46 protein-coding genes, 1 rRNA gene and 1 pseudogene (1 of these 48 running past the window's edge) are annotated in these 46,908 nt (G+C 63.7%); 17 read left to right on the forward strand and 31 right to left on the reverse strand.

The window, feature by feature from the left end:
• The 6 genes from rodA (KVP70_RS24975) to KVP70_RS25000 all read right to left on the reverse strand — a co-directional run.
• Positions 1-643, reverse strand: partial view of a rod shape-determining protein RodA gene (rodA, locus tag KVP70_RS24975; protein ID WP_217945139.1) — the 5' portion only. 503 nt of this gene lie to the left of the window's left edge; the window shows 643 of its 1,146 coding nt (coding positions 1-643); its start codon is at positions 641-643; its stop codon lies off the left edge, out of view.
• Entirely contained in the window at positions 643-1,755 is a 1,113-nt protein-coding gene (gene rodA, locus KVP70_RS24980; RefSeq protein ID WP_217945140.1) for a rod shape-determining protein RodA, read from the reverse strand. The genes rodA (KVP70_RS24975) and rodA (KVP70_RS24980) overlap by 1 nt, the downstream gene beginning before the upstream one ends.
• A gap of 9 nt (positions 1,756-1,764) precedes the next feature.
• Positions 1,765-3,747 carry a penicillin-binding protein 2 gene (gene mrdA / locus KVP70_RS24985; protein WP_217945141.1) on the reverse strand — a complete coding sequence of 661 codons (1,983 nt, stop codon included), beginning with the start codon at positions 3,745-3,747 and terminating at the stop codon, positions 1,765-1,767.
• Positions 3,748-3,774: 27 nt separating this feature from the next.
• Positions 3,775-4,287, reverse strand: coding sequence for a rod shape-determining protein MreD (mreD, locus tag KVP70_RS24990; RefSeq protein WP_020704839.1), 513 nt, complete (start codon positions 4,285-4,287; stop codon positions 3,775-3,777).
• A complete protein-coding gene (mreC, locus tag KVP70_RS24995) occupies positions 4,284-5,402 on the reverse strand; it encodes a rod shape-determining protein MreC (protein WP_217945142.1) in 1,119 nt (372 codons plus the stop codon). The genes mreD and mreC overlap by 4 nt, the downstream gene beginning before the upstream one ends.
• 92 nt (positions 5,403-5,494) lie before the next feature.
• Positions 5,495-6,538, reverse strand: a complete 1,044-nt coding sequence (locus KVP70_RS25000) for a rod shape-determining protein (protein ID WP_008445008.1) — start codon at positions 6,536-6,538, stop codon at positions 5,495-5,497.
• Positions 6,539-6,812: 274 nt separating this feature from the next.
• Here KVP70_RS25000 and gatC point away from each other — a divergent pair, with 274 nt between their 5' ends.
• The 7 genes from gatC (at position 6,813) to KVP70_RS25035 (ending at position 12,139) form a co-directional block, all read left to right on the forward strand.
• Positions 6,813-7,115: an Asp-tRNA(Asn)/Glu-tRNA(Gln) amidotransferase subunit GatC gene (gene gatC, locus KVP70_RS25005; protein WP_026334972.1), complete on the forward strand. Its 303-nt coding sequence runs from the start codon at positions 6,813-6,815 to the stop codon at positions 7,113-7,115.
• A gap of 52 nt (positions 7,116-7,167) precedes the next feature.
• On the forward strand, positions 7,168-8,640 hold the full coding sequence (gene gatA / locus KVP70_RS25010) for an Asp-tRNA(Asn)/Glu-tRNA(Gln) amidotransferase subunit GatA (protein ID WP_217945143.1): 1,473 nt from the start codon (positions 7,168-7,170) through the stop codon (positions 8,638-8,640).
• A 24-nt stretch (positions 8,641-8,664) separates the two neighbouring features.
• The gene (gene gatB / locus KVP70_RS25015; RefSeq protein WP_217945144.1) at positions 8,665-10,125 is read left to right on the forward strand and encodes an Asp-tRNA(Asn)/Glu-tRNA(Gln) amidotransferase subunit GatB; all 1,461 of its coding nucleotides are present in this window, start codon (positions 8,665-8,667) and stop codon (positions 10,123-10,125) included.
• Positions 10,126-10,226: 101 nt separating this feature from the next.
• Entirely contained in the window at positions 10,227-10,445 is a 219-nt protein-coding gene (locus KVP70_RS25020; RefSeq protein ID WP_217945145.1) for a DUF433 domain-containing protein, read from the forward strand.
• Positions 10,429-10,746, forward strand: coding sequence for a DUF5615 family PIN-like protein (locus KVP70_RS25025; protein ID WP_217945146.1), 318 nt, complete (start codon positions 10,429-10,431; stop codon positions 10,744-10,746). The genes KVP70_RS25020 and KVP70_RS25025 overlap by 17 nt, the downstream gene beginning before the upstream one ends.
• Positions 10,747-10,856: 110 nt before the next feature.
• Complete coding sequence (locus KVP70_RS25030) at positions 10,857-11,342, forward strand: GNAT family N-acetyltransferase (RefSeq protein ID WP_217945147.1); 486 nt, start codon at positions 10,857-10,859, stop codon at positions 11,340-11,342.
• Positions 11,339-12,139 (forward strand): lysozyme inhibitor LprI family protein, encoded by an 801-nt coding sequence (locus KVP70_RS25035; protein ID WP_217945148.1) that lies wholly within the window; start codon positions 11,339-11,341, stop codon positions 12,137-12,139. Before KVP70_RS25030 ends, KVP70_RS25035 begins: the two co-directional genes overlap by 4 nt.
• A gap of 105 nt (positions 12,140-12,244) precedes the next feature.
• Here KVP70_RS25035 and KVP70_RS25040 read toward each other — a convergent pair whose 3' ends face one another.
• The 5 genes from KVP70_RS25040 to KVP70_RS25060 all read right to left on the reverse strand — a co-directional run bounded on the left by KVP70_RS25040 (position 12,245) and on the right by KVP70_RS25060 (position 16,047).
• Positions 12,245-12,883, reverse strand: a complete 639-nt coding sequence (locus KVP70_RS25040) for a hypothetical protein (RefSeq protein WP_217945149.1) — start codon at positions 12,881-12,883, stop codon at positions 12,245-12,247.
• Positions 12,880-13,917: a 5'/3'-nucleotidase SurE gene (locus KVP70_RS25045; protein WP_217945150.1), complete on the reverse strand. Its 1,038-nt coding sequence runs from the start codon at positions 13,915-13,917 to the stop codon at positions 12,880-12,882. The genes KVP70_RS25040 and KVP70_RS25045 overlap by 4 nt, the downstream gene beginning before the upstream one ends.
• Before the next feature lie 93 nt (positions 13,918-14,010).
• A complete protein-coding gene (locus KVP70_RS25050) occupies positions 14,011-14,691 on the reverse strand; it encodes a hypothetical protein (protein WP_217945151.1) in 681 nt (226 codons plus the stop codon).
• Positions 14,692-14,696: 5 nt separating this feature from the next.
• Complete coding sequence (locus KVP70_RS25055; RefSeq protein ID WP_217945152.1) at positions 14,697-15,461, reverse strand: MipA/OmpV family protein; 765 nt, start codon at positions 15,459-15,461, stop codon at positions 14,697-14,699.
• A 7-nt stretch (positions 15,462-15,468) separates the two neighbouring features.
• On the reverse strand, positions 15,469-16,047 hold the full coding sequence (locus tag KVP70_RS25060; protein WP_217945153.1) for a porin family protein: 579 nt from the start codon (positions 16,045-16,047) through the stop codon (positions 15,469-15,471).
• A gap of 194 nt (positions 16,048-16,241) precedes the next feature.
• Between KVP70_RS25060 and KVP70_RS25065 the strand changes: the two genes are divergently transcribed.
• The 4 genes from KVP70_RS25065 (at position 16,242) to KVP70_RS25080 (ending at position 19,977) form a co-directional block, all read left to right on the forward strand.
• Entirely contained in the window at positions 16,242-16,919 is a 678-nt protein-coding gene (locus KVP70_RS25065; protein WP_217945154.1) for a response regulator, read from the forward strand.
• The gene (locus KVP70_RS25070) at positions 16,916-18,226 is read left to right on the forward strand and encodes an ATP-binding protein (protein ID WP_217945155.1); all 1,311 of its coding nucleotides are present in this window, start codon (positions 16,916-16,918) and stop codon (positions 18,224-18,226) included. The genes KVP70_RS25065 and KVP70_RS25070 overlap by 4 nt, the downstream gene beginning before the upstream one ends.
• 114 nt (positions 18,227-18,340) lie before the next feature.
• Positions 18,341-18,712 (forward strand): BlaI/MecI/CopY family transcriptional regulator, encoded by a 372-nt coding sequence (locus tag KVP70_RS25075; protein ID WP_217945156.1) that lies wholly within the window; start codon positions 18,341-18,343, stop codon positions 18,710-18,712.
• Positions 18,709-19,977: a M56 family metallopeptidase gene (locus KVP70_RS25080; protein ID WP_217945157.1), complete on the forward strand. Its 1,269-nt coding sequence runs from the start codon at positions 18,709-18,711 to the stop codon at positions 19,975-19,977. The genes KVP70_RS25075 and KVP70_RS25080 overlap by 4 nt, the downstream gene beginning before the upstream one ends.
• A 2-nt stretch (positions 19,978-19,979) precedes the next feature.
• Here the strand turns inward: KVP70_RS25080 and KVP70_RS25085 are convergent, their stop codons facing one another.
• The 3 genes from KVP70_RS25085 to pyrE all read right to left on the reverse strand — a co-directional run bounded on the left by KVP70_RS25085 (position 19,980) and on the right by pyrE (position 21,960).
• Complete coding sequence (locus KVP70_RS25085) at positions 19,980-20,837, reverse strand: alpha/beta fold hydrolase (protein WP_217945158.1); 858 nt, start codon at positions 20,835-20,837, stop codon at positions 19,980-19,982.
• Entirely contained in the window at positions 20,837-21,208 is a 372-nt protein-coding gene (locus KVP70_RS25090; protein WP_020704823.1) for a DUF4279 domain-containing protein, read from the reverse strand. The genes KVP70_RS25085 and KVP70_RS25090 overlap by 1 nt, the downstream gene beginning before the upstream one ends.
• A gap of 74 nt (positions 21,209-21,282) precedes the next feature.
• Entirely contained in the window at positions 21,283-21,960 is a 678-nt protein-coding gene (gene pyrE / locus KVP70_RS25095; RefSeq protein ID WP_217945159.1) for an orotate phosphoribosyltransferase, read from the reverse strand.
• A 76-nt stretch (positions 21,961-22,036) separates the two neighbouring features.
• On the opposite strand from pyrE, the gene KVP70_RS25100 reads away from it, so the two are divergent.
• Positions 22,037-22,804, forward strand: a complete 768-nt coding sequence (locus tag KVP70_RS25100; protein ID WP_217945160.1) for an exodeoxyribonuclease III — start codon at positions 22,037-22,039, stop codon at positions 22,802-22,804.
• Between the two features lie 97 nt (positions 22,805-22,901).
• On the opposite strand, the gene KVP70_RS25105 is transcribed toward KVP70_RS25100, so the two are convergent.
• The 13 genes from KVP70_RS25105 to KVP70_RS25165 form a co-directional block, all read right to left on the reverse strand.
• Positions 22,902-23,789: a pseudouridine synthase gene (locus KVP70_RS25105; protein ID WP_217945161.1), complete on the reverse strand. Its 888-nt coding sequence runs from the start codon at positions 23,787-23,789 to the stop codon at positions 22,902-22,904.
• Positions 23,789-24,679: a M48 family metallopeptidase gene (locus KVP70_RS25110; RefSeq protein WP_217945162.1), complete on the reverse strand. Its 891-nt coding sequence runs from the start codon at positions 24,677-24,679 to the stop codon at positions 23,789-23,791. The genes KVP70_RS25105 and KVP70_RS25110 overlap by 1 nt, the downstream gene beginning before the upstream one ends.
• On the reverse strand, positions 24,666-25,931 hold the full coding sequence (locus KVP70_RS25115) for an AmpG family muropeptide MFS transporter (protein ID WP_217945163.1): 1,266 nt from the start codon (positions 25,929-25,931) through the stop codon (positions 24,666-24,668). The genes KVP70_RS25110 and KVP70_RS25115 overlap by 14 nt, the downstream gene beginning before the upstream one ends.
• Positions 25,931-26,542, reverse strand: coding sequence for a methionine biosynthesis protein MetW (gene metW / locus KVP70_RS25120; RefSeq protein ID WP_217945164.1), 612 nt, complete (start codon positions 26,540-26,542; stop codon positions 25,931-25,933). Before metW ends, KVP70_RS25115 begins: the two co-directional genes overlap by 1 nt.
• A complete protein-coding gene (metX, locus tag KVP70_RS25125) occupies positions 26,539-27,693 on the reverse strand; it encodes a homoserine O-succinyltransferase MetX (RefSeq protein WP_217945165.1) in 1,155 nt (384 codons plus the stop codon). Before metX ends, metW begins: the two co-directional genes overlap by 4 nt.
• A 77-nt stretch (positions 27,694-27,770) precedes the next feature.
• Complete coding sequence (gene ptsP / locus KVP70_RS25130; protein ID WP_217945181.1) at positions 27,771-29,513, reverse strand: phosphoenolpyruvate--protein phosphotransferase; 1,743 nt, start codon at positions 29,511-29,513, stop codon at positions 27,771-27,773.
• A 44-nt stretch (positions 29,514-29,557) separates the two neighbouring features.
• Positions 29,558-29,827 carry an HPr family phosphocarrier protein gene (locus tag KVP70_RS25135; protein WP_008444930.1) on the reverse strand — a complete coding sequence of 90 codons (270 nt, stop codon included), beginning with the start codon at positions 29,825-29,827 and terminating at the stop codon, positions 29,558-29,560.
• A 50-nt stretch (positions 29,828-29,877) separates the two neighbouring features.
• Positions 29,878-30,285 (reverse strand): PTS sugar transporter subunit IIA, encoded by a 408-nt coding sequence (locus tag KVP70_RS25140; RefSeq protein ID WP_217945166.1) that lies wholly within the window; start codon positions 30,283-30,285, stop codon positions 29,878-29,880.
• Positions 30,286-30,345: 60 nt separating this feature from the next.
• Positions 30,346-31,293, reverse strand: coding sequence for a glutathione synthase (gene gshB, locus KVP70_RS25145; protein WP_217945167.1), 948 nt, complete (start codon positions 31,291-31,293; stop codon positions 30,346-30,348).
• Between the two features lie 85 nt (positions 31,294-31,378).
• Entirely contained in the window at positions 31,379-32,680 is a 1,302-nt protein-coding gene (gene gshA / locus KVP70_RS25150) for a glutamate--cysteine ligase (RefSeq protein WP_116992222.1), read from the reverse strand.
• A gap of 182 nt (positions 32,681-32,862) precedes the next feature.
• A complete protein-coding gene (locus KVP70_RS25155) occupies positions 32,863-34,431 on the reverse strand; it encodes an ammonium transporter (RefSeq protein ID WP_217945168.1) in 1,569 nt (522 codons plus the stop codon).
• Positions 34,432-34,442: 11 nt separating this feature from the next.
• A complete protein-coding gene (locus tag KVP70_RS25160; protein WP_008444920.1) occupies positions 34,443-34,781 on the reverse strand; it encodes a P-II family nitrogen regulator in 339 nt (112 codons plus the stop codon).
• An 11-nt stretch (positions 34,782-34,792) separates the two neighbouring features.
• Positions 34,793-35,560: a TorF family putative porin gene (locus KVP70_RS25165; protein ID WP_217945169.1), complete on the reverse strand. Its 768-nt coding sequence runs from the start codon at positions 35,558-35,560 to the stop codon at positions 34,793-34,795.
• Positions 35,561-35,838: 278 nt separating this feature from the next.
• Between KVP70_RS25165 and KVP70_RS25170 the strand changes: the two genes are divergently transcribed.
• From KVP70_RS25170 to KVP70_RS25190, 5 genes are all read left to right on the forward strand, one after another.
• Complete coding sequence (locus KVP70_RS25170) at positions 35,839-36,078, forward strand: accessory factor UbiK family protein (protein ID WP_217945170.1); 240 nt, start codon at positions 35,839-35,841, stop codon at positions 36,076-36,078.
• 98 nt (positions 36,079-36,176) lie between these two features.
• Positions 36,177-37,688 (forward strand): YifB family Mg chelatase-like AAA ATPase, encoded by a 1,512-nt coding sequence (locus KVP70_RS25175; RefSeq protein ID WP_217945171.1) that lies wholly within the window; start codon positions 36,177-36,179, stop codon positions 37,686-37,688.
• A gap of 99 nt (positions 37,689-37,787) precedes the next feature.
• Positions 37,788-39,494 carry a M1 family metallopeptidase gene (locus KVP70_RS25180; RefSeq protein WP_217945172.1) on the forward strand — a complete coding sequence of 569 codons (1,707 nt, stop codon included), beginning with the start codon at positions 37,788-37,790 and terminating at the stop codon, positions 39,492-39,494.
• Entirely contained in the window at positions 39,494-40,000 is a 507-nt protein-coding gene (locus tag KVP70_RS25185) for a hypothetical protein (protein ID WP_217945173.1), read from the forward strand. The genes KVP70_RS25180 and KVP70_RS25185 overlap by 1 nt, the downstream gene beginning before the upstream one ends.
• 173 nt (positions 40,001-40,173) lie before the next feature.
• A complete protein-coding gene (locus KVP70_RS25190; protein ID WP_217945174.1) occupies positions 40,174-40,515 on the forward strand; it encodes a DUF1840 domain-containing protein in 342 nt (113 codons plus the stop codon).
• 10 nt (positions 40,516-40,525) lie between these two features.
• Here KVP70_RS25190 and KVP70_RS25195 read toward each other — a convergent pair whose 3' ends face one another.
• From KVP70_RS25195 to rrf, 4 genes and pseudogenes are all read right to left on the reverse strand, one after another.
• Positions 40,526-44,437 carry a sensor histidine kinase gene (locus KVP70_RS25195; RefSeq protein WP_217945175.1) on the reverse strand — a complete coding sequence of 1,304 codons (3,912 nt, stop codon included), beginning with the start codon at positions 44,435-44,437 and terminating at the stop codon, positions 40,526-40,528.
• Positions 44,438-44,603: 166 nt separating this feature from the next.
• Positions 44,604-45,446: an SGNH hydrolase domain-containing protein gene (locus tag KVP70_RS35680; protein WP_416053881.1), complete on the reverse strand. Its 843-nt coding sequence runs from the start codon at positions 45,444-45,446 to the stop codon at positions 44,604-44,606.
• A 78-nt stretch (positions 45,447-45,524) separates the two neighbouring features.
• Positions 45,525-46,574, reverse strand: a pseudogene (locus tag KVP70_RS35685) (acyltransferase family protein); the annotation flags it as partial.
• Positions 46,575-46,790: 216 nt separating this feature from the next.
• Positions 46,791-46,903, reverse strand: a 5S ribosomal RNA gene (rrf, locus tag KVP70_RS25205).
• Between the last annotated feature and the right edge of the window lie 5 nt (positions 46,904-46,908).

The following is a 46,908-nucleotide window of genomic DNA, read 5'->3' on the forward strand; positions in this document are numbered from 1 at the left end:
TCAGCACGCGGTCGCGCTGGTAGTCGTGCATCACGGTCCACAGCACCGGCAGGCCGGCGCAAGCGGTCGCGCCCAGCGCCGCCATCGCCTTCCACGACAGGCCGCCGAGGAAGATCACGCAGGCGCCGGCCGCCACCACCAGCATCGCCGTGCCCAGGTCGGGCTGGCGCGCGATCAGGCCGACAGGGATCGCCAGCAGCAGCGCCGCGATCAAATAGGAATGCCAGCGCAGCTGCCCTTGCTGCCGCTGGAAGAACCAGGCCATCATCAGCGGCATGGCGATCTTCATGAATTCGGACGGCTGCACCTGCACGCCGAAGGTGAGCCAGCGACGCGAGCCCCCCTTGATGGTGCCCACCAGCGCCACCGCCACCAGCAGCGCCACGCCCAGCGCGTAGGCCGGCACGGCGACGCGCATCATCATCTGCGGCGAGGTGTTCGCCGCCATCCACATCACCAGGAAGGCCATGCAGATATTGCGCAGCTGGTCGGTCACCTTGCCGGGAATCGCGATGCCGGCCGAGTACAGCGTGACCAGCCCCACCGACAGCAGCAACAACATGATGATGGCCAGCTGGGCGTCGAACACGGTGAAATAAGGCCGCACACGCTGCCACAGCGTGCGACCGTCCTGCACCCGCATCAGGTCTGCACCAGCTTGCGGTGGCGTTGGATGCTCATCAGGATGCCGGCGCCCAGGCCCAGCGTCAGCAGCGCGGTGCCGCCGTAGCTCATGAACGGCAGCGGCACGCCGACCACCGGCAGGATGCCGCTGACCATGCCCATGTTGACGAAGGCGTAGGTGAAGTAAATCATCGTGACCGCGCCGGCCAGCAAACGGGTGAAGAAGTTGGGCGCGTTCCCGGCGATCATCAGGCCGCGGCCGATCAGCAGCAGGTACAGGAACATCAGCACCAGGTTGCCGGTCAGGCCGAACTCCTCGGAGAACACGGCGAAGATAAAGTCGGTGGTGCGTTCGGGGATGAACTCCAGGTGGGCCTGGGTGCCGTGGGTCCAGCCCTTGCCGGTCATGCCGCCCGAACCCACCGCGATGGTGGACTGGATGATGTGGAAGCCCTTGCCCAGCGGGTCGGAGGTCGGATCGATCAGCGTCATCACACGCTCGCGCTGGTAGTCGTGCATCACCGACCAGATCACCGGCAGGCTGGCGGCGGCGGCCACGAACAGCGCGATCAGCGCCTTCCACGCCAGACCGGCCAGGAAGATCACGCAGAAGCCGGCGGCCACCACCAGCAAGGCGGTGCCCAGGTCCGGCTGCTTGACGATCAACCCCACCGGGATCGCCAGCAGCACGGCGGCGATCGCGTAATCGTGCCAGCGCAGATGGCCGGCGCGCTGCTGGAAGAACCACGCCAGCATCAGCGGCATGGCGATCTTCATGAACTCGGACGGCTGGATGTCGATGCCCACATGCAGCCAGCGCCGCGCGCCCAGCTTGATGGTGCCGAACAGCGCCACGCCGATCAGCAAGGTCACCGCGATCACATACGCCGGCACGGCGATCCGCATCATCATCTGCGGCGACACATTGGCGACGAACCACATCACGATGAAGGCCAGGCAGATGTTGCGCAGCTGGTCCTCGACCTTGCCGGGGATGCCGATGCCGGCCGAATATAGCGTGACCAGGCCAACCGACAGCAGCGCACAGATGATCAGCATCAGCGGCAGGTCGAACACGGTGAAATAGGGGCGAAGGCGGCGCCACAGGGAACGCCTTTCGTTGATGCGCATGCGGGTCCTTTATTCCTTGTTGCCGGGAGTTTCAGCGCCCGGCTTCTTGTCGTCGCTGACGCCCTGCTCGGCCTGGACGTCCGGCACGGAGCGCAGCTCGGCGTCTTCCTTCGGCACGCGGGTGGTTTCTTTTTCGTTCGGGCGTTTGCCCAGCAGGTAGTAGTCAAGCGCCTTGCGCACGATGGGCGCGGCCACGCCGGCGCCGAAGCCGCCGTTCTCCACCACCACCGCGATGGCGATGCGCGGCTTGTCGGCAGGGGCGAAGGCGGTGTAGAGCGCGTTGTCGCGCAGGCGTTCGGCGATCAGGTTGGCGTTGTACTTCTCGTTCTTCTTGATCGCCACCAGCTGCGCGGTGCCGGTCTTGCCGCCCGAGGTGTAGCCGGCGCCGGCGAACGCGCGCGCCGCCGTGCCACCGGTGGTCACGCCCACCATGGCGTTCTTGATGATGTCGATATGCTCCTGCTTGAGCGGGATGCGGTAGCTTTCCTTGGCCACCGTCAGCTTGCGCGTGCGCGTGACGCTGTCCTCGATGATCTTCACCAGGTGCGGCTTCATGACGATGCCGTTGTTGGCCAGGTTCGATACCGCGTGCGCCATCTGCAGCGGCGTGTAGCTATTGAAGCCGTTGCCGATGGCGATGGAGATGGTGTCGCCGCCGACCCACTTCTGCGCCGCCGGATTCTTCTTGAAGCGGTTGCGCTTCCATTCCTTGGACGGCAGGATGCCCTGCTTCTCGTGTTCCAGGTCGATGCCGGTCAGCTGGCCGAAGCCGAATGGTTTCATGAAATCGCTGATGGCGTCGATGCCCAACTCGTTGCCGAGCATGTAGTAGTAGGTGTCGCAGGATTCGACGATGGACTTGTACATGTCGACCGTGCCGTGGCCGCCCGGCTTATCGTCGCGGAACTTGTGGCCGCCCAGCGTGAACGAACCCGGATCGAAGATGGTCTGGCCCGGCGTGCGCTTGCCCAGCTCCAGCGCGGCCAGCGCCATGAAGGGCTTGAAGGTGGAACCGGGCGGATAGGTGCCCGACAGCGGACGGTTCACCATCGGCTTGTCCAGCGAGGTATTGAGGTCGTTCCAGCTTTGCGAGTCGATGCCGTCGACGAACAGGTTGGGGTCGTAGCCGGGCCGCGAGACATAGGCGAGGATGTCGCCGGTCTCCGGTTCGATCGCGACCAGCGCGCCGCGCCATTCGCCGAAGGCTTCCTCGATCACCTTTTGCAGCTCGATGTCGATCGACAGGATCAAATTGCTGCCCGGCGTGGCGGCGGTGCGCGACAGGGTGCGGATGGCGCGGCCGCCGGCCGACTTCTCCACTTCCTCGTAGCCGGTGATGCCGTGCAGCTGCTTCTCGTAGCTTTTCTCCAGGCCTTCCTTGCCGATATGGTCGGTGCCGTTATAGTTGGCGGCATCCTCGGTGTCGGCGATGGCCTTGGCCTCGGTGGTGTTGATGCGGCCGATGTAGCCGATCACGTGCGAGGCGATCTCGCCCAGCGGATACTGGCGGAACAGGCGCGCCTGCACCTCCACGCCGGGGAAGCGGAAGCGCTGCGCCGAAAAGCGCGCCACCTCCTCGTCGGTCAGGCGGGTGCGCAGCGGCACGCTCTCGAAGCCCTTGGATTCCTCCAGCAGCTTCCTGAAGCGCTTGCGGTCCTTGGTCTCCACCGTGATCAGCTTGGACAGCTCGTCGATGGTTTCATCCAGCGTGGCGCTCAGCTTGGACGGCGTGATCTCCAGCGTGAAGGCCGAGTAGTTGCGCGCCAGGACCACGCCGTTGCGGTCCAGGATCAGCCCGCGATTGGGCTCGATCGGGACGATGGCGATGCGGTTCTCTTCGGCCTGGGCGACGTAGTCGCTATGCTTGTAGACCTGCAGCCAGATGAAGCGCGCCAGCAGCGAGGCGAAACAGAAGAACACCAGCGCCCCCAGCACCGTCAGGCGCAGGCGGAACTGGTGCAGCTCTCGTTGATTGTCCTTGAGTTCAGTCATGGTGCTCAGTCACTGCCCGACCGGGCGTCAGATCGGGCGCGTGTGGTCGCGGTCGACCGCGCGGCGCTGCGGCGCCAGCAGCAGCCAGGTCGCCAGCGGCCACAGGGCCACGGCGATCACGCTTTCGACGAAGTAGAACCAGCCGGGGAATTTGCCGGACACGAAGAAACGCACCACCAGCTGCACCGACTGCGCCATCAGCAGCAGCGGGAACACGTGCATGGCCTGCGTCAGCAGCGGGAACCACAGCACCCGGCGATGCAGCATGATCGCGAAGTAGGACAGCAGCGTGTAGGCCAGCGCGTTCTCGCCCAGCAGCGTGGAGTCATGCACGTCCATCAGCAGGCCGAGGAAGAAGGCGGTGCCGATGCCGACCTTGCGCGGCTGGTGCACGCCCCAGAACACCAGCACCAGCGCGACGAAATCCGGCACGCCGACGAAGTTCCCCCACGGGAGCAGGTTCAGTAGAAACGCGCAGAACAGGCTGAAGGCGATGAACAGCGGGCTGACCGGCAGCAGGATATAGTGGGGACGGTTCATCGTGCCGGTTCCTTCGGTGGGGTGGCAGCTGGCGCAGGCTGGGCGGCCGCCGGTGCAGCCGCTGGCGCGGTTGCCGGCGCGGTGGCGGCGGCGGCCGCCGCAGGCTTGGGCGCGGGCGGCGGCATCACCGGCATCAGGCCGGGCGGACCGGCCGGCACAGGCGCCGGTGCGGTGGCGGGCGCCGGGTCGACGCCTTCTTTCGGCGCCTCCTTGATCGGCGCCATCTTGTTGTTATGCTTCTTGAGCGCGCGCAGCTCTTCCTCCGGCGGACGCGGAGGCATCTCCGGCGCCGACATCAAAATCAGCAGCTGCGTATTGTTGGAGATGCCGGCCAGCGGCTGGCACACCACGCCGCCGAAGGAACCGGCCGCGCTGTTTTCCACCTGGCTCACGCGCGCCACCGCCAGGCCGGCCGGGTAGACCCCGTCCAGGCCCGAGGTGACGACGATGTCGCCCACCTGGATGTCCGCGTTGGGCGCCGTGAAGCGCAGCTCCAGCGCGCCGGACTTGCCGCGGCCATAGGCCACGCTGCGCAAGCCGTTGCGCAGCAGCTGCACCGGTATGGCCTGTTCCTTGTCGGTCAGCAGCGTCACTTCGGAAGTAAAGGGGAACACGCGGGTGACCTGGCCGACCACGCCCTGGTTGTCGATCACCGGCAGGCCGAGCGCCACGCCTTGCTGGGTGCCGCGGTCGAGGATCACTTTGCGGCTGTTGACGTCGCGCGCGTCGTACAGGATCTCGGCCAGCATCGACTTCACCGGCAGGTGCTCGCGGGCGTCCATCAGGCGGCGCAGCTGGCCGTTTTCAGCCGTCTGGAGCTGTGCTTGTTGCAGCACCAGCGCGCCGGCGATCTGCTGGCGTTTAAGCTCGCGCACCTGCTTTTCCAGCGACGACAAGGTGGAGAAATAATCGCCGACGCCGTAGATGGCGTCGCGCGGCAGCAAGGCTGCCATTTGCAGCGGATACAGCACGGTGGCTGCCGCTTTGCGCACCGTGGTCAAGGTGTGCATGCGTGAATCGACCAGCAGCAGTGCGATCGATATGCACGCGAATACCGTCATCTTGACGCGGGCGGAGGCGCCTTGCTTGAAAAGTGGCGGAGGACTGTATTCCATGACTTCCAATAATCCGGCGCTCGCGCGCCAACGAGACTGTCAACTCATCCCAATGCATCGGGGCCGCTGTTTCGCGGCCCCGTCTTGTCAGATCATTCGTAGGAGAAGATCGAGCCCAGCTGGTCCATCCGCTCCAGCGCCATGCCCGAGCCGCGCACCACGCAGGTCAGCGGATCTTCCGCCACCAGCACCGGCAGGCCGGTTTCCTCCATCAGCAGGCGGTCCAGGTCGCGCAGCAGCGCGCCACCGCCGGTCAGCATCATGCCTTTTTCCGCGATGTCGGCGCCCAGTTCCGGCGGCGTTTGTTCCAGCGCGTTCTTCACGGCCGAAACGATGTTGTTCAGCGGGTCGGTCAGCGCTTCGAGGATCTCGTTGGACGAAATCGTGAACGAGCGCGGGATGCCTTCGGACAGGTTGCGGCCCTTGACTTCCATTTCCTTCACTTCCGATCCAGGGAAGGCCGAACCGATGGCCTTCTTGATCGCTTCGGCGGTCTGTTCGCCGATCAGCATGCCGTAGTTGCGGCGGATGTAGTTGACGATGGCTTCGTCGAACTTGTCGCCGCCCACGCGCACCGAACCTTTGTAGACCATGCCGCCCAGCGAGATGATGCCCACCTCGGTGGTGCCGCCGCCGATGTCGACCACCATCGAGCCGGTAGCATCGGACACCGGCAGGCCGGCGCCGATCGCCGCCGCCATTGGTTCTTCGATCAGGTAGACCTGCGAAGCGCCGGCGCCCAGCGCCGATTCGCGGATCGCGCGGCGCTCAACCTGGGTCGAGCCGCACGGCACGCAGATGATGATGCGCGGCGAAGGGCGGAAGAATTTGGAGTCGTGCACCATGCGGATGAACTGCTTGAGCATCTGTTCGGTGACGGTGAAGTCGGCGATCACGCCGTCTTTCATCGGGCGGATCGCCTCGATGTTGCCTGGGACCTTGCCCAGCATCTGTTTTGCTTCTTTACCAACGGCCTGGATCGTCTTCTTGCCGTTAGGGCCGCCTTCCTGGCGGATCGCGACGACCGACGGCTCGTCCAGGACGATGCCTTGGCCGCGAACGTAGATCAGCGTGTTGGCCGTGCCCAAGTCGATGGCCAGATCGGTGGAAATATACCTGCGTAAAAAACCAAACATGTGTGTCCTGTGGCGCTACTGATGTGCGCGTAAGCCGTTAGAAAGAAATCCTGTGGTGACGCGGCGGCTGCAATGATTCAGCGCCGGCAACGCATCAACCCGCCATTCTACCTTATAATTTGAATGCGATTTGCCGAAAATCCCGCCAAAAGTGTATCGGTTGAGTCCGCGAGTTAAGCGGCAATCCTTTGCTTTTGCCAGCGAAAAGGCAGAATTTCCAGTTTTTTATCAATATAACAATTAAACCTTGCGCGGCCCGTCCGCGCCATTCGCCATGTCCCTGACCCTATCCGACGTAACACGCATTGCCAAACTGGCACAACTTGAGATGAGCGAGCAGCAGAGCGCCACCGCGCTGGACCAGTTGAACGGCATTTTTGCGCTGGCCGAACAGATGCAGGCGGTCGACACCGACGGCGTCGCTCCGCTGAGCCACCCGCTGGGCGCGCACATGAACAACATCGCCCTGCGCCTGCGCGAAGACGTGGCCACCGAGGCCAATCGCCGCGAAGACTACCAGGCCGTCGCGCCCAAGACCCAGGACGGGCTGTACCTGGTGCCGAAGGTGATCGAGTAAGGACCGTCGTGTCCTTCCCCCTTCCCGATCACCGAATCTGAATTGAAACGCCATGCACACCAAAACCATTAAAGAGCTGTCCGCGCTGCTGCAAAGCAAAGCCATCACCGCCACCGAACTGGCGACGCACTTCCTCGACCGCATCGACAAGAGCGACCTGAACGCCTTCCTGCACGTGGACCGCGCGCTGACCCTGGCGCAAGCGGCCGAAGCGGACGCCCGCATCGCCGCCGGCACCGCCACCGCGCTGACCGGCGTGCCGATCGCCCACAAGGACATCTTCGTCACCCGCGACTGGCGCTCGACCGCCGGCTCGAAAATGCTGGCCAACTACGTCAGTCCGTTCGACGCCACCGTGGTCGAGAAGTTCCGCGCGGCCGGCATGGTCACGCTGGGTAAATTGAATTGCGACGAATTCGCCATGGGCTCGGCCAATGAAAACTCGGCCTTCGGTCCGGTCAAGAACCCGTGGGACAAGAACGCCGTGCCTGGCGGCTCCTCGGGCGGTTCCGCCGCCGCCGTGGCCGCGCGCCTGGCGCCGGCCGTCACCGGCACCGACACCGGCGGCTCGATCCGCCAGCCGGCCGCCTTCTGCGGCATCACCGGCATCAAGCCGACCTATGGCCGCGTATCGCGCTTCGGCATGATCGCCTTCGCCTCGTCGCTGGACCAGGGCGGCCCGATGGCGCAAACCGCGGAAGACTGCGCGCTGCTGCTCAACGCCATGGCCGGCTTCGACGAACGCGACTCGACCTCGCTGACGCCTGAAATGGGCGGCATCGACGAAGACTTTACCCGCGAACTGGGCCGGCCGCTGGCAGGCCTGCGCATCGGCGTGCCGAAAGAATACTTCGGCGAGGGCCTGGCCAAGGACGTGGAAGACGCCGTGCGCGCAGCGCTGGCCAAGTATGTCGAAATGGGCGCGACCCTGGTGGACATCTCGCTGCCGAACACCGCGCTGTCGATCCCGGCCTACTACATGATCGCGCCGGCCGAAGCCTCGTCCAACCTGTCGCGCTTCGACGGCGTGCGCTACGGCCACCGCGCGTCGGAGTACAAGGACCTGTCGGACATGTACCGCAAGACCCGCGCCGAAGGCTTCGGCGCCGAAGTCAAACGCCGCATCATGGTCGGCACCTATGTGCTGTGCCACGGCTACTACGACGCCTACTACCTGAAGGCGCAAAAGATCCGCCGCCTGATCGCGCAGGATTTCGAAGCGGTGCTCAACGGCCCGAACGCCGTCTGCGACGTCATCATGGGACCGGTCGCGCCGACCGTGGCCTGGGACCTGGGCGACAAGTCCGACGACCCGGTGGCCGCCTACCTGGCCGACATCTACACGCTGTCCACCAGCCTGGCCGGCTTGCCAGGCATGTCGATCCCGGTCGGCTTCGGCGCCAAGAACCGCCCGGTGGGCTTGCAGATCATCGGCAAGCATTTCGGCGAAGCGAAACTGCTGAACGTCGCCCACCAGTACCAGCTGGCGACCGACTGGCACACCCGCGCACCTGCCGGCATCTAATACACCAAATACAGCGAGAACAATATGGAATGGGAAGTCGTCATCGGTCTTGAGAACCACGTGCAGCTCACGACCGAATCTAAAATTTTCAGCGGATCGCCGATCAAGTTCGGCGCCGAGCCCAACACGCAAGCCAGCCCGGTCGACCTGGCGCTGCCTGGCGTGCTGCCGGTGATGAACAAGCAGGCGGTGGATCGCGCGATCCGCTTCGGCCTGGCGGTCGGCGCGAAGATCGCGCCGGCGTCCATCTTCGCCCGCAAGAACTACTTCTACCCCGACCTGCCGAAGGGCTACCAGATCAGCCAATTCGAAGATCCTGTGGTCATCGGCGGCTCGCTGACCTTCGGCTACGAGAAGGATGGCGAATTCGTCACCAAGACCGTCAACCTGACGCGCGCCCACCTGGAAGAAGACGCCGGCAAATCGCTGCACGAAGACTACGCCGGCATGAGCGGCATCGACTTGAACCGCGCCGGCACGCCGCTGCTGGAAATCGTCTCCGAGCCGGAAATCCGCAGCGCCGCCGAAGCCGTGGCCTATGCCAAGGCCCTGCACTCGCTGGTGATGTGGCTCGGCGTCTGCGACGGCAACATGCAGGAAGGCTCGTTCCGCTGCGACGTCAACGTCTCCGTGCGCCGCAAAGGCGACGAGAAACTCGGCACCCGCTGCGAGATCAAGAACCTGAACTCGTTCCGCTTCATCGAGGAAGCGGTGCACGTTGAAGTGCGCCGCCAGATCGAGTTGATCGAAGACGGCGGCAAGGTGGTGCAAGCGACCCGCCTGTACGATCCCGACCGCAAAGAGACGCGCGAAATGCGCAGCAAGGAAGACGCGCAGGACTACCGCTACTTCCCGGACCCGGACCTGCCGCCGCTGGTCATCTCCGACGAATGGATCGCCAAGGTGAAGGCTTCGATGCCGGAACTGCCGGCCGCCATGCGCGAACGCTTCGTCAGCGAATACGCGCTGCCGGAATATGACTCGCTGGTGCTGACCGCATCGAAGGCGATGGCGACCTACTTCGTCGCCGTGGTGGACCAGGCCGGCAAGGAAAACGCCAAGGCCGCCGCCAACTGGCTGATGGGCGACGTCGCGTCGACCCTGAACCGCGAAGGCGTGGACATCGCCGACGCGCCGGTCTCGCCGGCGCAACTGGCGCTGATGCTCAAGCGTATCGCCGACGGCACCATCAACAACAAGACCGCGAAAGAACTGTTCGGCGACATGTGGGCGGCCAAGTCGGCCGACGACAAGCTGGTGGACGTGCTGATCGACACCAAGGGCCTGAAGCAAATCTCCGACACCGGCGCGCTGGAAGCGATCGTCAACGAGGTCATCGCCGCCAACGAGAAATCGGTGGAGCAGTACCGTGCGGGCAAGGAAGCGGCGATCAACTCGCTGATCGGCCAGGCGATGAAAGCCTCGCGCGGCAAGGCCAACCCGGCGCAACTGACCGAGTTGCTGAAGGCCAAGCTGGCAGGGTAACGTCTTTGGCGATGTGTTTGCGGACGCCTCACAGTTAGCCAACTTGTGAGGCGTTTTTATTAGCATCCGAATATGCTAGACTTTGCATACAGGAGTCGGCAATGGATACCCGGTACATCAAGAGCGATCCAGAAATCATGAGCGGCGTTCCTTGCTTTCAAGGGACACGAGTTCCTGTGCAGAACCTTTTCGATTACTTGGTTGGACCTTCCTCGCTTAATGAATTCCTGGCAGATTTCCCTACCGTCTCCCGAGAAATGGCCGTGGCAGTCATAGAGGCAGCAAAGGGCCAGCTGCTCGATCATGCGCTTGTTGCTTGACGAGTCCGTCCCCGCCGGATTGCGGCGATACCTGCCCGGCCACACAGTTTCCACCGTAACCGAAAGTGGCTGGAGCGGAATGAAAAATGGATTATTACTTTTAAAAGCGGCTTCAAATTTCGACGTATTCATCACGGTCGACAAGAACATTCAACATCAACAAAATTTAGGCAGCTTGCCGATATCGGTTGTGGTGTTGGATGCGCCATCAAACGCATTAGCTTCTCTGTTGCCGCTCATTCCCGGCCTCACGCAGGCGCTAGCTAGCCTGCCACCTCTCGCGATCACTCGAATCTCTTGATCTCAGAACAGTAGCCTTAGCGATGAAACGCGAGCACTGTGAGAATGCGCGAGTATTCGCGGATCGCAAACTGCTATCCTGTTTAACCTTACGACTAAAGAATCAACGCAATGACCGATACGAGAATACGCCTGGCCGTTCCTGAAGATGCAGCCGCGATCGCCGCGATGGCCGTGGCGCTGACCGAAGAAATATCCCAGCGCCTGGGCGTGAAGACCTTCAACCTGGACCTGCAAAAAACCGCCAGCTTGTGCCACGCCCTGCTGCGCGAAGAGAAATACCTCGCGCTGATCGCGATTGCGGAAGGTGAAGCGATCGGCTTCGTCGGCATCTCCGAAGGCCGCGCGTTGTACGCGGAGGGCGCGCTGGCGACCATGCAGGAATTCTTCGTCGCCCCGCCGTTCCGCGCCAACGGTGTGGGCGGCCTGCTGCTGAACGCCGCCGCCGAACTGGCGCGCAAGCGGCGCTGGAACCGGCTGGAAGTGTGCACGCCGCCGCTGCCGGAATTCGACCGCAGCCTGGCGTTCTATGAGCGTCACGGCTTCGAAATCACCGGCGGCCGCAAAATGAAGCGCCTGTTTACGGAAGCCCAATGAAAAACCTGATTGCCCTGCTGGCCCTGACGCTGTCCACGCTGGCCCAGGCCACGGCGATCGACTGGCCGTTGAGCTACGAGGGCAAATCGAGCAATGCCTTCATCTGGGACAAGCGCGCCAAGCCGCTGATCGAGACTCGCCTTCCCGGAAAATTTTCCAGGGAAGTGCTAACGGGGCTGGGCGGCCCGGCGGAGCCGGTGTTTGTGGTCGATAAGCGCTATGTCAGCGTATCGGCCTGCGAGGCGCACGCCTGTCCGTTCAAAGGCTTCTTCTGGATCGACACCCAGACCGGCCAGGGCCTGGGCGCCAACATCATCGACGGCGAACTGCGCCTCGGCTCCAACAGCCTGTCCGCACAACAGATTCCAGCGCCGGCACGCCGCGCGCTGATCGACTGGATGAGCGCAAACGACGTTACGCCGGTCAGCGTAGAATTCATCGACCGCGCCGGCGCCAGCGCCAGCATGGACGCCGCACAATTCAAGCCGACGGCACGCTTCGAGCCGGCGGCCGACGGTCCGTCCTACGATTGCAAGGCCGCCGCCACCAAGGTTGAAAAAAACATCTGCGCCGATCCGGCATTGGCCAAACAGGATCTGGCGCTGGCCAAGCTGGTCAAGGAACTGCGCCAAGGCCATGACACCGTCGATGCCCGCAACCAGCTGCGCGACTTCCAGCGCAAATGGCTGAAAGAGCGCGACGCCACCTGCGCCGCCGCCGCCGACATCAACGCCTGCCTGGGCAAGCAGTACCAAACCCAGAACGACCGGCTGATGAACTGGATACCTGCGCATTAAGCAAGGGGGTCAAGTCTGACATTCGGACACGAACCCGGCCATATAGGACTTTACAGTAGGCCTCGTGTCCGAATGTCAGACTTGACCCCATCATTATTGACAGCGTCAGCGATAGGCCAGCAGATCCAGCACGGCGCTGCCGTTCTCGCCGACCAGTTGCAATGCGGCGGGCGCGGTGTCGGCCGATGCCAGCGCCAGGCCTTTGTAGCTTCCTTCGACGGCACTGCCGCAGCCGCTGGCGGTCAAGGTCAGCGCCGCTGCACCGCCGTAGGTGGCGGTGAAGTCGACTTTTCCGGTCAGTTTGCAATCACTGGCGCCCGCGCTGATCGCGCCGTCGGCGGCCACCGTGAACAGCACCGGCTTGCCGCCGATGAGCACCTGGTAGCTGCCGGCCGCATTGGCGCCGGATAGCGCGTTCAGCACCACCGCCTGGGTACGGTCGTAGGCCAGCGTCACCATGCCGCTGCTGGCCACCGGAACGCGACGGCCTTTGCTGCCATCCACCACATGGATCACCGTGGCGGCGCCATCGCCGTCGGCCGACAGCAGCACATAACCCTTGCCGTCCTTGTTGGTGTAGATGCTGGCGCCGGACACCGTGTCGCCATTGGCATAGCCTTGCAACGCCCCCTCGCCCAGCACCGGCACGCTGCTGGGCGGCGGCGGCTCGTTACTGGTCGAGCCATTGCATCCCGCCAGCCCGGCAACCACGGCCAGCAAGGCCGCCTTCATCGAGTTGTTCATTGCGCGATCCCGTTCAATTTGATCTTCATCGCGTCCTCAAAGGCGCGGCGCGCTTGCGGCACGCCTTCGACCGGAGAAATCGTCACCGCAGTCTTCGTGGCGATCACATTGTCTTCCGAGGTCGCGGCGGTGTCCTTGGGCAGCGTCACGCCGCTCGGCAGCATGGTGCCGCCGGTCGCCAGGCTGATACCCGGCACCGGGAAGTTGACGCCGGAGGCCACGGCCAGCGGGCTGTCCGACAGCTTCTCGTAGAACGCCGGCAGGTAGCTGCTGGCCTTGCCGATGCGGGTGAAGCGGTACGGCAGCGCCGCGCCGGCGCCGGCGCCGAAGTCCGGCACGTTGACGTTCAGGCCCACGCCTTCCGGCATCAGCAGTCCGCCAGCCTTGGTCTTGTTGGCGATCAGCGTGTCGACCAGCTTGACGACGATGCCGGCCACTTCATACACGCGATGCGACGCGGGCAGCGTGCCGCTCCAGGTAACCTGGGTGGTGGCGGCGTCGCTGACGGCCATTGCCGGCAAGCCGCGATTGATCATGTAGACCAGGTTATTGAACGTGCCGCTGCTGGCGTTTATCGCGCCGGTGTTGTTGCCTTCGTTGGGGCCGGAGATCACCAGGTCGGGCGCAGCGCCCCACTTCTTCTTGGCCAGCACGTCGACGCCGTACAGGCAGGCCGCGACCGGCGTGCCGTTGACGTAGGAGACATCGGCATCGCCTGCATCGACGCCGACGCCGGGAGCGCCGGCGGCCAGGCCCAGCGCCACCGCGCCGCGCTCCTTGCCGGTCAAGGCGCCGATCGGGGTCAGGAAGGCGATGTAGCCGCCGCGGCCCGATTGATTGTCGATCGGCGCGGCCACCGCCACGCTATGCCCCGCAGCGACCAGCTTCGATTTCAGCGCGCGCAAATTGGCGGCGGTGATGCCGTCGTCATTGCACAGCAGGATGTTCAGCGCGGAGGCCGGTGCGGCAGGCAAGGCAAAGACGCCGCACAAGGCGATGGCGCGCGCGGCGCTGTTGAAGCGGGAGGATGGCATGGCACTTCCTGTCGAATGAATAAGAACGCGGAAGTGTATTGACGCCGTGTGACGACAGCGTGACACGCCCGCCAGCCATGCTTATACCCGCTATCACTCGAGCAGCGCGGCGATCGCCAGCGGGGTGCTGCTGGTGACGATCTGTCCCGCTTCCGGCAGCGCCGCAAAGCGATAGACGAATACCCTGAAGGTGGCGATGACGTCGCCCGTGAACGCCGGCCCCTCTTTCGCGGCCAGCATGCTGACGGCGCCGCCGGCAGCATGGAACTGCACCTGCGAGCCGTCATTCTTCGGATACGAGAACTGCACGCCGGCGCAGCTTTTTCCCGCAGCCTCGCCGGAGTAGCGCAGGTAGGCCAGCAACTGATCGCAGGCGGTGCGCAGATCGGCGGCCGCGTAGACGCCGTCCGGCCGCGTGACGATCGACACCCAGGCGCCGGACTTGAGCTGTCCCGCCTTGCGGTTCACCGTCAGTTCCGCGTTGTCGTCATACGCCGCTTTGGAAAACGGGAACACGGCGCGCCCCAACGCATCGAGCGGCAGCGCCAGGTGCGTGGCCTTGCTGTTGAGCGTCAGCCGCAGGCCGTCCATGGATACGCTCTTGTCGCGCGGCCGGATACGGAAGTGATTCTGCAAAAACTGCTTGGGTTTGCCGTATTTTTCAAACCAGATCATCTGGCGATAGGCGTCCCGATACTCGACCCAGTCGGAGTCCTCCTGCGCGCCGGCGAACGCCGGCAGCAAGGCTAGACAGAGCAGGAGGAGTTTGAACATGCCGATTAAAACCGGTAAGCCAGTCCGCTGGACCAGGTGATGAAATTGCGGCGGCCGACGAAGGGAGCGCCGGCCGGTCCGTTGCCCAGCAGCGTGCCGGTCAACGAGCTGTTGACCAGCCATTTGCTGCTCATGGCCCAGTTCCAGTTGACGCCCGCGTTCACGGCCGTCACGCCGGCCGACGGCCGGTAATCGCGCACGCCGCCGGCAGCGGCGCTCACTTCATACTGCTCGCGCATCACCTGATCGCTGGCCAGCGAAACACCGGTCGACAACGTCACCGTGTGGTGCGGCGCCGGAGAAGGCAGGGTCTTTTGCACGCCCAGCTGACCACGGAAGCCGCGCGCGCTGGTGTCGTAGATCAGGTTCGAGGTGACACGGGCCTCGTCGCCAAGGTAGTAGTTATAAAAACCGCCGACATCGGCCGAGCCACGGATCGGATGCGTGCCGCGCAGCCGCCAGCTGTCGCCGGGAGCGCGCGTATTGCTGCCAACGATCAGCGGCCCATATTCCACGCCCGCCGTTTGGGACAGATGCATGCCCACCACCCCGCTGGCCGACGCGAATATCCCGTTACTCCACTGGATCTGGAACAGCGGGCGCAGCATCACCTGCCGCACCTCGCCCTCCTCCACCGAGGTCTTGGTGCTGAAGGCCACCCCCGCATACATATCCTTGCTCCCATCGGGCATCATCAACTCGGTGGTGTTTTCGGCCAGCGCCGGACCGCACGCGGCCAGCAGCAACAATAACGGGGATAGCTTATTCATGTATTCCTTAAAATCCGAAGCGCACGCCCAGGGCGATACGACTCGGGTTGACGGCAAAGCCTTCGTGTTTGAGTTTGGCGGTGCGTTCAAATTCCAGCTGCAACGCCACGTCTTTGCTGACCAGGTAGGAAGCGCCCACGCTCAGGTACAAGCCGGTCTTGTGCTCCGACACGCCCGACGGAGCATCCTTGCCGCTGACGTCCAGCTTCATGCGCCCCTGCGCCAGACCCGCCTTGCCGAACAGGGACCAGTCCTCGCTCAACTTCCACGTGCCACGCGCCGCCACGTAGGCCGTGCTGACACGCGTCTTGAGCTGGTAGCCGGGCGAGAGGTCGAAGCTGGTCGAGTTGCTGTCGGTGCGATAACCAGCTTCCAGCGCCCACAACGGCGACAGCTCATATCCCGCAAACAGCCCCAATGGCGTCGCCTTTTTGACCTCGCTGCGATCGGTCGTCACGCCGTTCTCGGTAAATTTGACATTGCCGTTGGTCTGCGGGCTGATATTGGCGCCGACATACAAGCCTTCGGCATGCGCCACCGAGCTTGCGGCGAGAACGATCAGGGCACTGCATACTATCTTTTTCATGTTCGGATTCCAGGTTGAAGTAAGAGCCTCCAATGGTAGGCACCCTTCGCCGCGCAATCCGCCTCGGTCTGTCGTTGAATTGTCCTCAATTTGTAGGCGGCATTTGTATAAAAAGTGTACGAATGTGTACCCGATTGTCGAAAATGCCACTTCGGCGCCGCGCTCCACTACAATACCTGCGAAATGGAGGCGCGATGCAGCGTGTAATGCTGGTGGAAGACGATGCGCGGCTCGCCGCGCTGGTCAAGGAATACCTGGACGAATACGATTACGCAGTCGACGTGGTGACACGCGGCGACCGCGCGCTCGACCACTTCCGCGATACACAGCCTGACCTGGTGATACTCGACCTGACCCTGCCCGGCGTCGACGGCCTGGTGGTGTGCCGCCAGCTGCGCCAGCTGAGCGCCGTGCCGATCCTGATACTGACGGCGCGCCAGGACAGCTTCGACGAAGTCTCCGGCCTCGAACAAGGCGCCGACGACTACGTCAACAAGCCGGTGCAGCCGCGCGTGCTGCTGGCGCGCCTGCGCGCGCTGCAACGGCGCGGCAGCGGCGCCGCCAACAGCGACATCGTCATCGGCCAGCTGCGCATCTCGCGCGAGAACCGCGCCGTCTACTGGCGCGCCGAGGAAGTGGCGATGAACAGCGCGGAGTTCAAACTGTTCGTGATCCTGGCCGACGCCTCGGGCAAGGTCATGTCGCGCAACGACATCCTGGTCAAGATGCGCGGCATCGAATTCGACGGCCTTGATCGCAGCATCGACAACTGCATCTCGCGCCTGCGCCGCAAGTTCGGCGACGGCGGCGCGGAACGCATCAAGACCGTCTGGGGCGAAGGCTATCTGTTCAGCCCCTCGGCCTGGGAATGAATCGTCTCTTCTGGCGCTTCGCACTGCTGGTGATGCTGGCCATCACGCTGGCGACCTGCGCGATCTACTTCACCTTCAGCCGCCTGTTCGGCGATCCGCTGGAGGAGATCGCGCGCCGCCAGGCGGCCGGCCAGATCTTCCTGCTGGAACAGTACATCGACAAGGCGCCCAGCGACGAATGGCTGCCGCGCCTGAACAAGGTGCGCGAAGTATCCGAAGCCACGCTGGAACTGCAACCGCTGCCGGCGGCGCTGGCGGCGTTGCCGTCCTCCAAACGCGCGCAGCTGCTGCAAGGCGCGGTGGTCATCGACGTCGGCGGCAAGGCGTTCTACCGCCGCGTCGACACCACCGGCGCGCGCTACATCGGCAGCGACGACGACGTGATCCACGCCCAGCGCCTGCCGATCGACATCGGCCTGGCGCTGGGCATGGAGGCCATCCGCTTCGGCGTGATCGCGCTGTTCCTGCTGGTGCCGATAGCCTGGTGGACGCGCCGGCACTGGCGCGGTTTGCTGGCGCTGTCGAAGGTGGCCGACGACTTCGGCCAGGGCAACCTGGCGGCGCGCGCCGAGGTGCGGCCGGCGTCGAGCATCGCGCCGCTGGCCGGCCGCATCAACGACATGGCCGAGCGTATCGGCCTGCTGATGGAAGCGCACAAGAACCTGCTGCGCTCCGTGTCGCACGAGCTGCGCACACCGATCGCGCGGCTGGAGTTCGGCCTGGAGCTGCTGCGCGAGCGCCATGCGGCCGACGACCCGGCGCTGCAAAAACGCGTCGTGGCGATGGAGACCGATGTCGACGAATTGAAAACCCTGGTCAACGAGCTGCTGGACCTGACGCAGCTCGACCAGGCGCAATCGATGGCGCGCCAGCCGTTCGCGCTGGCGCCGCTGCTGACGGGCTGCGCGCCGCCGCGCGGGTCGGCCACGACGCCGGCGCGGCAGTTCAGCGCCAGCATCGCCGACGACCTGGGCGAGCTGCAAGGCGACGCCCGCCTGCTGGCGCGCGCCGTCAACAACCTGCTGGGCAATGCCGCCAAGTACGCGGCATCGCGCATCGTGCTGTCGGCCGTGCGCGATGGCGCCGCCGTGCGCATCACGGTGGAAGACGACGGCCCCGGCATCCCGCCCGAGGCGCGCGAGCGCGTGTTCGAACCTTTCTACCGGCTGTCCCGCGAACAGGACTACGCCGCCAGCGGCTACGGACTCGGTCTCGCCATCACCGCCAAGGCCGTCCAGCTGCACGGCGGCGCCATCGCCATCGACGATGCACTGCTGGGCGGCGCCCGCATCACCATCACTTTATAGACAACTCTGTCTACGGCACGCAACACGCGGCGGGAACGCCAAAAATTGAAGTATACATTTTTGTCTAGACAGACTAATCTACAGCTACTTTAGCAAGCCGACAAGAGATCTGCCATGAGCATACCCAAACCAACCGCCGCCGAACTCGATCTGCTGCAAGCCCTGTGGCCGCTCGGCTCGGCCACCGCCAAGCAGGTGCACGAGGCCATGCTGGAAGAGAAACCGGAGCTGGCCTACGGCACCGTGCTGCGCCTGATGCAGATCATGCACACCAAGGGCATCCTGATCCGCGACGAGAGCCAGCGCTCGCACATCTACGCGCCGGCGCAGGCGCAGGACGCGCTGCAGACCAATCTGCTGAAGGACCTGATGCAGAAGGCTTTCGCCGGCTCGGCCAAGGCGCTGGTGCTGGCGGCGCTGCGTTCCGGTATCTCGAAGAAGGAACGCGAAGAGATTGAAAAAATCCTCAAGGATGAACAGAAATGAGCGCCTTCATTTTCGCCCTCGGCCTGACGCTGATGCACTTCCTGTGGCAAGGCTTGCTGCTGGGCTGCGCCACCGCCATCGCCCTCACGCTGCTACGCAACAGCCGCGCCGAATACCGCTACCTGGTGGCCTGCTCGGCGCTGCTGGCCTGCCTGTGCTGGCCGGCGGTCGAGCTGTATCAACGCCTGTACGGCCACGCCGACGGCAGCACCATGATCGGCGTCGGCGTGCTGCGCCTGGCCGCGCAAAACATCGTCGGCAACGGCGAACCTTTCGACCTGCGCGACTCGATGCGCAGCATCGTCAGCCTGTGGGCCTTGTGCGCCATCGTGCTGTCGCTGCGCATGATCCTCGGCCTGCTGTGGATAGACCGCGCCGCCAAACAGTGCGACTGCACCCACCGCCAGGACCAGCTGCGCTGGGAAGCGCAGCTGCAACGGCTGGCGGCGCGCTTCGGCGTCGGGCGCGCCGTGCGGCTACGCATCGTCGACACCATCGGCAGTCCGATCACCGCCGGCTGGTGGCGCCCGGTGGTGCTGCTGCCGGCGGCGCTGGTGGCCGGCATGCCACCCGATTTGCTGGAGGCGCTGCTGGCGCACGAAATGGCGCACATCCAACGCCACGATTACCTGGTCAATCTGCTGCAGAACGTGATTGAAACGCTGCTGTTCTACCACCCTGCCGTCTGGTGGATCTCGAACCGCATCCGCGTTGAACGCGAACTGATCGCAGACGATTTCGCAGCAAGGCAGCTCGGCGAACCGCGGCGTCTGGCCCTTGCACTTTCGGAGCTGGAGCGTCTCCAGTTCTCAACTCACCACCTGGCCCAAGCGGCCAATGGAGGAAATTTGATGGACCGTATTCAACGTTTGTGCCGCCCTGCACCGCAGACCCTGAACTGGAAAGCCGCCGTGCCGATGCTGGGACTGGCGCTGGCCTGCATGTCGATCTACGCGGAGGCCGTGGCCGCCGACAAGGTCGCCGCGAAGACGGTGCACGCCCTGGCCGACTTCACTACCTGCGACAAGCCGAAATGGCCGGAAGGCGCGATCGGCCGTCAGGAGTCGGGCACCGTCACGCTGAAGTTCCTGGTCGGCGCCGACGGCAAGTTCAAAAAATCGCAGGTGCAGAAATCCAGCGGCCATTCGGACCTGGATGAAGCGGCCCGCGCCGGCATCGAGAAGTGCGGCTTCAAGCCCGCTCTCAAGGCCGGCAAGCCGGTGGAATCGTGGATGCAGATGCAGTACGTCTGGGTGCTGGAGTAAGCTCAGTGGGCAGGGCTTAGCGCCATCCATCCGAGGATGTCGGCAAAGATCTGCTCACGATTAAGTTCATTGAAATTCTCGTGGTAGTTCTGCGGATGCCGCTGGTAGGTCAACAGCGCCGGCGGCACCGATTTCAGCATCTTCTCCGCCGCGTCGGCATCGGCCAGCTTGTCGTCGCCGGCCACCACCGCGAACAGCGGATGCGTCCAGCCGGCCATGCGCGGCGCCAGCCCTTGCTGCGCATGGGTCAGCGCGTTGCCGAAGCGGACCGTGATTTCAGTGGCGCGGATGCCGTCGCGCTCATCGTCGTGATGGCGGGCGGTGATGGCGCTGTCGTGGGTCAGCATATCGGTCAACGGCGCCAGCGGCACCTTCATGCGCGGCGCCAGCGCGCCCAGCACGCCGGCCAGCGCCAGCAACACCGGCGACACCTTGATCGCGTTCACATAGTATGGCGACGACAGGATGAAGCCCTTGATGGCGGCGTCGCCGGCGAAGTGGCCCAGGCCCAGGTGGGTGGCGATCAGCGCGCCCATCGAATGGCCCATCACATAGATCGGCAAGCCCGGATACTGCTGCTTGACCCACTGCAGGAAGGCCACGCTGTCGTCCAGGAAGACGCCGAAGCCCGGAATGTCGACCCGGCGCGCATCCTGGTGTCCGCACAAGTCGTAGGCCACGGTGGCGATGCCGTGCTGGCGGAAGTACAGCGCCGGCGTGACGTAGTCGCCGGCGTGCGCCATGCCGCCGTGGATGGCCAGGATCACCGCGCGCGGCGCGGCCGGTTCCCAGATGTGGACGCGGCGCTCGGCCTGCGGACCGGCGCGCAAGCTGGCCAGGCGGTCTTCGGAAAACCGCATCAGGCTGTGATGCTCAGGTTGATGCCCATCTCGACCAGCAGCTTCAGGTCAGCCAGCGTGAAGTCCAGGCTGGGGGTCGCTTCGCCGCGCTCGGTGGTGAAGGAGATGCGCAGCTCGGCCGCCACATCGGACCGCTCGAAGTGGATGCCGCGCGCCTGGCACTCGGCCAGGTAGTGGCGGATCTGCTTGAGCAGCTGGTCCGGGTTCATATCGGTGCCGACGGCCACGTAGAAGCCCGAATCGAGACGCACCCGGCCGTCGGGCTTGACGTCGCCCTTTTCCCAGTCGCTGTCCGGCTCGGTCGGCAATCCGTCGCGGATGTCGTACAGGCCGTCGTCGTCGCCGTGCACCTTCAATGTTGCGATGTTCATGGGTTTGCCCCTTGTCTCCTGTGTACCGAATTAGGTTACATCAAAGAAATTTCAAAGTCTAGCAATATGGCCAGTTAGGCAATGCCGTAGCGGGTCCGGTAGGCGGCCACCGCGTCCTTGTATTGCAACAGCTGCGGGTCGGCGCCGGCGCCGTTCAGGTAGCTGAACAGGTCGTCCAGGTTGCCGATCGAAATGACCGGGATGTTGTAGGCCTTGGCCACTTCCTGCACCGCCGAGTTGGGCGACAGCTGGTCGTCCTTGCCCGAGCGTTCCATGCGGTCCAGCGCGATCAGCACGGCGCATGGTTCGGCGCCGGCGGCGCGTATCATGTCCACCGATTCGCGCACCGAGGTGCCGGCCGAGATCACATCGTCGATGATGACGACCTTGCCTTGCAGCTTGGCGCCGACGATGGTGCCGCCTTCGCCGTGGTCCTTGGCTTCCTTGCGGTTGAAGGCGAACGAGGTGTTGCGGCCCTTGCCCGCCAGCGCCACCGCCGTGGCCGAGGCCAGGGTGATGCCCTTGTAGGCCGGGCCGAACAGCATGTCGAACTCGACGCCCGAATCCAGCAGTGTTTGCGCGTAGAACTGCGCCAGCTGGGCCAGGGTCGCGCCGTCATGGAACAGGCCGGCATTGAAGAAGTACGGCGACTGGCGCCCGGCCTTGGTGGTGAAGTCGCCGAAGCGCAACACGCCGGTCTTGACCGAAAATTCGATAAATTGCTGGCGCAGGGGGTTCAGTGGGTTCGTCATACTGCCTCATTTCTGTAAAGTGCCTGTATTTTAACGCTACACTAGCGCATTCCAAAATTTACGCATCGAATCGACCATGCCAAAAATCATCTCTGCCAATCTGAACGGCATCCGTTCCGCCAACACCAAGGGCTTTTTCAAATGGATGGCTCTGCAGGACGCCGATTTCGTCTGTGTCCAGGAACTGAAGGCGCAGGCGCCGGACATGACGCCGGAATTCCTCAATCCGGGCGGCTACCACGGCCACTTCCACTATGCCGAGAAAAAAGGCTATTCCGGCACCGGCGTCTACAGCAAGATCGCGCCGGACCGCGTGGTGATCGGCTTCGGCTCGCCGGAGTTCGACGCCGAGGGCCGCTACGTGCGTTGCGATTTCGGCAATCTGACGGTGATTTCGGTGTACTGCCCGTCCGGTTCGTCCGGTCCCGAGCGCCAGGAAGCCAAGTTCCGCTTCATGGACCTGTTCCTGCCGCACCTGCAAGCCTTGCACGCCGAGGGGCGCGAAGTGGTCATCTGCGGCGACTGGAACATCGCCCACAAGGAAATCGACCTGAAGAACTGGAAAGGCAACAAGAAGAATTCCGGTTTCCTGCCGGAAGAGCGCGAATGGATGACGCGCATCTTCGACGAAGTCGGCTACGTCGACGTGCACCGCGGCCTCGATCCGCGCGAAGAGCAATACACCTGGTGGAGCAACCGCGGCCAGGCCTACGCCAAGAACGTCGGCTGGCGCATCGACTACCATGTCGCCACCCCGGGCATCGCCGCCAAGGCCACCACGGTGGCGATCTACAAAGAAGAAAAGTTCTCCGACCACGCACCGTTGACCATCACCTACGCCTAATTTCACGGGGGTCAAGTCTGACATTCGGACACGAGCTCTGCCGTAATCAGCATTACGGCAGAGCTCGTGTCCGAATGTCAGACTTGACCCCAGCGGTTTAAAGGCTGCGGCGGCTGTGGAATTCGCGGCGCTCGCCGCTCAGCGGGTCGGTGAAGGCGATGCGGCGCGCCAGCAGCTTCAGCGGCTGCGAGACGTCGTCCTGCTTGCACGGCAAGGCCACCGGGTAGAACGCGTCGTTGATGATGGGGATGCCCAGTGACGACAGGTGCACCCGCAGCTGGTGCTTGCGACCCGTGTGCGGATGCAGCCGGTACAAGGTGCAGTCGGCGCGGTGCTCGATGACGTCGATCAGCGTTTCAGAATTCGGCTCGCCCACCTCCTCCTTCATGATAAAGAACTTGTCGCCGTCGACCATGCGGCTGCGGTAGGTAAACGGGAACTCGCGCCCTTGCAGGCGCGGCGCCAGCGCTTCGTATTCTTTCTCGATCACGCGCTTCTGGAACATCGACTGGTAGGCGCCCCGGCTATCCTGGCGGCGCGAGAAGATCACCACGCCGGCCGTCTCGCGGTCCAGCCGGTGGATCGGCGTCAAATCCTGTTCGCCCAGCTTTTTCTTCAAGCGCACCAGCAGCGTCTCGTGCAGGAAGCGGCCGGTCGGTATCATCGGCAGGAAGTGCGGCTTGTCGACCACCACCAGATGCTCGTCCATGAACAGCACTTCCTCCTCGAACGGAATCGGCGTCTCGGCGTCCAGCTCGCGGTAGTAGAAGATGCGCATGCCGCGCCGGTAGGCGCTGTGCGGCGCCAGCGCATTGCCGTCACCGTCCATCACCTCGCGACGCGCCATGCGGTCGCGCCACGACGCTTCCGTCACGTCGGGATAGCGCGCGATTAAAAAGGTCAGCAGATCCGGCCACTGCCCTTCCGGCAGCCACAGATAGCTGGGCGCGACGCCGTCGCGCATCGGCAGCGGTGCGCGCGACATTATGTACGCGGCAGCGCCAGCGAGTGGTACGGCGGCAGCGCGTCCGGGTTCAGCCCCTTGGCGCGCGCGTACACCGGCAGCACCAGGTACATATTCTTGCTCATGTCTTCGATGCGCTTGCTGCCGCTCGGGTGGGTCGACAGGAAGGGCAAGGGCTGGCTCTTGTTCACCGCACTCATCTTCTGCCACAGCGCGATGCCGGCGCGCGGATCGTAGCCGGCGCGGGCAGCCAGATCCAGGCCAACCAGGTCGGCCTCGCTCTCGTCGCCGCGCGAGAAGCTCAGCGCGGCGCCCTGCGCCACCATGCCGGCGGCCGCGTCGCCCAGGCGCGGGTCGACGCCGAAGTAGGCCGAGCCCACCGCGCCAAGAATGCGCGTGCCGACCGAGGTGATGGTGTTCTTGCCGGCCTGCTCGCGCGCGTGCTCGCGCAGCGCGTGGGCGATCTCATGGCCCATGACCATCGCCACTTCGTCGTCGGTCAGGTTCAGTTTGGTCAGGATGCCGTTGTAGAAGGCGATGCGCCCGCCCGGCATGCAGAAGGCGTTCACCGTCGGCGAATTGAGCAGGTTGACTTCCCACTTCCAGTTGGCCGAGTCGGGATTCCAGCGCGCGGTGAACGGGATCAGCCGCTTGGCGATGGCGCGCAGCCGTATCAGCTGCGGATTGCGCTCGGTGGCGACGGCGTCCTTCTGGTGGGCCTGGGCCAGCATCTGGTCGTATTGCAGCTTCGATTGCTGGTCGAACTGGCGGGCGTCGCCGCCCAGGCCGCGCAGGCGCGACATGCTGCTGACGGGGATGCCGTCATCCTGGCCGCCGGCGGCCACGGGCGCAACGGCGCCGACGCAGCAGGCCAGCGCCAGCAAGGCGGCGTTTAATTTAAGCTTGTTCATTCCTGGTATTCCATGGGGCGATTTTAGGCAACATCATCATGGCAGGAAACGCCAGGATGAAGCACACAATAAAGAACCAGAACCAGCCGGTTTCCGCCACTATATACCCGACCGAGGAATTGATAAATGTGCGCGGCACCGCCGCCAGGCTGGAAAACAAGGCGTACTGGGTGGCCGTGTAGCGCGGATCGGTGGCGCGCGACATGAACGCCACCAGCGCCGCCGCCCCCAGCCCCAGGCTGGCGAAGGCTTCGAAGCCGAACACGGCGCTCAGCAACAACGAATCGGGGCCGGTGCGGGCCAGCCAGGCGAAGCCCAGGATGGCGATCGCCTGCAACACGCCGAACACCCACAAGGCGCGGTTGATGCCCAGCTTGATCATCCAGATGCCACCGACGGCGCCGCCGGCCAGCGCCGCCCACCAGCCGGTGGCGTTGGCCGCCAGGCCGATCTGCTTGGTGGTGAAGCCGATATCGAGGAAGAACTTGGTCGACAGCGCGGTGGCCATGCTGTCGCCGATTTTATACAGCAGCACGAAGCCGATGATCAGCAAGGCCTGGTTCCAGCCGTCGCGCTGCACGAACTCGCGGAACGGCAGCACCACCGCTTCCTGCAGGTTCTTCGGCGGCGCGCCATACACGGCGGGCTCCTTGGCCAGCAAGGTGCAGACGAAACCCGGCAGCATGAAGGCGGCGACGATCCAGAACACGGCCTGCCACGACATGCTGTCCGCCAACACCAGCCCCAGCGCGCTCGGAATCAGGCTGGCGGCCTTGTAGGCGTTGACGATGATGGCAGCGCCCAGGCCCTGCTCGTTCTCGGCCAGGATCTCGCGGCGGTAGGCGTCGATCACCACGTCCTGGCTGGCCGACAGGAAGGCGATCAGGAACACGCAGCCGGCGATCATGGTCAGCTCCAGCTTCGGGTCCAGCATGCCAAGGCCGCCGATCACCAGGAACAGCGACAGCTGCGTGGCCGCCATCCAGCCGCGCCGCCGGCCCAGCGAGCCGATGGCGTAGCGGTCCATCAGCGGCGCCCACAGGAACTTGAAGGTGTACGGGAAGGTCACCAGCGCGAACAGCCCCAGCGCCTTCACGTCCAGTCCGGACTTGGCCAGCCACGCCTGCATCAGGTAGATCAGCGTGTACAGCGGCAGGCCGGAGCTGAAGCCCAGGAACAGGATGGAGACGGTGCGGCCGTTCAGGTAGGTGCGCCAACCGGGCGCGCTCGATGGCTGTTCCTGGATCGTCATCAGTGGTTGACCTTTTTACGCAAGCGGAACACGGCAAGGTCGCCGCGCAGGTTGGGCAGGAACGAGACGCGGTGGCCGTCGGCCAGCGCCACGCATTCGATCACTTCCAGGCCGCACTCCTCGGCGAGGTCGCGGAAATCGGTGATGGTGGCGCAGCGCATGTTCGGCGTGTCGTACCACTCGTAGGGCAGCGACTCCGACACCGGCATGCGGCCCTTCAGCAAGGCCACGCGGTGCGGCCAGTAGGCGAAGTTGGGGAACGAGACGATCGCCTCCTTGCCGACGCGGACGATGTCGCGCAGCAGCGGCTCCACGTGCTTCATCATCTGCAGCGACGACAGGCACAGCACCGTGTCGAAGCTGTTGTCGCCGAACAGGGCCAGGCCGTTCTCCATGTCCTGCTGGATCACGCGCACGCCGCGTTTGGTCGAGTCGAGCACCTTGTCGTCGGCGATCTCGATGCCGTAGCCGCTGCACTGCTTGTCGCTTTGCAGGTAGTCCATCATCACGCCGTCGCCGCAACCGACATCGAGCACGTGTGCGTTCTTCGGTACCCAGTGGGCGATGAAGGCCAGGTCCGGCCGGGCGCTGCTTAAATCGTTGAAGTTCATGCTGCCACTTTCTTGTTAATGTCGTTCCACACCTGATCGTAGTAGGCGCGCACCAGGTTCATATAGCGCGGGTCTTCCAGCAGGAAGGCGTCGTGGCCGTGCGGCGCGTCGATTTCCGCGTAGGTGACCTGGCGGCGGTTGCAGATCAGCGCCTTGACGATCTCCTGGCTGCGCTCCGGCGAGAAGCGCCAGTCGGTGGTGAACGAGGCCAGGAAGAACTTGGCCTTGGTGCCCGCCAGTGTCTTGGCCAGATCGCCGCCGTGGGCGCGCGCCGGGTCGAAATAGTCGAGCGCCTTGGTGATCAGCAGGTAGGTGTTGGCGTCGAAGTATTCGCTGAACTTGTCGCCCTGGTAGCGCAGGTAGGATTCGATTTCGAAGTCGACGCCGAAGCCGAATTTGTAGTCGCCCGCTTCGGCGGAGTCTCGCAGCTTGCGACCGAATTTTTCGGCCATGTCGTCGTCGGACAGATAGGTGATGTGGCCGACCATGCGCGCCACGCGCAGGCCGTTCTTCGGCACCACGCCGTGTTCGTAGAAGTCGCCGCCGCGATAGTCGGGATCGGACAGGATGGCCTGGCGGGCTACGTCGTTGAAGGCGATGTTCTGCGCCGACAGCTTGGCGGTGGAGGCGATCACCACGCAGTGGCGCAGGCGGTCCGGGTACATGATGGACCACGCCAGCGCCTGCATGCCGCCCAGCGATCCGCCCATGACGGCGGCGAACTGCGTGATGCCCAGTTGATCGGCCAGGCGCGCCTGGGCGTGCACCCAGTCCTCCACCGTGACCACCGGGAAGGCCGCGCCGTATGGCTTGCCGGTGGCGGGATTGACGTGCATAGGCCCGGTCGAGCCGAAGCAGGAGCCGAGGTTGTTGATGCCGATGACGAAGAAGTGGTCGGTGTCGAGCGGCTTGCCGGGACCGACCATATTGTCCCACCAGCCCTGGCTTTTCGGCTGGCCTTCGTATTCGCCAGCCACGTGGTGCGAGGCGTTGAGCGCGTGGCAGACCAGCACCGCATTCGATTTGTCGGCATTGAGGGTGCCGTAGGTTTCATACATCAACATGTAGTCGTGCAGCGACGCGCCGCTTTGCAGCGGCAGCGGCTGCGCAAAATGCATGGTTTGCGGAGTAACGTATCCTAAGGATGGCATGTGGTTTAATTTTTATAGGGGTCGGCCCCGCGGGCCATCTATCAAGGTGGGACCGCGAGGATGGGTCCCACCACTTACTACAACAACTGCAATTGTTCGACCGCGTCTGCAATTACGTTGGGTTCCATCGAGCGCATGATCTTGCGGGTTTGCGGCATCAGCCGCGCAAGGTCGCTGTTCAGGATTTCCTGCTTGACCGACAGCAGCTGCGCCGGGTGCATGGAGAATTCGCGCAAGCCCATGCCCAGCAGCAGGCGCGTGAGCTTGATGTCGCCCGCCATTTCGCCGCACACGGCCACGTCGATCCCGGCTTTATGCCCGGCCGCAATCGTCATCGAGATCAATTGCAGCACAGCCGGATGCAGCGGATTGTAAAGGTGCGCGACCTCATAATCAACCCGGTCGATCGCCAGCGTGTACTGGATCAGGTCATTGGTGCCGATCGACAGGAAGTCCATGCGCTTGACGAACATCGGCAGCGCCAGCGCGGCGGCCGGGATTTCGATCATGGCGCCGACGTGGACGGCGTCGTCGAACTTGATGTTCTGCTCGCGCAGCTCGGCCTTGGCCTGGGCGATCATCGCCAGCGACTGGTCGATCTCGAAGGCGTGCGCCAGCATCGGGATCAGGATGCGCACCTTGCCGAACGCCGACGCGCGCAGGATGGCGCGCAGCTGCGTCAGGAAGATCTGCGGCTCGGCCAGGCAGTAGCGGATCGCCCGCAGGCCCAGCGCCGGGTTGAGCGCCGTGTGCTCGGTCTGGTCGAGCGGCTTGTCGGCGCCGATGTCGAGCGTGCGGATGGTGACCGGCCGGCCCTTCATCGCCACCACGGCCCTCTTGTACTGCTCGAACTGCTCATCCTCGGACGGGATGCGGCTGTTGCGGCCCATGAACAGGAACTCGGAGCGGAACAGGCCGACGCCGTTGGCGCCCGCCTCCATCGCCGAGACGCAATCGTCCGGCAGCTCGATGTTCGCCATCAGCATGATCTCGACACCATCCTTGGTGATGGCGGGCGTCTTCTTCAGCTTGCTGAGCTTCTTGCGCGCGCGGGCGGCGGCGCCCTGGCGTTCGCGGTACTGCTCCAGCACCAGCGCGCTGGGGTTGGCGATCACCACGCCGGCGTCGCCGTCGATGATCAGCCAGTCGTCCTGCTCGATCAGGGTCGAGGCGCCGGACATGCCGACCGCCGCCGGGATGTCCAGGCTGCGGGCGACGATGGCCGTGTGCGAGTTCTGGCCGCCGACGTCGGTGACGAAGCCGATGAAGGAGCGGTCGCGGAACTGCAGCATGTCGGCCGGCGAGATGTCGTGGGCGACGATGATCATCTGCGCCTGGAAGCCGTCCTCGCCGGTGGTGGCGGGCAGGATCTGGGCGGTGCCCATCAACACCTTCAGCACGCGCTCGGCGACCTGCTGGATGTCGGCCTTGCGCTCGCGCAGGTAGGGGTCTTCGATTTCGTCGAACTGCGCCGACAGCTCGTCGATCTGGGTCAGCAGCGCCCATTCGGCGTTGTAGTGGCGGGTGCGGATGATGTCCAGCGGCGCTTCCGAGATCATCGGGTCCGACAGGATCAGCGCGTGGACGTCGATGAAGGCGCCCAGTTCGGTCGGCGCATCCTTCGGCAGTTCGTTCCACAGCGTCTGCAGTTCCTTGTGCACCTGCACCAGCGCCTGCTGCAGGCGCGACACTTCGGCTTCCAGATGCTCTTCCGCCACCAGGTAGTGCTTGACGTCCAGCGCCGCCGGCGCCAGCTTGTGGGCGCGGCCGATGGCGATGCCGCGCGACACCGGGATGCCATGCAGCGTGAAGGAAGCCATGGCCGGGCCGGTGGGGGTGCGGGGACGGCTGCGTTCCGCGGGCATTACTCGCCTTCGCCGAACTTGTCGTTGACCAGCGCCGTCAGCGCGGCGATGCAATCGCCTTCGTCGGCGCCGTCGGCTTCCAGCGTGACCTTGGCGCCCTTGCCGGCGGCCAGCATCATCACGCCCATGATGGACTTGGCGTTGATGCGGCGCGCGTTGCGGGTCAGCCAGACGTCGCTTTGAAATTTTGCTGCCAGTTGGGTGAATTTGGCGGAGGCACGCGCATGCAAACCAAGCTTGTTGATAATCTCAAGTTCTTGTTGAATCATTTTTCTTTTGTCTCAATCAGAAATGCGCACTGCAAAAAATAATTCCGGAGTCAGGATTGCCCGACCCGGATTCGGTTATCGACGCGCACTGCCCCACTCTGCGCGCCGGCGAGAGCCATTTCCACCACCACGTCCAGCGCATCGCGGCGGTAGGTGATGGCGCGCAGCAGCATCGGCAAACTGATGCCCGCGATCACCTCCACCCGGCCGGCGTCCGCCAGGCGGTTGCAGCAGTTGGCCGGCGTGCCGCCTTTGACGTCGGTGATGACCAGCACGCCGTCGCCTTCGTCGAGACGCTTGATCGCCGCCGCCGCCAGTGCCTGGACTTCGCCGAGGTCCTGGTCGGCGATCACGTCGATCGCCTCCAGCCGCTCGGTGGGACCACGGAACACATGGGCGCAGGCGGCAATGAAGGCCTGTCCCAGTGGTGCGTGCGTCATAAGCAGTATGCCAACCATATTCTTAAACCGCCAGTGAGCGCGGACGTTTTTTGACGCCCCGCGCGTATTAATTGTTAGTTATTTCGCCTGCACGGCCGCTTCGACGGCGTCGACGAACATCGCCGCCACCTGGAAGCCCGTTTGCTGGGTGATTTCCTGGAAGCAGGTTGGGCTGGTGACGTTTACTTCCGTCAGGCAATCGCCGATAACATCTAATCCTACCAGCAACAGGCCACGGGCGGCCAGTATCGGGCCCAGGGTATTGGCAATTTCCTCATCGCGCTCGGTCAGCGGCTGGGCCACGCCGACGCCGCCGGCCGCCAGGTTGCCGCGCACTTCGCCGTTCTGCGGGATGCGCGCCAGCGCGAACGGCACCGGCTTGCCGGCGATGACCAGGATGCGCTTGTCGCCCTTGACGATCTCGGGGATATAACGCTGCACCATGATGGTGCGAGCGCCGTTATCGGTCAGCGTTTCGATGATGGAGCCCAGGTTCATGCCGTCGGCCGCCACGCGGAACACGCCGGCGCCGCCCATGCCGTCGAGCGGCTTGAGGATGATGTCGCCATGGTGCTTGTGGAAGGCGCGGATGCGCGTTTCGTCGGCCGTCACCAGGGTTGGCGAGGTGAACTGGTTGAACTGGGCGATGGCCAGCTTTTCGTTGTGGTCGCGGATCGCGGACGGCTTGTTGAACACCTTGGCGCCCTGTTTTTCGGCCAGCTCCAGCAGGTAGGTGCCGTAGATGTACTCCATGTCGAACGGAGGATCCTTGCGCTGGATGATGGCGTCGAAGTCGCCCAGGTTGGTTTCGTGGGCGGGCGCCGCGCGGTACCAGTCGTGGCTGTCACCGGTGAGGGTGATCGCGGCCGCGTTGGCGTAGACCACGCCGCTGTCCAGCGCCATGTCTTTTTGCTCGAAGGCGTAGACGGTGTGGCCGCGCTTGGCCGCTTCCACCATCATGGCGTAGGTCGAATCCTTGTAGGTTTTAAAACTGGCCAAGGGATCGGCGAGGAAAGCTATTTTCATGGGCGCATCCATTCTGGGTAATGCCTGATTTTAGCCGAGATTCGCCCGATGCACCGGGGAGCGGACCAGTCCGCTCCCTTGAGGCTTAATAGACTTCCGGATTGGGATCGGTGCGTTCCATTTCCAGCGACGCCGCCAGCAAGGCCAGCCGCGCCACCACGCCGTAGACGTAGAAACGGTTCGGCGCCGCCGTGCCCGGCTTGGCCTTCAGGTCCGGCACCGCGTGCTGCTGCGCGAACGCCAGCGGCACGTACTGCGAACCGGGCGCGTTGAGGTTCTGGTCGATGCCCTTTTCCGCGTGCACGCGATAGAAACCGCCCACCACGTAGCGGTCGATCATGTAGACCACCGGTTCGGCCACCGCGTCCTTGATGCTTTCGAAGGTCGGCACGCCTTCCTGGATGATGAAGTCGGTCACTTCCTTGCCATCCTTGATGACGATCATCTTGTCGCGCTGGGCCTGGCTCAAGTCCTTGATTTCGCTGGAATCCTTGATCGTCAGGATGCTGGTGCCATAGGTCCCGGCGTCCGGCTTGACGATCACGAACGGCTTCTGGTCCTTGATGCCGTATTCCTTGTACTTCTTCTTGATCTTGGACAGCAGCGCGTCGATATTCGCGGCCAGGCAGTCGTAGCCCTCGCCGGTGCGGAAATTGACGGCGTCGCACTTGGCGTGGAAGGGGTTGAGCATCCACGGATCGACGCCGATCAGCTTGCCGAACTTCTTGACCACCTCGTCGTAGGCGTTCATGTGGTTGCCCTTGCGGCGCACGGCCCAGCCGGCGTGCAGCGGTGGCAGCAGGCTTTGCTCGTGGATGTTCTGCAAAATGTCAGGAATGCCGGCCGACAGGTCGTTGTTGAGCAAGATCGTGCAGGGATCGAAATCCTTCAGGCCGACGCGGCGGCCGTTGGCCGAACGCACCAGCGGCTCGACCACCAGCATATTGCCGTCCGGCAGGGCCAGCGGGGTCGGCTGGGTGATCTCCGGCGACAGCGAGCCCAGCCGCACGTGCAGGCCGGTCTGGCGGAAGATCTGCATCAGCCGCGCGACGTTCTGCCAGTAGGTTGGATGGCGCTGGGTCACTTCCGGGATCAGCAGCAGGTTGCGGGCGTCCGGGCAATATTTGTCGATCGCGGCCATGGCGGCCTGCACCGACAGCGGCAGCATTTCCGTCGCCAGGTGGTTGAAGCCGCCGGGGAACAGATTGGTGTCGACCGGCGCCAGCTTGTAGCCGGCGTTGCGCATATCGACCGAGCAATAGAACGGCGGCGTGTGTTCCTGCCACTCCAGGCGGAACCAGCGCTCAATGGCTGGCGTTGCCGCCAGGATCTTTTCTTCGAGGTCGAGCAGCGGTCCGGTCAGGGCCGTGACAAGATGGGGAACCATGATTACTTCCTTAAATGATGCGGGAGGACGACCCTCCAGGCACGCAGAACATCAGATATTACCGTGCAGATACCCCAAATCGGGGCGAAAACCCTATTTTAAAGGCGGGAAATAAAAAAAGCGCCTCTTTTGGAGGCGCTTTTCGTCTGGCCCGCCGATGCGGGCCAATGCAATATTACCAATCAGGCATGGTAGGCCGACTCGCCATGGCTGGTGATGTCCAGGCCTTCGCGTTCCTCTTCTTCCGGCACGCGCAGACCGATGACGACGTCGACCAGCTTGTAGGCGATCAGCGACACCACAGCCGACCAGATGACGGTGGTGCCGATGGCGGTGCCCTGGATCGTCACTTGGCTGACGATCGAGTATGGATCGGCCGACATCTTGTTGGTGACGTAGTCGAAGATGCCCTGGCCGCCCAGCGATGGCGAAGCGAATACACCGGTCAGCAGCGCGCCCAGGATACCGCCGACGCCGTGCACGCCGAACACGTCCAGCGAATCGTCGGCGCCCAGCAGGCGCTTCAGGCCGTTCACGCCCCACAGGCAGATGACACCGGCCAGCAGGCCCATGATCAGCGCGCCCATCGGACCGACGTAGCCGCAGGCCGGGGTGATGGCCACCAGGCCGGCAACGGCGCCCGAAGCGGCACCCAGCATCGAAGGCTTGCCTTTGACGATCCACTCACCCAGCAGCCACGACATGGTGGCAGCGGCGGTGGCCAGCAGCGTGTTGACGAAGGCCAGTGCGGCGACATCGCCCGCTTCCAGTGCCGAACCGGCATTGAAACCGAACCAGCCGACCCACAGCAGCGATGCGCCGATCATGGTCATGGTCAGCGAGTGCGGCGCCATCGATTCGCGGCCGTAGCCGACGCGTTTGCCCATCATGTAAGCACCCACCAGGCCGGCAACTGCGGCGTTGATGTGCACCACGGTGCCGCCGGCGAAGTCCAGCGCGCCTTTTTGCCACAGGAAGCCGGCTTTGGCGGTTTCGGTCGCCAGCGTCGCGGCATCCTTGATCGCGTCAGGACCGGTCCAGAACCAGACCATGTGGGCCACTGGCAGGTAAGCGAAGGTGAACCACAGCACGACGAAGGCCAGCACCGCGGTGAACTTGGCGCGTTCGGCGAAGGAACCGACGATCAGGCCGCAGGTGATGGCGGCGAAGGTCGCCTGGAACACCACGTACACGAACTCCGGAATGACCACGCCTTTGCTGAAGGTGGCGGCGGTGGCGAAGGTGGCCTTGGCCGGATCCCAGATACCGTTCAGGAACAGGCGGTCGAACTTGCCGACGAAGGCGTTGCCTTCGGTGAAGGCCAGCGAGTAGCCGTACACGCACCACAGCACGATGATCAGCGCGAAGATGGTGAACACTTGCAGCAGGATGGACAGCATGTTCTTGGAACGGACCAGGCCGCCGTAGAACAGCGCCAGGCCGGGAATCGACATCATGATGACCAGGATGGTCGACACCATCATCCAGGCGGTGTCGCCCTTGTTCGGCACGGGGGCTGCGGCCGGGGCGGCCGGGGCAGCTTCGGCCGGCGCGGCGGCGGCTGGCGCAGCGACTGGCGCGGCGGCTGGCGCGGCGGCGACCGGGGCCGCTTCAGGCGCCGACGCGGCCGGTGCGGCGGCGGAGGCGACCGGGGCCGAAGCGGCCGGTTTGGCATCCTCGGCATGCACCGGCGCGGACAGCGCGAACAGCATGGATACCCCAGCGAGCAACGTTGTTATAGTTTTTTTCATCAAGCTTCCCCTTAAAGAGCTTCGTTGCCGGTTTCGCCGGTACGAATGCGTATGACTTGTTCCAGGTTGTACACGAAGATTTTGCCGTCGCCGATTTTGCCGGTGCGGGCAGCGCCTTCGATCGCTTCGATCGCCTGCTCGACGATGGAATCGTCCACCGCCGCTTCGATCTTGGTCTTGGGCAGGAAGTCCACCACGTATTCCGCACCGCGGTACAGCTCGGTGTGGCCTTTCTGGCGACCGAAGCCTTTGACCTCGGTCACGGTGATGCCTTGCACGTTGATCGCCGACAGGGCCTCGCGGACCTCGTCGAGCTTGAACGGCTTGATAATGGCGGTAATCATTTTCATGCTGGCCTCGCTTAGAAGGTTTTGGAAATGGTCAGGACAGCCCCGGTTTTGGCCAGGTTCTTCCCGTCCGGTCCGACGTAGGCTTTCGTGTCGGCATAGACCGCCGCCAATGCCACCGTCACTACGCCGAAATCTTTGGTCACGCCCAGCTTGTAGTCGGTGTAGCTGGAGGCGCCGTTGTGCTTGACGTTCTGGTGGCCGGCGTGCACGTTCAGCACATAGCCGTCGACCAGGTCGAAGTTGCCGGACGCATCGACGTAGCCGCTGTTCTTGCTGTCGGCAAAGCCGAACAGGTTGGTGGTCGATTGCGAGTATTTCAGCGTGACCGGGCCATAGCCGATCTGGCCGTACAATTCGAAGGTGTTGGCGCTAGGGTGCAGGCCGTTCGATGGATAGAAGTAGTACAGGCCGCCGACGTCATAGGTCACATCCTTGACGATCTCGCCGCGTTTGCCCGCGTACAGATCCCATTCGACATCGCCGTCGCCGCCCGGGGTGTCCTTGATCCACTTGATGGTGGACAGCCAGGTGCCTGCGTAGAGGCCGGTCGGGTTGTTGGTGTAGTCTGCGCCGCCCTGCAGTGCAGGTTTCAGACGGGTTTGCGATACGCCGCGGTAACGGTAGTCGCTGACAACGGCAGCGTTGAAGCTGACTTCATTGTCCGGTTTCGCTTCGGCCGCGGGTGCCGCGTCTTCGGCGCGCGCCATGCCGGCGCTCATGGAGGCGAATGCTAAAGTCAACGCTGCGATCAGTGTGAAGTTCTTGCTCAAGCTTTTCATAGTTGTTTTCCTTGTGTAGTTGAACTTATTTAGCAGTTGCGGTTTAAAATCCTATATGTAGCGAAGCGGGGTATGCGTTCATAGCTTCTGTAGCAGAATGTGTGCCAGCTAATGTTGTCGAGCTGATAGCTGCTGTATCAACCAGGGCAACGGGACCGCATTGGAAAAAATGTGAGAATGGGATGGGTGTGGCGGTGATTTTGCCGAATTTCGCACCACATTAAGGCTGGAGTGCACTGCAATGGTGCAGTGCATTGCTGGCGAGATCAAGGAATATTATGGATATGAACACTTTTTTTAACGACCTGCAGGGAAAGATCAATCAGGCCATCGAAAACTCACCAGCAAAGGACATCGAGAAGAACGTGAAGGCTATGATGACCCAGGGTTTTGCCAAGCTGGACTTGGTGACGCGCGAGGAATTTGACGTCCAGGCACAAGTTCTGGCCAAGACCCGCGCCAAGCTGGAAGCGCTGGAAGCGCGCCTGGCGGAGCTGGAAGCCAAAGCCGGCCAATAAAGCAGGTCCGCGCCGCGCCCGTTTGGGCTAGCGCAAAGCACCACAGCGGGCCTGGGCTACGCTGGCGACTGGTATCCCCACTGGTCGTCCGCTAACCCATGAGCCTAGCCGTACTCAAAAGCCGCGCCCTGGCGGGCATGGAGGCGCAGGAGGTCAGCGTCGAAGTGCATCTGGCCAATGGCTTGCCGGCCTTCACCATCGTCGGCCTCGCCGACACCGAGGTCAAGGAAGCCAAGGACCGCGTCCGCGCCGCCATCCAGAACGGCGGCTTCGAATTCCCCGCGCAACGCATCACCGTCAACCTGGCGCCGGCCGATCTGCCCAAGGAGTCCGGTCGCTTCGATTTGCCGATCGCGCTGGGCATCCTGGCCGCGTCCAAACAAATCCCCTCCACCCGCCTGCATCAATACGAGTTCGCCGGCGAGCTGTCGCTGTCCGGCGAGTTGCGGCCGATCCGCGGCGCGCTGGCCATGTCGCTGGCCACGCGGCGCGACGGCGGCACGCTGGCCTTCATCCTGCCGCTGGCCAATGCCGACGAGGCGGCGCTGGTCGGCAACGCCGCCATCTACCCGGCGCAATCGTTGCTGCAAGTGTGCAGCCATTTCGCGGCCAGGTCGGTCGAGTCCATGCTGTCGCGCCACGACTCGGCGCCGCTGGTGGAACAGCTGGCGTACCCCGACTTTGCCGACGTCAAGGGACAGCTATTCGCCAAGCGGGCGCTGGAGGTGGCGGCGGCGGGCAATCATTCGGTGTTGCTGGTCGGCCCGCCGGGCGCCGGCAAGACCATGCTGGCGGCGCGCTTCCCCGGCCTGCTGCCGGCAATGACGGACGAGGAAGCATTGGAGGCGGCCGCCGTGCAATCGCTGACGGGCGCCTTCCGCATCGAGCAATGGAAGCGCCGACCGTTCCGCTCGCCACACCATACCTCGTCCGGCGTGGCGCTGGTCGGCGGCGGCAGCGTGCCGAGGCCGGGCGAGATATCGCTGGCGCACCGGGGCGTGCTGTTCCTCGATGAATTGCCCGAGTTCGCGCGCAGCGTACTGGATGTGCTGCGCGAGCCGCTGGAGTCGGGCCGCATCACCATTTCACGGGCCGCCCGGCAGGCCGACTTCCCCGCGCATTTCCAGCTGATCGCCGCGATGAACCCCTGCCCTTGCGGCTACGACGGCCACATCAGCGGCATCTGCCGTTGTTCGCCGGACATCATCCAGCGCTACCGGGGCCGGATTTCCGGACCGCTGCTGGACCGCATCGACATCCAGCTTGAAGTGGGCGCGGTCGATCCCGACATCCTGGCGGCCGACGCCAATGGCGAACCGTCGCGCCTCATCGCCACCCGCGTGCAGGCGGCCACCGACCGCCAGCTGCAACGCCAAGGCAAGCGCAACCAATACCTGAGCACGCGCGAGATCGACCTGTACTGCAAACTCGACCGCCCCGGCAAGGCCAGCCTGAAACTCAGCATGGAATGTTTCCACTGGTCCGGCCGCGCCTACCATCGCATCCTGCGCGTGGCCCGCACCATCGCCGACCTGGCCGGCAGCGAGCGCATCCTTGAACCGCATGTCGGCGAAGCGGTCCAGTATAGGCGGGCGCTGCGCGACCGCTGAGCGCCCATGCTAAATTCTGCCGATCCCTGCGCTAAGCGTCACCTCTTCGCCAGGCTTGCTGCTATATTGCTCGATGTCCCACAACCTGCCGGGAATTCGATGACACGCCTGCCCCTCTACCTTGCCGCCAGCGCGCTGTTGGCCGGCTGCGCCACCAGCCAGCTGCCGCTGACCGACTTCACCGTCAACTCCGGCAGCCCGCGCGCGCCGGAACAGCTGGCTGTGACGTTCGAAAAGGCCGACCTGGCGCTGCGCGTCGATCCCGCCACCCGCAGCATCAACGGCGACGCCGCGCTGACCTTCCTGGCCAGCGCGCCGCTGACCCGCATCGCCGTCGAGCTGGACCGCAACCTGCCCATCGACTACGCCAGCGTGGACGGCGTGCAGCTGGCGCCGGCGGCGATCAGCAACCCGGACGGCCGCCTCTACCTGACCCTGCCGACGCCGCTGGCGGCCGGCGCCCGCACCACCGTGCGCATCCGCTACCACGGCGTGCCGCATGTGGCCGCGCACGCGCCGTGGGACGGCGCCTTCATGTGGAGCAAGACCGAGGACGGCCAGCCGTGGATTGCCACCACCGTCGAAGGCGAAGGCTGCGACCTGTTCTGGCCCTGCATCGACCATCCTCAGGGCAAGCCGAAATTGATCGACCTGCATATCAGCGTGCCGTCGCCGCTGGTGGTGGCCGGTAACGGCGTCGCGCTCGGCATGGACGAGAAGGACGGCTGGCGCACCTACCACTGGCGCGCGAAGAACCCCAGCACCTACGGCGTCGCCCTCAACATCGGCCCCTACGATGTGCTGTCCGGCGAATACGACAGTCGCTACGGCAACAAGATCCCGCTGCGCATGTGGTACCTGAAGGGCCACGACAAGCAGGCCCAGGGTTTGTTCGCCGAATTCGCTCCGATGCTCGATTTCTTCGAGGCCCGCATCGGCCCCTATCCGTTTGGCGACGAAAAAATGGGCGTGGTCGAAACCCCGCACCTGGGCATGGAGCACCAGACCATCAACGCCTACGGCAACGGCTACGCCAAGTCGCCGTTCGGCTACGACTGGCTGCTGCACCACGAGCTGTCGCACGAATGGTTCGGCAACCAGATGACCAACGCCGACTGGGACGATATGTGGTTGCACGAAGGCTTCGGCAGCTATATGCAGCCGCTGTACCTGGAGCAGCTGCGCGGCGAAAGGGAATTCCAGGCCGAGCTGTTCACCCAGCGCAAGTCGCTGCTCAACAAGGTGCCCGTGGTCAGCGGCAAATCCAAGCGCATCGAAGACGTCTACCAGGATGAACGGGGCGGCCCCGGCAACGATATCTACACCAAGGGCTCGCTGATCCTGCACACGCTGCGCAAGCTGATCGGCGACGACGCCTTCTTCCGCGCCACGCGCCGCATGGTCTACGGCACCGAGTCGCCCAGGCCGGACAATTTCACGCCGCGCTACAGCAGCACCAGGGAATTCATCGCCATCGCCAACGAGGCCAGCGGCCGCGACCTGGGCTGGTTCTTCGACGCCTACCTGTACCACGCGGCGCTGCCGGAACTGGTCGAGGAGCGCCGCGGCCAGCAGCTCAAGCTGAGCTGGAAGCTGAAGGACGGCGGCGCCTTCCCGATGCCGGTCGAGGTCCGCGTCAACGGCCGCATCGAGACTCTGCCCATGACCGACGGCAAAGGCGAACTGACGCTGCCGCCGCAAGCGCTGTACACCATCGATCCCCACTCCCGCGTGCTGCGCCAGCAAGTCCATATCGACGACTGGAAGCGCCAGGAAGAACAACGTAAAAAGAAAGCCACATCCTGATGAAAAAAATCTCCCTGGCGCTGCTGCTGGCGACCGCCCTGTCGGCCTGCAGCCCGCAATACGATTGGCGCGACTACCGCAGCACGGACGCGCCCTACGCCGTGCTCTTCCCCGGCAAGCCGGCCAGCCAGACCCGCAGCATCCAGCTCGATACCCTGTCGGTGGATATGACAATGACCGCGGCCGAGGTGGACGGCGTCATCTTCGCGGTCGGCAGCGCCCAGCTGCCGGATGCGGCCCAGGGCCCGGCCGCGATCGCCGCCATGAAGACCGCGCTGGTCAACAATATCGGCGCCACCGTCACCAGCAGCAAGTCGTCCGCCGACGCCCGGCAGGCCACGCTCGATGTCGAGGCCAAGGGCAGCCAGAATGGCGAAGCGCTGCGCCTGATCGGCCACTTCATCGCGCGCGACAAGCGGATTTACCAGGTCATCGTCATGGGCCGCGACCAGCATATCGTGCAGGACCAGGTCGAAACCTACCTCAGCTCCTTCAAACTGAACTGAAACATCGCCGCAGGCTTAGAAAATGCTTAATCCGATGTGCGCTAGCGCTCATACAGACAGGCTTGCCTCTTGTATAGTGACCTTCAGGCCTGATGTCTGGAATACGGTGACTGCTACAGCAAGAAACGGTGCACCGTGCTATCGTTCCAATTACAAGATTAAGAAAGCACGCTATGTTAATTTCCTTCAAATCGAAGTCCAGTCCAGAAGTGCTGATGTACCAGGAACATGCCCAGCGCATCCTGGACTTGCTGCACAAAAATCCTACGCGCGGCGTGATCACGGCGGAGGAAGCGGCCCATGCCCTGTCCTTGCTTGAAGGTGAAGTGGCCGCGAGCAAACTGCATCCTGAAACGGACGTCGAGCACGACGTCCACACCCATGAGCAGGAAGACGGCGAATCGATGGAACACGCGGTGATGCAACGGGTCGGTTTTGCCGCCCGCGCCTTCCCGCTGCTGGAAATGCTGCGCTCGGCCAAGCAGGAAAACGAGAGCATCATCTGGGGCGTCTGAGCCCCGCCCGCTAGTCGCCCAGCAGCGTCGCCTTGAGCGGCAGATCCAGCGTAAAGCGCGTGCCCACATCGAGCGCGCTGTCGACCCGGATGGTGCCGTCCAGCAGCGAGGTGACGATGTTGTAGGTGATGCTCAGCCCCAGGCCGTTGCCGCCCTGCCCCAGCTTGGTGGTGAAGAAGGGATCGAAGATGCGCGCCTGGTGTTCCAGCTGGATGCCCTTGCCGTCATCCTGGAACACGATGCGCACGTGATCCGGCCCCAGCCGCACCGCCCACAGCTTGATGACGCCGCCGCTGCGGCCCTCGAACGCATGCAGCAGCGCGTTGTTGATCAGGTTGATGATGACCTGGCCGTAAGGGCCGGGGAAGCTGTCCATCTGTATATCGTCCGGCATTTCCAGCTCCACCTGATGGCCGGCCTTGCGGATCTGGTTCTTCATCGTCGTCACGATTTCCTGGCTGGCCTGGTGCAGATTGAAGTGGCGCCGCTTGGCGCTGGCCTGGTCCACCGCCACCTGCTTGAAACTGTTCACCAACTCCGCCGCATTGCGCAGGCTGCGCATCAGCAGCAGCGACGCTTCGCGCGCCGCCTCGATGAAGCTGGTCAGGTCGGAACGGCGCAAGGTGTTCTGGGTCTGGCGCAGGTCGATCTCGGCCGTCTTGTCTTCCAGCGTGCTGGCAATCACCAGGCTGTTGCCGATCGGCGTGTTCAGCTCGTGCGCGACGCCGGCCACCAGCGCCCCCAGTGCCGCCAGCTTCTCGCGCTCCACCAATTGCTGCTGCGTGTCCTGTAGCTGGCGGTAGGAATCGGCGTTGGCGAACGCCACTGCCACGTAGGAGGCCAGCGTGGTCAGCATGTCGAGATCGATGCGCTGGTAGGCGTTGGCGCGGTAGCTGTGCACCGTGATCACGCCGCGCACCTGGCCGGCTACCGAAATCGGCACATAGATCAGCGAGCGCGGCTCGGTCGGCAAGGAGCCATCCTCCAGCGTGCCCATGTCGTCGGCGCCGGAGACCAGTTCCAGATGCTCGATGTAGCGCTGGTACTCGTGCTCGAGGTCGTTGATGAACACTTCCTGAGCGTGCGTGATGCACCATACCGCCAGTTGGTTGGGCTCGCGCATGCTGCGGGTGTAGGGCGCGTAGCGCTTGCCCTTCTCCATCGCGAACGGATACTCGATCACCTCCTCCTTGGGCCGGTAGATGCCGATGCCGAACACGCTGGCGTCCATCAGCGCATGCACCTGCTGGTACAGCATCGTCATGATGGCTTCGCTGTCCAGGTTGGCGGTGATGCGGCGGCCGATATCGGACAGCAGCGAAATGTTGCGGTGCGCCAGCTCCACGCTTTCCTTCTGGTGCTCCACCTCGCGCTTTTGCCGCTCGATCGCATCCTTCTGCTGCACCAGCTCGCGCGTGCGGTTGCCCACCTCCGCCTCCAGCGCGTGCTTCTGGTTCACCAGCATGCGGATGCGGATGCGGAACAGCAGGTAGACGCCGCCCAGCACCAGGCTCAGCACCAGCAGCCGGAACCACCAGGTCTTCCACAGCGGCGGCGCGATGATCACTTCCATCGCCACCGGCTCGCTGCTCCAGACGCCGTCCTTGTTGGCGGCCTTGACACGGAACACGTAGCGGCCGGCGTCGAGGTTGGTGTAGGTGGCGAAGCGCTTGCCGGCGTCGGCCGTCACCCACTGCGGATCGAAGCCCTCCAGCTGGTAGGCGTAACGGTTGCGCTGCGGATCGGCGTAGTGCAGGCCGGCGAACTCGAACGAGAAGACCGCGTCGCGGTAGCCAAGCCTGAGCGTCTTCGCTTCGTAGATCGGTCCCTTCTCCAGCACATCGCTGCGCGTCTGGCCGGTCAGGATGGACTGGTTGAAGATGGAGAAATCGGTGATCGACACCGGCGGCGCATGCGGGTTGTCGTGGATGCGCGAGGGCTGGAACGCGGTCACGCCGGACAGGCCGCCAAAGAACAGCGTGCCGTCGGCCGCCTTGTAGCCGGAGCCGATGAAGTAGGAGCCGTCGATCAGGCCGTCGCGCGAGGTGTACTCCTTGAACGCGCCGGTGTCGGGATTGAGCATCGCCACGCCGGAGGTGCTGCTGATCCACAAGCGGCCATGGTCATCGCTGAGGATGGCGCCGACCGGGTCCGGCGCGCGGCCGCTGCTGGTCGGGAAGAAGCGGAAATGCAGCTCGCCGTCGGCCCCCTGCTCGGCGCGGCACAAGCCGGCCGCCGTGCCTATCCACAGGCGCCCCTTGTCATCCTCGTAGGTGTAGTGCACGCGCTTGTGGCTGAGACTGTCCGCCTTGCCGGGCTCGTGGCGATAGTGGCGGAAGGTGCCGCTGGCGCGGTCGAAGCGGTCGAGGCCGTTTTCCGTGCCCACCCACAGCACGCCATGGCTGTCCTCCATCAGCGAATAGATGCGGCCGTCCAGGCTGTTTGGGTCGGCGGCGTCGTGGCGCCAGGTGCTCACCGCGCCGGTGTGCGGATCGATGCGGTGCAAGCCGGCGCGCGACGCCACCCAGATGACACCGCCACGGTCGACCACGATGCGCTGTATCGTCGCCGCCGCCGGATCGGCGTCCAGTGCGACCCGCGTGAACGGGCCGCCGGCCGCGTCCCTCCAGGCCAGGCCGGTGATGCTGCCGACCCATAGTCGGCCGCGCCGGTCGGTCTGCAGCGCCTGGATCTGCTCGCCCGGCAGGCTGGCCGGGTCGTGCTCGTTATGATGCCAGACCTCGGTCTCGCCCTTGGCGGTGTCGAGCAGGGTCAGGCCGTTGCCGGTGCCCAGCCAGTACTTATTGGGTCCGGCGCCGGTGATCACGCGCACCTTGTTGTTGCTAATGCTGGGCATCACGCCCGGGTATTCGGTGTAGCGCTCGAAACCGCCGCTGGTCAGGTCCACCCAGTCCAGGCCGGTGTACCAGTTGCCCACCCACAGCGTGCCGGTGCGGTCCTGGTACAGCGCGCTGATCTGGTTGTCGCCGACGCCGTGGCGGTCCTGGCTGTTGTGCCGGTAGGTGTAGAAATGCCGCGTGACCGGATCGCGCCGCTTCAGGCCGTCGCTGTAGCTGCCGGCCCACAGCACGCCATCGCTGTCGTGCAGCAGCGCGGTGATGCGCTGCTCGTGCAGATCATCGGCCGCCGCCAGCGGCACGCGCTCGGCGCCGTCGCTGGCCAGGCGCCATGCCTGCAAGCCCTGCATGGTGCCGGCCCACAGCATGCCGTCGGCGCCGATCGACAAGGACAGAATATTGCTGGACGGCGCGACGCCATCGCGCGCAGACCAGTGCTGGAACTGGTGGCCGCCCGCCTTCAACATTTCCAGGCCGCTGGCCGTGCCCACCCACAGGTTGCCGAACGCGTCGCGCGCCAGCGGGCCGATGCGATCGTCGCCGATGCTGTCGGCATCGGCGGCCGCGTGGCGCAGCGTGCGCACCTGGCCGCTGGCGATGTCGAGGTGCTGCAAGCCTTCACTGGTGGACAGCCAGAGTCCCTGCGCGCCGTCGCCGACGATGCTCAACACCGTCAGGTTGCCACTCCGGCGGAGCTGGTGGACAAACGACTGGGTGGCGGGATCGTAGCGGTCCAGTCCGCCTTTGCTGCCGATCCAGATGATGCCATTGCTGTCTTCGTACAGCGCATGGATGTAGTTGTCGAGCAGGCTATGGGGATTGGCCGGATCGTTCTTGAAGGCGGTGGTGCGGTAGCCGTCGTGGCGGTTCAGGCCGGCCTGCGTGCCCAGCCACATGTAGCCGTGACGGTCCTGCAATACCGCCGTGACAGATTCCTGGGTCAGTCCCTGTTCGATGCCGAGGTGTTCGAACCGCAGGCTGAGCGGCGCGGCGCGCGCAATAGGTGCGAGCGCCAGCAAGAGCAAGCCACATAAAAGGATGGAACGGGTTGCGTAACCTGGCATAGGGCTGCGTCTCCTAGATGCAAGCCATTCTAATGCACAAAGTTAAAAAACCCCACCAATTCACAGGTGGGGTTGGCAAGGGCTAAAGCGCGTTAAGATATATTCATGCTGAGCGCCGCATACCGTCAACGTGCGCTCGCCTGAAGTACGGGCCGGCAACCAGTTCCTATTTTGCCGTTACTTGCGCCCGCTTTGCCTGCTGTTCGGCGCCAAAATGCGCACCGATCATCAAGTCACCATCGTAGGTCAAGTGATTATTATCGCGGTACAGCAATTTGCCATCTTGCATAGCGCGACAAGTTGACTGACTACACAAATACGGCACCGGGTCGAAGGTTTGTAATCCTGGGAATTCGCTCAAGACCTGCTTCAAGTTCGCGAAGTGTACAGTGTTAGCGCTTTCGTAGGTGGCGCGCGGCATTTCGCACGAAGTCCTGGTTTGCGAGCTGGGAATACCAGCCCGCTTGATGCAGGATCGCGGATCGAAATCAATCCTGGGAATGTCGAAGGCCAGGATGACGGTCTTGCCCGCTTCGCGGAATCGCTTAAGCGTCAAGCGCAAGCCATCAACCATGGCATCGTCGTTCAGCTTGGCGATAGTGGAAATGACGACTGTGTGCACGCTCTCGGTCTTGAGCGCAATCTCAAGCATGCGCGGGGTCGCTTCCTGATATTTGTCGCCCGTCGCAAAACCCACGAACGGTATATTCGTTCCAAGCATCAGCAGATTTTCGCCTTGCTCACCGTAATATTTGCTCAGGCCGGCCAGCAGATGGTAAGCATGACTGTCGCCGATCAAGATCACCGTGGGCGCCTGGTCGATCTTGGCCAGTTGACAGTACTCCCACAACGTTTCGAAACCATAGCGTTGCTTGCAGGCGGCGGCATTCGCCCTGTCTTCGACCGTGATCAGCGCCTTCGTATGTGCGGCGCTCTCGATGATCGATGCGCGAAGCGGCAAGCCTTCGCGCCATTCCGTGTAATATCCGGCGGCGGCCAGCAGCAACATCGTGGCTGACAAGGCACCCACCTTGCCGTTCCATTTCAAGCCGAAGCGCAGCGGTTTTTCAAGCAGCCGATAGGTCAGCCATGCCAATACGAAAGCCAAAAGCAGGGCGGCGGCGCGAATGGCAGGCGCGGGCGTACCGGATTCGATGATTTGCGCATACGACAGCAAAGGCCAATGCCACAGGTAGAGCGGGTAGCTGATCAGGCCGATCCATACCGCCAGGCGGCTCGACAGAACGACCCGGTTGAACCAGGCTTGCGGTCCGGCGGCAAGAATAAGAACCGCGCCACATGTGGGAAGCAGCGCCCACCAGCCAGGGAAAGCCGATTTTTTGGTCAGCAGCGTCAACGCCAACAGAATCATCCCAAAGCCAATCAGGGACACGACTGAGTCGGTGCCGCGGCCGGCGCGGCGGCGCAAGCTGCCTAGCATGTCGCGGCCCTGCAGCGACATGCTAGCGAGCATGGCGCCCAGCCACAATTCCCAGGCACGGCTGGCTGGTGAGTAGAACGTGGCGGAAGGGAATTTATGAATTCCGCCGACATTGAGCAAAAACGACAGCAAGAGCAGGCCCGAGATAATCTTCAGCACGCTGATGCGGCGCCCGACCAGTACCAGCAGTACCGGCCACAGAATATAGAACTGCTCTTCTATCCCCAGCGACCAAAGGTGCAATAAGGGCTTGGTTTCGGAAGCGGTATCGAAGTAGCCGACTTCGTTCCAAAGCACGATATTGGAGACGAAACCGGCGCCGGCGACGATATGCTTGCCCAGTTGTTTGAACTCATCGGGAAACAGCGCAAACCAGCCGAAGGCATAGCAGGCAAGAAGCACGACTAGCAGAGCTGGAAAGATGCGCTTGATGCGGCGGGCATAGAAAGTAGCGAAGCTAAAACTGCCTTGCTCGATGCCGGCCAAGATAATCGACGATATCAAGAAACCGGAAATGATGAAGAAAATATCGACGCCGACAAAGCCACCCCGTAACCATTCGGGAAAGGCATGGAAGGCCAGCACCGATAACACCGCCAGTGCGCGCAAGCCATCGATATCGCGCCGATACCCAGGGTGATCGGCAAGGGCCGCCTGGTGGGCCGCAGGATTGGAATTACTTGGGGATATACGCATAAAAAGACGCGATCGCGGCGCCGCTCATATTGAAAAAGTGAATTAGTTGATATTCCAGCCACATTGATATGTTGGCTTGGCAATTCTAAACCATTACCCCTGCAATCGAAAGTTGATCCGGTAAAATCAGTTTGATCCGGTCGGGCTCGCACTTGATTAAATGCGGAACGAAAAAAAGCCCACCAGTTCACTGGTGGGCTTTTCTCTTTATAACTAGCCTGACGATAACCTACTTTCACACTGGTTGCAGCACTATCATCGGCGCAAAGTTGTTTCACGGTCCTGTTCGGGATGGGAAGGGGTGGGACCAACTTGCTATGGTCATCAGGCATTG

The sequence above is a fragment of the Duganella violaceipulchra genome (assembly GCF_019166075.1).
Lineage (GTDB): Bacteria > Pseudomonadota > Gammaproteobacteria > Burkholderiales > Burkholderiaceae_D > Rugamonas > Rugamonas violaceipulchra.

What these genes read in the sequence shown, in the direction of transcription:
- gatC (WP_026334972.1), top strand. Translation starts at nt 6,813, where the DNA reads ATGTCCCTGACCCTATCCGACGTAACACGCATTGCCAAACTGGCACAA.
- gshA (WP_116992222.1), bottom strand. Translation starts at nt 32,680, where the DNA reads ATGGTTCCCCATCTTGTCACGGCCCTGACCGGACCGCTGCTCGACCTC.
- KVP70_RS25140 (WP_217945166.1), bottom strand. Translation starts at nt 30,285, where the DNA reads ATGGTTGGCATACTGCTTATGACGCACGCACCACTGGGACAGGCCTTC.
- pyrE (WP_217945159.1), bottom strand. Translation starts at nt 21,960, where the DNA reads ATGACGAACCCACTGAACCCCCTGCGCCAGCAATTTATCGAATTTTCG.
- gatB (WP_217945144.1), top strand. Translation starts at nt 8,665, where the DNA reads ATGGAATGGGAAGTCGTCATCGGTCTTGAGAACCACGTGCAGCTCACG.
- KVP70_RS25050 (WP_217945151.1), bottom strand. Translation starts at nt 14,691, where the DNA reads ATGTTCAAACTCCTCCTGCTCTGTCTAGCCTTGCTGCCGGCGTTCGCC.
- KVP70_RS25190 (WP_217945174.1), top strand. Translation starts at nt 40,174, where the DNA reads ATGTTAATTTCCTTCAAATCGAAGTCCAGTCCAGAAGTGCTGATGTAC.
- KVP70_RS25020 (WP_217945145.1), top strand. Translation starts at nt 10,227, where the DNA reads ATGGATACCCGGTACATCAAGAGCGATCCAGAAATCATGAGCGGCGTT.
- KVP70_RS25110 (WP_217945162.1), bottom strand. Translation starts at nt 24,679, where the DNA reads ATGAACAAGCTTAAATTAAACGCCGCCTTGCTGGCGCTGGCCTGCTGC.
- KVP70_RS25180 (WP_217945172.1), top strand. Translation starts at nt 37,788, where the DNA reads ATGACACGCCTGCCCCTCTACCTTGCCGCCAGCGCGCTGTTGGCCGGC.
- KVP70_RS25090 (WP_020704823.1), bottom strand. Translation starts at nt 21,208, where the DNA reads ATGAACATCGCAACATTGAAGGTGCACGGCGACGACGACGGCCTGTAC.
- KVP70_RS25135 (WP_008444930.1), bottom strand. Translation starts at nt 29,827, where the DNA reads ATGATTCAACAAGAACTTGAGATTATCAACAAGCTTGGTTTGCATGCG.
- KVP70_RS25000 (WP_008445008.1), bottom strand. Translation starts at nt 6,538, where the DNA reads ATGTTTGGTTTTTTACGCAGGTATATTTCCACCGATCTGGCCATCGAC.
- metW (WP_217945164.1), bottom strand. Translation starts at nt 26,542, where the DNA reads ATGAACTTCAACGATTTAAGCAGCGCCCGGCCGGACCTGGCCTTCATC.
- KVP70_RS35680 (WP_416053881.1), bottom strand. Translation starts at nt 45,446, where the DNA reads ATGTTGCTGCTGGCCGCCGCCGGATATTACACGGAATGGCGCGAAGGC.
- metX (WP_217945165.1), bottom strand. Translation starts at nt 27,693, where the DNA reads ATGCCATCCTTAGGATACGTTACTCCGCAAACCATGCATTTTGCGCAG.
- KVP70_RS25175 (WP_217945171.1), top strand. Translation starts at nt 36,177, where the DNA reads ATGAGCCTAGCCGTACTCAAAAGCCGCGCCCTGGCGGGCATGGAGGCG.
- mrdA (WP_217945141.1), bottom strand. Translation starts at nt 3,747, where the DNA reads ATGACTGAACTCAAGGACAATCAACGAGAGCTGCACCAGTTCCGCCTG.
- KVP70_RS25070 (WP_217945155.1), top strand. Translation starts at nt 16,916, where the DNA reads ATGAATCGTCTCTTCTGGCGCTTCGCACTGCTGGTGATGCTGGCCATC.
- KVP70_RS25080 (WP_217945157.1), top strand. Translation starts at nt 18,709, where the DNA reads ATGAGCGCCTTCATTTTCGCCCTCGGCCTGACGCTGATGCACTTCCTG.
- KVP70_RS25055 (WP_217945152.1), bottom strand. Translation starts at nt 15,461, where the DNA reads ATGAATAAGCTATCCCCGTTATTGTTGCTGCTGGCCGCGTGCGGTCCG.
- KVP70_RS25170 (WP_217945170.1), top strand. Translation starts at nt 35,839, where the DNA reads ATGGATATGAACACTTTTTTTAACGACCTGCAGGGAAAGATCAATCAG.
- gshB (WP_217945167.1), bottom strand. Translation starts at nt 31,293, where the DNA reads ATGAAAATAGCTTTCCTCGCCGATCCCTTGGCCAGTTTTAAAACCTAC.
- KVP70_RS25105 (WP_217945161.1), bottom strand. Translation starts at nt 23,789, where the DNA reads ATGTCGCGCGCACCGCTGCCGATGCGCGACGGCGTCGCGCCCAGCTAT.
- KVP70_RS25165 (WP_217945169.1), bottom strand. Translation starts at nt 35,560, where the DNA reads ATGAAAAGCTTGAGCAAGAACTTCACACTGATCGCAGCGTTGACTTTA.
- mreC (WP_217945142.1), bottom strand. Translation starts at nt 5,402, where the DNA reads ATGGAATACAGTCCTCCGCCACTTTTCAAGCAAGGCGCCTCCGCCCGC.
- KVP70_RS25045 (WP_217945150.1), bottom strand. Translation starts at nt 13,917, where the DNA reads ATGCCATCCTCCCGCTTCAACAGCGCCGCGCGCGCCATCGCCTTGTGC.
- ptsP (WP_217945181.1), bottom strand. Translation starts at nt 29,513, where the DNA reads ATGGCTTCCTTCACGCTGCATGGCATCCCGGTGTCGCGCGGCATCGCC.
- KVP70_RS25100 (WP_217945160.1), top strand. Translation starts at nt 22,037, where the DNA reads ATGCCAAAAATCATCTCTGCCAATCTGAACGGCATCCGTTCCGCCAAC.
- KVP70_RS25160 (WP_008444920.1), bottom strand. Translation starts at nt 34,781, where the DNA reads ATGAAAATGATTACCGCCATTATCAAGCCGTTCAAGCTCGACGAGGTC.
- KVP70_RS25075 (WP_217945156.1), top strand. Translation starts at nt 18,341, where the DNA reads ATGAGCATACCCAAACCAACCGCCGCCGAACTCGATCTGCTGCAAGCC.
- KVP70_RS25065 (WP_217945154.1), top strand. Translation starts at nt 16,242, where the DNA reads ATGCAGCGTGTAATGCTGGTGGAAGACGATGCGCGGCTCGCCGCGCTG.
- KVP70_RS25115 (WP_217945163.1), bottom strand. Translation starts at nt 25,931, where the DNA reads ATGACGATCCAGGAACAGCCATCGAGCGCGCCCGGTTGGCGCACCTAC.
- KVP70_RS25195 (WP_217945175.1), bottom strand. Translation starts at nt 44,437, where the DNA reads ATGCCAGGTTACGCAACCCGTTCCATCCTTTTATGTGGCTTGCTCTTG.
- KVP70_RS25155 (WP_217945168.1), bottom strand. Translation starts at nt 34,431, where the DNA reads ATGAAAAAAACTATAACAACGTTGCTCGCTGGGGTATCCATGCTGTTC.
- mreD (WP_020704839.1), bottom strand. Translation starts at nt 4,287, where the DNA reads ATGAACCGTCCCCACTATATCCTGCTGCCGGTCAGCCCGCTGTTCATC.
- rodA (WP_217945140.1), bottom strand. Translation starts at nt 1,755, where the DNA reads ATGCGCATCAACGAAAGGCGTTCCCTGTGGCGCCGCCTTCGCCCCTAT.
- KVP70_RS25025 (WP_217945146.1), top strand. Translation starts at nt 10,429, where the DNA reads ATGCGCTTGTTGCTTGACGAGTCCGTCCCCGCCGGATTGCGGCGATAC.
- KVP70_RS25040 (WP_217945149.1), bottom strand. Translation starts at nt 12,883, where the DNA reads ATGAACAACTCGATGAAGGCGGCCTTGCTGGCCGTGGTTGCCGGGCTG.
- gatA (WP_217945143.1), top strand. Translation starts at nt 7,168, where the DNA reads ATGCACACCAAAACCATTAAAGAGCTGTCCGCGCTGCTGCAAAGCAAA.
- KVP70_RS25060 (WP_217945153.1), bottom strand. Translation starts at nt 16,047, where the DNA reads ATGAAAAAGATAGTATGCAGTGCCCTGATCGTTCTCGCCGCAAGCTCG.
- KVP70_RS25030 (WP_217945147.1), top strand. Translation starts at nt 10,857, where the DNA reads ATGACCGATACGAGAATACGCCTGGCCGTTCCTGAAGATGCAGCCGCG.
- KVP70_RS25085 (WP_217945158.1), bottom strand. Translation starts at nt 20,837, where the DNA reads ATGCGGTTTTCCGAAGACCGCCTGGCCAGCTTGCGCGCCGGTCCGCAG.
- KVP70_RS25035 (WP_217945148.1), top strand. Translation starts at nt 11,339, where the DNA reads ATGAAAAACCTGATTGCCCTGCTGGCCCTGACGCTGTCCACGCTGGCC.
- KVP70_RS25185 (WP_217945173.1), top strand. Translation starts at nt 39,494, where the DNA reads ATGAAAAAAATCTCCCTGGCGCTGCTGCTGGCGACCGCCCTGTCGGCC.